Genomic DNA, 54,409 nt, shown 5'->3' with positions numbered 1-54,409 from the left:
CCGTCCGGGCCTGCGCCTCGTAGTGGACGAGCAGGCTCTGCGCGACCTCGGTCAGGCGCTTGGTCATCAGGGCGCGGTCCTCGAGCGCCGAGCCGCGCATGTCGACGAAGCTCAGGGCGCTGAGGGCGCCGATGGCCAGGAGCACCAGGGCCATCACGGCTGCGAGCTTGTGGCGAAGCCGGAGATCGGCGAAGCCCTGCCACGGCGCGGCACGGTCGGCGGGCGGGCGGCTGGTCTGCGTGGGGGTCATCCGAGCACCGGAAGAGGAGGCGTTCGGCCGGCCGGCATGGACTCGCCGTCGGCGCTGCACCGCATCAGCGTCGTGCAATCGGGTTAGTAAATCGCAAAGATGTGAGGCCGTTAGCCGGCACTTCGGAGGCGAATATCGGTGCCAAGTTAGCGAATGCGGTTCAGTCTAGAGGTTTACACAGATTAGTATCGGGGTCGGGCCGGGCCGTTTGACGGCCTGCAGCTACGCGCTGACGCTGTAGTGGATCGGCTTGAAGCTGCCGTTGTTGGATTGCAGGGCGGAGCAGGCGGTGAGCCCGATGATCAGGTCGGTCTCGGCCACGAACACGATCCGGTCCCCTGCCCGGCTGAGGGGCGGCGCCACGGTGAGCGCCCCGGTCGCGCCGTCGACCGGCACGTTCATGAAGCAGTTGAACGCCACCGGGATCGCGTCCGGCGCGATGCCGTAGGGGGCGAGCGCCGCCGCGAGGTTGCCGAAGCAGCCGCGATGCGGGTTCGTGTCGCCGTAGATGATGCGGAACGTGTCGGACGAGCACGGCGTCAGCAGGAAATCGTGCCGCCCCACCGTGTCCTCGACGATCCGCAGCAGGATGTTGGAGCGGTTCGAGTAGAGCGGGTCTCCGGTGGTCAGGTAGATCCGGCTGGCGTAGTCGAGGGTCCGGCCCGACGAGATCACCTCCCCCGTATCGTGGCGGTTGAAGGCGAGAAGGTCGGCCACCTGCTCCCCGCACGGGTCGATCACCGTGAGGCGCTGACCCCGGTCGAGGGTGAAGGCGACGCCGGAGCGCGGCTCGATCGTCTGCACGTCGACTTGGCACATGGTGGGTTGGCTCACTCCGTTCGAGGCCCGCGATCCGACCGGCTCAGGCGCCGCTGCCCGGCAGGCCGCGGTCGAAGGGCAGGACCGGCGGGTGCCAGTCCCGCGCCTCGGGGGCCGGTGCCGGTCGGCCCTTCATCGGGCAGCGCCAGTCCGCGTCGACCGCGCGGCCGCTGTACTGGCGCGCCTCCGAGGCCTCGCCGTGGCGCGCCAGCATCGGGTTCACGCTGCCGGCGAGGGCCTCGTCGCGCTCCAGGATCGCGGCGCGCAGCTTCTCGTAGCGCCCCTCCGCCCGCAGCCGCTCGAACTGCGCGTGCAGGTTGAAGACCAGGACCGGCGACGAGAAGCGCCGCGCCGGCCGGCTCGCCTGCGGGTGCAGCCCGACCACGAAGAACGCCTCGCCGCCGAAGCTCAGGGAGAAGTGCGGGTTGTCGGGATCCTCGGCCACGCGGGCATCGTGGGGCTGACCGAGCCAGGCATCCTTGTCGGTCAGGGATTGCGCGCGCGCCCAGAGATTCCGCTCGAACGCTTCCTCCGAGAGATCGCCCGGACCCTCGAACACGACCGCGAAACTCTGGAACAGGTCGGGCTGCGCGCGGTACTGCGCCACGAAGGCGAGCAGCGCCGGGTAGATCCGCATGTCGTCCCAACCCGAGGTGATGTCCCGGGCCACCACGATCCGCATCCGCCCGCGGGACAGGGCCGACTTGGCGCCCACGCAGGGGAAGGGCGGATTCCGGATGAAGTCGCGGAAGGCCTCGGCACGGGGGTGCTCTCGGTCGTCGCGGGGGAGATGCATGCGGGTCCTGCCCGGTCTCTGTGCGGCCGGCCTCGACGCGAGGCGGCCGCTGTTCGGGACTCCGGCAACACCACCGGGCGGCCGCTGTTCCGTCCTGCGACAGGTCGTCCGGGGGACAAGGTGAATCCGGCTGAACGCGGGTAAGTTGTGCTCCGCCGATCAGCCAATATTCCGTGGATCAGGCGCGCCGGATAAACATAGGTTAAGGCAGGAAAGACTCGCCGGACTGGCGCCGCTCCGGCGCTGTGCTGCCGCGAGGGCCGCCTGGACTGGGCCGATCCGCCGGGCGGAAGCTCAGGCCCGCCCGGCCGTTCGCGCCCGGTGCCGCGTCGCCGCGGCGGCCCCGAAGGACTCGAACAGGGCGCGGTTGATCGGGTTGGTCGCCGGGTCGTGCTCGGCGTGCCACTGCACGCCCAGCGCGAAGTCCGCCGCGTCGCGGACGCGGATCGCCTCGACCGTCTCGTCCTCGGCGATGCCCTCGACCACGATCCGCCCGCCCGGCTCCAGAATACCTTGGCCGTGCAGGGAGTTCACCCGGATCGTCTCGCGCTCCAGGAGGCGGGCGAAGGTGCCCCCGGGCGCCAGCCTGACCTCGTGACGGTCGGCGAAGATCAGTTCCAGGTCCGGGTGGATCTCGCCGTTCTCGAGGCGCGGCATGCGGTGGTTAAGCCGGCCCGGCAGATCGCGGATCTCCGGGTGCAGGCTGCCCCCGAAGGCGACGTTCATCTCCTGGAAGCCGCGGCAGATGCCGAACAGCGGCACGCCGCGCGCCACGCAGGCCTCGATCAGCGGCAGCGCCACGGCGTCGCGATCCTCGTCGTAGGGCTCGTGCGCCGCGCAGGGCTCGGTGTTGAAGCGCGCCGGGTGGACGTTGGCGCGGCCCCCGGTGAGCAGGACGCCGTCCACGGTGTCGAGGAGGTCGCCGAGGTCGGTGATCGCCGGGACGGCGGCGAACATCAGCGGCAGGGCGCCGGCCACCGCGGCGACCGCCCGCATGTTGTTCTCGCCGACGATCTGTGCCGGGAAGCGGCTGTCGATCAGGCGCGCGTTGCCGATGACGCCGATCACGGGTCTCGTCATCGTCCCGGCTGCTCCTCGATCCTGTCCTGGCCGCGCGGCGGCCGCCGCGCTCCGCGGCAGGCTCTACGACCCACGCAAGGCCGGCGCCAGTCCTATGCGGCTCACGGCGGCGACAGCACACCCGCGTCCGAAGCCTCGGCGCGGAGCACCTCGGCCACGCGCTCGGGCGCCTCCTCATGGGCGAGGTGGCCGAGCCCGCGGATCAGGCGGACGCGGGCGTCGGGCAGGCGATCGCGCAGCGAGAAGGCGGTGTCCGGCAGGATCGCCTTGTCGTCGCCGCCGACGATCAGCAGGGTCCGGGTCGCGAGGCCGGGCAGCGCCCGGTGCAGCCCGGCGAGATCCCAGTTCGCCATCATGCCCAGCGCCCCGCGGACATGGCCGGCCCGGGCGAAGAGCCGCCGGTACAGGTCGACGCCCTCCGGGTCGAGGCGCGAGCCGGTCCCCTCGATCAGCCGCTTGGCCGCGGACCGGTCCGCCGTCCAGGCGAAGATGCGGGGGGTGAAGGGGTTGAGGAACAGCAGCCGCGCCATGCTGGGGAACAGCAGGTTGGCCGCCCCAGGCAGCGGCGCCAGGGCGCCGTTGAAGGCCGCCAGCAACCGGGGCGCGATGGCGCCGTCGAGGCACATCCGCGCGAGGACGGCGGCGCCGGCCGAGTGGCCCGCCGCCAGGGCCGGCGGCCGGCCGAGCGCCGCCACGAGACCCGCCACGGCCCGGGCCATGCCGGGCAGGGACAGGTCAGCGTCGGGCAGCGGATCCGTGAAGCCGTGGCCCGGCAGGTCCGGGGCGATCACGAAGAAGTCCCGCGCGAGGAGCGGCGCCAGCCCGCGCCACGAGTGCGTGGCCGCCCCGGTCCCGTGCAGGAGCAGCAATGTCGGGGCGTCCGGAGACCCGAATTCCTGGACGTGCCAGCGCAGGCCGGCCGCCTCCACGAAGCGGCTCGCCTCCCGATGGGGCCAGTCCCGGCCCTCCACGGCCCAGTCCGGCCGCTCCGCGTCGAGACCGGTCAGCATGGGCCCGTATCCTGCACTGCGGCATCGCCGGGCGATCCGGGGGAGGCGGCGGCGCTATCGTTCATGGCCGGAAGTATTTCGTAACACTGAACAATCCCATGCGGCGGCCGCATGCCACCGGTGAGCGGAAACCGATTGCTGCGCTGCAACAGCGGCGGCATATCACGGGCGAGCAAGAACAAGACGCGTTCGCCAACTTCGGAGAAGGCCATGATCCTCTTCACCTCCTCGACCCAGAACATCGCCGCCCCCGTCTCCGGCGGCTGGAGCCTCAAGGCCATCGTGCGCGAGATGCTGAACTCCTGGCTCGCCCACCACCAGCGCCTCGCCGACAGCGGCATCGGCGGCGACCTCTGACACCCTGGCCCGAGGTTGACGCGCGCGGCACTCAGAGCGCCGCCCGCACCGCCGCGCTGATCTGACCGGCCTCGACCCGCGGCAGCTTCAGGTAGCGGGCGCCCATCGCGCTCGCGACCGAACGGGCCTCCTCACCCCGTGTGCCGGTATCGACCACGAGGGCCGGCAGCCCGGCCGCACGCAACGCGCGGGCCGCCTGCAGGGCCTCCGCGCCCGCGCGGACCCGTCCCCCCTCCCCCGACCGCGCGACGTTGGCGCGCCCGTCGGTCAGCAGCACGATCGCCGGCCGGCTGCCGCCGCGGCGCACGCCCAGCGCCACCGCGACCGCGGCGTCGATTCCCGCCGCGAGGGGCGTCCCGCCTCCACCCGGCAGTCCCGAGAGCCCCCGCTTGGCCCGGGTGAGCGAGCGGGTCGGCGGCAGGACCAGATCCGCGCCGGCGCCGCGGAACGCCACCAGCGCCACCCGGTCCCGGCGGACATAGGCCTCCGCCAGCAGCAGCTCGACCGCGCCCTTGGCCTCGGCCAGCCGCTCCAGGGCGGCCGAGCCCGAGGCGTCCACGCAGAACACCGTGGTGGTCTCGGTCCGCTGCTTGAGGATCCGGATCCGCAGATCGTCCCGCCGCACCACGATGCGGCGCGCCTCCTCCGGGTCGCGCCGCAGCGCCTGCCAGGGCGCCGCCGTCCGCAGGGTGGCGAGCAGGTCCAGGCGTCCCCGCCGCGGGTCGCCCCGCCGGCTGCCGACAGGGCGCCCGGTGCGGGCGGAGGCCGCCTGCCCGACCCGGCCGGCCCTCGCGGCCGGGAGACGCTGCGCGCCCGCCAGCAGCTGGTCGAGGAGGTTCGGCGGGATCGCGGCGCGCACCGCTTCCAGCACGACGTCGTCGGGCGCCTCCGCGGCGGCCGGATCCGACGCCTCCGCCTCGTTCGGCTCGGGCGGCTCCGCCGGCGGCGCCTCCGCGGTCTCGGAGGCGGGCTGCTCCGGTGCGGGCAGGCGCGTGGCGCGCGGCGCCAGGACCAGGCGCCCGGCCGCCACGATCGCCGCCTGGTCGATCGGCCCGACTCCCGCGAGGGCGCGCGCCACCCGCGCTGCCAGGATCGGCCCGCGCAGCGACGCGATCCCGAAGGCCTCGGCCAGGGCGCAGAGGCTGCCGACCGGGTCGGGCTCCGGTGCGCCTGCGGCGGGTTCTGGCTCGGCCGCCGCGGCCTCCGCCAGGCCGAGCCCGCTCAGGTCGATCCGGAAGGCGAGGCGATCGGCCAGCGCCTCGGCGACCGTCTCGTCCGCCACGCCCTCGTCGAGGAGGATCAGGCCGAACCGGGCGCGGCGGTCGGAGACCGTGCCGGTATCGAGGGTGGCCGCGAGCCGCGACGCGGTGCCCGGCGGCAGACGCTCGGCCATGGGGACGAGGACGATCCCGCCATCGGCCTCCGCGAGCAGCCCGGCCCGCGCGACGGGGCGGCCCGCCGCCAGGGTCGCGGCGAGATCCAGGCCGCCGAGCAGGCCGTCGTCGCCGATGCCGGGCGGCAGGCGCCGCCAGGGCGTTCCGGGCGGCAGCGCCGCCCTCAGGATCTCGAGCCAGCGCTCGCGCACCGGGCCGGGGGAGGCGCGCAGCACCGCGCCGCCGAGCCCGTGCGGGTCGGCGGCGAGCAGACGGGCGGCGAGACGAGCATCGGCCCAGAGATCGAGCGCACGCCTTCCGACCTCTGCGGGGGGAGGGAGAAGCCGCGCGCCCGTCACGCGAACACCTCCGCCAGCGCCCGCTCCACCCGGGCGGTGGAACCGGATTCGTCCAGCGGGTTGCGACGCAGCCGGTGGCGCAGGGCGGCCGGGGCGATGCGCCGGAGGTGGTCGTCGGTCACCGCCCCGGCGCCGTCGAGGGCGGCCAGCGCCCGCGCGGTGCGCATCAGGGTCAGCTCGCCGCGCAGCCCGTCGGTGCCCAGCGCCAGGCAGAGCCGCGCCGTGCGCTCCAGGGCGGCGTCCGGGACAGTCACCGCGGGCAGGCGCTCCCGCGCCAGCAGGATGCTCTTCTGGATCTTGCGCTCGCCACCCGCGTGCGCCGCGCAGAAACCCTCCGGGTCGCGCTCGTAGGCGTCGCGGGCGCGCACAACCGCGATGCGGGTCGGGATGTCCTTCGGGGTCGCGACCTCGCAGGCCAGCCCGAACCGGTCGAGGAGCTGCGGGCGCAACTCCCCCTCCTCCGGGTTGCCGGACCCGACGAGGACGAACCGCGCCGGGTGGCGGAGCGACAGGCCCTCGCGCTCCACGGTGTTGACCCCGGAGGCCGCCACGTCGAGCAGCAGGTCCACGAGGTGGTCCTCGAGGAGGTTCACTTCGTCGATGTACAGGAAGCCGCGATTGGCGCGCGCCAGCAGCCCCGGCTCGAACGCCTTCACGCCGGCCCCGAGCGCCCGCTCCAGGTCGAGGGTGCCGACCACCCGGTCCTCGGTGGCGCCGAGCGGCAGGTCCACGACGGGCACCGGCTTCTTGTGACTCTTGCGCGGGCCACCCTCGGCGCAGTGCGGGCAGCTCTCCGCCGGGCCGTCGGGATCGCAATTGTACGGGCAGCCGACCACCGCCCGCATCGGCGGCAGCAGGGCGGCCAGCGCCCGGATCGCCGTGGACTTGCCCGTGCCGCGGTCGCCGAAGACCAGCACGCCGCCGACCGCCGGGTCCACCGCCGCGATCAGCAGCGCCTGGCGCATCTCGTCCTGGCCGACGATGGCCGAGAAGGGAAAGGTGGGCACGGGTGTGACTCGACGCTGCGGGGGGCATCCGACCCACCCCCCTCATCCTGAGGTGCCGGAGCGCGGCGAAGGCCTCGAAGGGGAACTCCAGGGATCGCGCGGCCGGCCCGAGCCCTCCCTCGAGGCCCGCCGCCGCGGGCACTTCAGGATGAGGGGGTGGGTCGGAGAAGGGAAGCCCTACTCCGCCGCCTTCTGCCGGAGCCCGATCCGCCCCCAGATCGTGGTGAGCGCCTGGACCAGATGGGCGATGTCGGCGTCCGTGTGCAGCGGCGACGGCGTGATCCGCAGGCGCTCGGTGCCGCGGGCGACGGTCGGGTAGTTGATCGGCTGCACGTAGATGCCGAACTCGTCGAGCAGGGTGTCGGAGATCCCCTTGCAGAGCACGGGATCGCAGACCATCACCGGCACGATGTGGCTGTCGTTGGGCATGGTCGGGATGTCGGCGGCCTCCAGGGCCTGCCGGACCTTCGCCACGCGCTCCTGATGCCGGGCGCGCTCGGCGCCGCTCTCCTTGAGGTGGCGGATGCTCGCCGCCGCGCCCGCCGCGACGGCCGGGGGCAGCGAGGTCGTGAAGATGAAGCCCGAGGCGAAGCTGCGCACGAAGTCGCAGAGCTTCTCGGAGGCCGTGATGTAGCCGCCGTGCACCGCGAAGGCCTTGCCGAGCGTGCCCTCGATCACGTCGAGCCGGTGGGCGACGCCGTCCCGCTCCGAGATGCCGCCGCCGCGCGCCCCGTAGAGGCCGACCGCGTGGACCTCGTCGAGATAGGTGAGCGCCCCGTGGGCCTCGGCCACGTCGCAGATCTCGGCGATCGGCGCGATGTCGCCGTCCATCGAGTAGACCGACTCGAAGGCCACCAGCTTCGGCCGGGCCGGGTCGACCAGCGCGAGCTTGCGGTTCAGGTCCTCCGGGTCGTTGTGGCGGAAGATGTGGCGCTCGGCGCGGGAGAACCGGATGCCCTCGATCATCGAGGCGTGGTTCTCGGAATCGGAGAAGACCGCGCAGTTCGGCAGGCGCGACGCCAGGGTCCCCAGCGCCGCCCAGTTCGACACGTAGCCGGAGGTGAACAGCAGGGCCGCCTCCTTGCCGTGGAGGTCGGCGAGCTCGCGCTCCAGCAGCACGTGGTAGTGGTTCGTCCCCGAGATGTTGCGGGTGCCGCCGGCCCCGGCGCCGCAGCGGTCGATCGCCGCGTGCATCGCCCCCGTCACGGCCGGGTGCTGGCCCATGCCGAGATAGTCGTTGGAGCACCAGACCGTGACCGGCCGCGTGCCGGAGGCGTGGTGGTGGGTGGCGTGCGGGAAGTTGCCCGCGTGGCGCTCGAGGTCGGTGAAGACCCGGTAGCGGCCCTCCCGGTGGAGCCCGGCGATCTCGCCTTCGAAGAAGGTCTCGTAATCCATGTCGCCTCTCCCCGAACAAATCCTGCGGGTTGATCCCGCCTGTGACACCGGACTTCGCACAAGACCAGTTCCAGATTGGTGGACGTGCGTCGCCCCGCGATGATCCCTCGGCCTACACGTGGTCCGGCGGCCCGGCCGCTTCCCCGGGCGCCCGCGCGGGCAGGCTCCAGCGCCACAGCTCCGCCGAGGGCAGCGGCAGCATCAGGAACCAGTGCTCCAGGGTGGCGAGCGCGGTCAGCGTCGCCAGGACCGTGAAGCCGATCAGCTCGTGCTCCAGCAGGTCGGCGCCGAGCGCCGCGCGCCCGAGCAGGGCCGCCGCGATGGTCCCGAGGCTCACCGAGACCGGGAACAGCAGGTTCATCGGCTTCCGGGACAGGTAGCAGGCGAGGTAGCCGAGATGGTCCGGCAGGAACTCGGCGTGGAGGTTGCGCACCCCCAGGAACAGGTTGAGCCGCGCCGAGAGGTTCATCACCACCAGCGTGCCGTAGGTCCACAGGGCGAAGCGGTTGGGGCTGCCCCAGACCAGCGCCAGGATCGCGAGGCCGCCGACCACGATGGCGAATTCGTGCCACAGGCTGGTGGCGAGCGCGGCGAGGAACCGGTCGAGGCCGCGCACGCTCGGCGCGCAGGCGACCGGCCGCGGGCCCGACAGGAAGCCCATGTAGTAGCTCATCTCCTGCCAGCCCCAGACGACGAGCGCGGCCGTGAAGGCCGTGTAGGCCCCCGTGGCGCTCGTGTCGGCGGCGCTGGACCGGATCGCCACCAGGGCGCCGGCGAGCAGCAGGGTCGCCCCGGCCATGCTCCACGGATGCGTCCGCCGCGGGGCGTGGTCGAGCAGCAGGATCAGCCCGGTGGAGAACCACCAGAGCAGGACCGCGTACAGGACCGGGGCGGCGTAGGTCCCCATGCTACCAGACCGGCTGGAGACGGATGTCGGCCGGCAGGACGTTGGCCTTGACGGGGAGACAATACAGCCGCGCGAAGGTCACCGCCGCCCGGGCGGCGTGGAACCCCTGCAGGGCCTTGCCGACGAGGCCGCCCCGCGCCTTGGCGTCGGCGATCGCCCGGGAGCAGGCGAGCAGCCGGTCGAGCCCCGCCTTGAACTTCGGGTTGTCGAGGTCGAGCTCCAGCGGGAAGGTCTGGCGGGAGATCTCCGAGGTGATCCGGAAGACCTTGAAGTCGTAGTCGCTGGGATCGACCCCGAGCGCCGCGTGGAAGGCCGGGCGGTGATGGTCGCGCACGTACATCGTGGCGAAGACCGCGAGCAGGAAGAACCGGATCCAGTAGCGGTTCACGCCGCTCGTCAGCTTCGGGTTCGCGCGCATCAGCAGCGCGAAGGCCTCGCCGTGGCGGAACTCGTCGTTGCACCACAGTTCGAACCACTTGAAGATCGGGTGGATGCGCCGCTCCGGGTGCCGCTCCAGCTCGCGGAAGATCGTGATGTAGCGGGCGTAGCCGATCTTTTCGGAGAGATAGGTGGCGTAGAAGATGAATTTCGGCCGGAAGAACGTGTATTTTTTGGACTTGGTGAGGAACCCCAAGTCCACGCCGATGCCGAAATCCTTCAGCGTGTCGTTGATGAAGCCGGCGTGACGCGCCTCGTCGCGGCTCATGAAGCCGAACAGCTCCTTGATGTCCTTGTTCTTCGCGCGCTTGCGCATCTCCGCGTAGAGCACGCAGCCGGAAAACTCTGCCGTGATGGAAGAGACCAAGAAGTCCAGAAACTCCTTCCGCAACTCGGGCTCCATCCGCGACAGGTCGCAGTCGAACTCCGCGTTGCGGGTGAAGTGGCGCTTGTTCGGGTCGGAGCGCAGCTCGGCGATCAGCACGTCCCAGTCGCGGCGTACCGGCTCGACGTTGGTCCGGTCGAGCTCGTCGAAGTCGGTCGTGTAGAAGCGGGGCGACAGGAAGGTCGTCTCCTGGGCGGCCCGGGTCGACTCGTTGACCGGAGTCTTCGGAACGGGCTGGCCGGAGGGCGGCGGGACGGGTGCGTTCACAGCTTCCTCCTCTCGGAGAAGCTGACCTCGTAGAGTTCGGTCAGCTCGAGATGGGCGATGAGCTTGGTCCAGGCCCGCTCCAGCGGGCCGGCCCTGGTCACCGTGGCGGTGCGCCGCACGGTGAGGCGCTCGCCGTAGGGCACCGAGGTCGGCGCGTCGTGGACCTGAACCGCGTCGCCGGGCTCGATCTCGAAGCCGGCATCGAGGGTGACGTGCGCGTGCAGGCTCTCGGGCGTCTGCTCGATCTCCACCGTGCAGGGCACGGTGACGGTGCGGCTGCCGAACAGGCCCATCACCGCGTCTCCGTGGCGGGCGCGCCGGGCCCGGGCATCAGCCGGGCGAAGGCCCCGGCATTGGTCGGCCCGAAGGCCTCCAGGGGCACCCGGCGGCCGGTGGCCTCGTCGGCCAGCGCGAGGCGGCCGTCGTCGTAGCGGGTCAGGCTGAAGGGCTTCTCGGGGCCGAGTCCCTCCCGCTGGCGGGCCTGGGCGAGGCCCCGCAGCGTCCCGCGCAGGAAGCCGTCCTCGCCGGGGCGGATCCAGGCCACGATGTGCCGGTCGGCGACGTCCCGCAGGGCGATCGAGCCGTCGACCTGATCCTCGGCGCGGAATTCGAGCCGTTCCACCACATTGGCGGGCGGCAGGGCGACGAGGCCGACCTTCTCGCTCCGGCCGATCAGGACCGCCAGCATGGTGAAGCCCATCAGCGCGCCGCCGCCGATCATCAGCAGCGCCGGTGCCGGTCCCGCGACCGCCGATGCCGTGGCCCGGCCGGCGCCCTCCGCCCGCTCGCCCATCGTGCCCCTCCCTATTCGGCCGCGACGAGGCGACCGGGATTCTCGTCCGCTCGGCCGAGACGCGCCACCCGGACCGGCGGCGCGGTGCCGTCGGCATGGGCTTCGAGGGCGCGTGCCAGCAGCGCCGCCGCGGCGTCCGCGTCCGGCACGGAGCGCAGCATGGGCTCGGTCCGGGCGAGACGCCAGGGCCGGACGTGCGGCCAGATGTGAAGGTAGGCGATCCGGAGGCCCGGCTGCAACCGCAGTGGCAGGTCGCCGCTGCCGTCCGTGAAGGCGCGCAGGGCCGCGGTCTCGATCTGCGCGAAGGGCAGGTTGTGGGTCACCGGCAGGGCGATGCCGGCCTGCAGCACGACGCGGCGGTTGGTCACCGTGTAGAGCGTCGTCCGGTGCGTGAGCCAGGCGAGCAGCCAGAGCAGCGCGACGGCGCCGGCGCCGATCACCAGGGTCGGCGCCACCACCCTCAGCGCCGCCGCGGGCGAGCCCGCCGCGAGGCCGAAGGCCAGGGCGCAGACCGAGAACCACGCGATCACGAGGCGGGCGTGGAACACTCGGACCAGCAGGCCCGCGGTGGTCGGCGCGCCCTGCCAGAGGATGCGCTCGCCCGGCGGCAGCGGGCCGGGCAGACCCCGCAGGGTGCCTTCGGGGAGGAAGTCGCCGCTCATATCAGGGGCTCCGCCCGGGCCGGCGTCGCGTAGAGCGTGCCGGCGCCGAAATACGAGATGATCCGCTCCTCCTCCAGGAAGGTCACGCTGTCGGGATCGCGGGTGGTCGGGATGTCGGCGAACTGGCTCGCGAGCAGCGCCTCGGTCGTCACCGTCTTGGTGAAACCGCCGGCCCGGCAGAACGTGGTCGGCATCAGCCGGCGTCCGCCCGTCGGGAGCTCGACCTCGTAGTAGCGGATCAGCGACTCGCCGCGGTCGACCCAGACGTCGCTGATCACGCCCGCGACGGCGCTGTCGGTGCCGAACACCGTCATGCCGATCGGGTTCGGGCCGTCCTCGTGGATGACGAAGTTCTTCGCCACCCGGAGGGGCACGATGCGGATCTCGTCGTCCCAGGTCCGGTCGTGCACGTCGTGCCGCAGCACCCAGGAGCCGGGACCGACGCCGGCCTGGAGCGACGATTCCGTGCGCTCGTAGGGCGCCCCCGGCCAGGGCTCGACCTTGCGGGCCGGGATGCCGGTCTCGATGTCGTCCCGGCCGTGCACCGCCTGCGGCGCGTAGGTCGTCTCGCCGCCCGGCAGGTGAAACGCCTTGGACCGCGGGATCAGGATCGGGTCGTCCGCCTTGCGCCGGCCGACCGCCTCGTTCTCCAGGGGATAGCCCTCGCGCCGGTCCTCGCGGCGGAGCCAGAAGACCAGTCCCGCGAAGAAGAGGAAGAAGGCGTAGAGCACGACCTGGGCGACGTCGACGTAACCCGTAAGTGCGCCGGTTGGCATGGCTGTCCTCCCCGAATGTCAGGCCGTCCGGCCGGCAAGGCCGTCGGCGATGCGGTTCCGATCCTCTGTCCGAGCGTCCTCGCGCACCAGCGGTCCGAGCGCGAGCAGCGCGGCGAACAGCAGGGCGATCTCGATGTGGTAGACGATGAGGTAGCCGATGGCCGGCTCGTTCATGCCCTCGCCCAGCACCCCCGACTGGGCGATGGCGCCGCCCACGTCGCGCACGAGGCCGCTCGCCGCGATCGAGAGGCCGGCCGCGGTCGCCTGCACGGCGCCCCAGGCGCCGAGCGCGAGCCCGGTATCCTCGGGGCCGGCCCGGTTCATCGAGGCGGTGAGCGTGCCGTGGGCGAACAGGCCGCCGCCCAGTCCGATCAGGCTCACGCCCGCGGCGAACAGGTCGGCCGAGGCGAGCGGGGCAGCGAAGACCACCGCCGAGAAGGCGAGGATCCCGATCCCGACGCCGACCGCGGAGACGCGGAACGGGTCGCCCCCGCGGCCGAGCCAGCGCGCCGCGACCAGCAGGCCGAGCCCGCCACCGGCGGCCAGCAAGGCGGTCAGCGCCGTGGTGGCCGCCACCGAGAGGTGCAGGATCTGGCCGCCGTAGGGTTCGAGCAGGATGTCCTGCATGGAGAAGCCCGCCGTGCCGAGCCCGATCGCCACGAGGCGGCGCCGGGCGGTGCCCTGCCCCGCATAGGCCCGCCAGGAGGACCGGAAGTCCCGCTGCGGCGCCGTCCGCGTCCGGTTCGGATCGCGCGGCTCCTGCTTCCACAGGGCGAACCCGTTGAGGATGATGGTGACGAGGGCCGCGCCCTGGATCACCTGGATCAGCCGGACGGGCGAGAAATGGGCCAGGAACAGGCCGAACAGCACCGCGCTCGCCATCATGCCGAACAGCAGGGCCGCGCAGAGCAGCGCCACCACCTTCGGCCTCGCATGGGCGGGGGCGAGGTCGGTGGCGAGGGCGAGCCCCACGGTCTGGGTCGTGTGCAGGCCCGCGCCGACCAGCAGGAAGGCGAGCGCCGCCGCGAGGTCGCCGACCCAGAGCGGCCCGGTCGTGTCGCCCGACAGGATGAGCAGGGCGAACGGCATGATCGCGAGGCCGCCGAACTGGAGCAGCGTGCCGAACCAGATGTAGGGCACGCGCCGCCAGCCCAGCACCGAGCGGTGCGTGTCCGAGCGGAAGCCGACCAGCGCCCGCAAGGGGGCGAAGACCAGCGGCAGCGCCAGCATCATCGCGACGATCCAGGCCGGGACGCCGAGCTCGACGATCATCACCCGGTTCAGGGTGCCGATCAGCAGCACCGCGGCCATGCCGACGGTGACCTGGAACAGGGCGAGGCGGAGCAGCCGCCCGAGCGGCAGCTCGGCGGTGGCGGCGTCCGCGAAGGGCAGCACCGCCGGGCCGAGGCGCATCAGGGCGGCGGTGAGCTTGCGGGTGGGGGTCATGGCCGCATCCCGGATTGCACCGGGCCCCCGCCCCGATCCGCGCGGGGCGGCAGGGTGCGCGTCAGCGCCACCGCGTTCGACAGGTAGAACCCGCTGTTGATCCGGTGGCTCTGCGCCCAGGCGAAGGCGTCCAGGGCGCTCTCCGAGGCGATCCGCCGCCGCAATCCACCCTCGGTCACCGGCACGATGGAAGGCGAGCGGTCGCCGCGCGGGAAGAATTTTCCGGCCGCGTGCATCAGCGTCAGCAGGGCCGTGCGCGGCGCCACGGTGAACAGCACCGACCCGTCCGTGCGCGCACCCAGGACCGCCAGCGCCCGGGCGATGTCGGCGGCGCGGTAGTGGATCAGCGAATCCATCGCCACCACGTGATCGAACCGCCCGAGCCCGGGATCGAGCATGTCGCCCACCCGGAAATCGATGCGCCCCGCGCCGGCGATCGCCGGCAGCCGCTCCTGCGCCAGCCCGATCAGCGTCGGCGAGACGTCGATCGCCACCACCTCGGCGCCGCGCCGCGCCGCCTCGACGCTGAGCGCCCCGGTGCCGCAGCCGGCATCGAGCAAACGCAGGCCGGTCATGTCGGCCGGGAGCCAGGAGAGCAGCGTGGCCCGCATGGCGTCGCGCCCGGCCCGCACCGTGGCGCGGATCCGGCTCACGGGCGCGTCCGAGGTCAGGCGCGACCACGCCTCGACCGCGGTGCGGTCGAAGTAGGTGGTCAGCTCGCCCCGGCGGGCGTCGTAGCTGGCGCTGGCCATCAGTCGAATCCCAGAAACTCGAACAGGTCGCGGTCCTTCATGGGCTGCGCCTCGCAGGGCTCGGCGCCGGCCCAGAGCGTCTCGGCGAGCCGCATGTACTCGGCGGTCACGGCGTCGAGCTCCGGCGAGGACTCCATCTCGAACAGGGTCGACTTCTTGAGCCGCGAGCGGCGGACCACGTCGAGGTCGGGGAAATGCGCCAGCCGCTTCAGGCCGACCGCGTCGTTGAACCGGTCGATCTCGTCGGTCTTGGCCGAGCGGTTGGCGATGACGCCGCCGAGTCGCACGCCGTAATTCTTGGACTTCGCGTGGATCGCCGCGACGATCCGGTTCATGGCGAAGATCGAGTCGAAGTCGTTGGCGGTGACGATCAGCGCCCGGTCGGCGTGCTGGAGCGGCGAGGCGAAGCCGCCGCAGACCACGTCGCCCAGGACGTCGAACACGACGACATCGGTGTCTTCGAGGAGGTGGTGCTCCTTGAGGAGCTTCACCGTCTGGCCGACCACGTAGCCGCCGCAGCCGGTGCCGGCGGGCGGGCCGCCGGCCTCGACGCACATCACCCCGTTGTAGCCCTCGACCACGAAATCCTCGACGCGCAGCTCCTCCGAGTGGAAGTTCACCGCCTCCAGGGCGTCGATCACCGTGGGGGCGAGGCGCTTGGTCAGCGTGAAGGTCGAATCGTGCTTCGGGTCGCAGCCGATCTGCAGCACCCGTTTGCCGAGCTTCGAGAACGCCACCGACAGGTTCGACGAGGTGGTCGATTTGCCGATCCCGCCCTTGCCGTAGACCGCGAAGACCTTGGCGGTCTCGATCTTCAGGTCCGGATCGAGCGCCACCTGAAGGCTCCCCTCCTCCTTCCGGGCCACGACCGGATTGCGGATCGCGATGTTCATGCGGCCACTCCTGCGGTGACGCCTTCCAGGCGGTCCTCCAGCTCCTCCTCGGCCCGGTCGAGGGCGTCGCGCATCGCTGCGTCGGGGGTCCAGAAGCCGCGGCGGTGCGCCTCGATCAGCCGTTGGGCGACCTTGGCGGAGGCGGTGGGGTTCAAGGCGGCCATGCGCTCGCGCATGGCGGGGTCGAGGACGTAGGTCTCGGTGATCCGCTCGTAGATCCAGGGCTGGACCGCGTTGGCGGTGGCCGACCAGCCGACCGTGTTGGTCAGGTGGGTCTCGATCTGGCGCACGCCCTCGTAGCCGTGGCCGAGCAGGCCCTCGTACCATTTCGGGTTGAGCATCCGGGTGCGCGTCTCCAGCGCCACCTGCTCCTCCAGGGAGCGGACGCGCCCCTCCCCGCGGGTCTGGTCGCTGATGTAGATCGGCACCGACTCGCCCTTGGCCCGGGCGACCGCCCGGCCCATGCCGCCGAGCCCGTCGAAATAGTGGTCGACCGAGGTGACGCCGACCTCGACCGAGTCGAGGTTCTGGTAGGCCATGTCGACCGAGGCGAGCACCGCCTGCATCAGGGCGCGCTGCGGCGCCGGACGGCCGGTGCGGCCGTAGGCGAAGCTCTTGCGGCGCGCGAAGGTCTCGCAGAGTTCCGCGTCGTCGTCCCAGTTCCCCGAATCGACGAGGTGATTGACGTTGGCCCCGTAGGCGCCCTCGGCGTTGGAGAAGACCCGCAACGCCGCCGTCTCCAGGTCGCAGCCCTGCTCCACCTGGATCGCCAGGGCGTGCTTGCGGACGAAATTTTTCTCGACCGGCTCGTCCGCACTCGCGGCGAGGAAGGATGCTTCGGCCAGCAGCTTCGTCTGCAGCGGCAGCAAGTCCCGAAAGATGCCCGAGAGGGTCACCACCGCGTCGATCCGCGGGCGGCCGAGGGTCTCCAGCGGGATCAGCTCGGCGCCGCTGAGCCGTCCGTAGCCGTCGAAGCGGGGCGCGGCGCCGATCAGCGCCAGCGCCTGGGCGATCGGGCCGCCCTCGCTCTTGAGGTTGTCGGTGCCCCACAGGACCAGCGCGACGCTCTCCGGGCAGGGCTTTCCGTCGGCGGCGAAGCGTTCGAGGATCCGGGCGACCTGCCGGGCGCCGTCGGCCACCGCGAAGGCCGAGGGCAGGCGGTAGGGGTCGAAGCCGTGGAGGTTGCGGCCGGTCGGCAGCACGGCCGGGTTGCGCAGGAGGTCGCCGCCGGCCACCGGCGGCACGAAGCGACCGTCGAGCGCCCGCAGCAGGGCCGGAACCTCGTGATCCCGGGCGAGAAGCCGGTCGGTCTCGGCGAGATTTTTTAGGACATCGCGGGTCGCCTCATCGGCTGGCAAACCGCAGGCCCTAGTCGCCGCCTCGATGCCGTGGCCGGCGACCAGGGCCTCGATCCCGGCCCGTTCCGGCCGCACCCCGTGCGCCGATTCGGCGAGCGCGAGGAGCAGGTCGACCCGCTCGTCCTCCGGCGTCCCCTGGCCGACCACGTGGAGCCCGTGCGGGATCAGGGTCTGCTCCAGTTCCTGCAGTGCGGTCCAGAGGCCGGAAACGCGGGCCCCGAGGTCCCCGGTCCAGGCCGGCTCGGCCGCCACGAGATCCACCGCCGCGCCCTGGTCCTGGATCAGGCGCGCCAGCGTCTCGCGCTCGCCCTCCGCCTCGGGGCCGAGGCCGCGCCAGCGCTCGATCGAGCTCTTGAGGTCGAGCAGCCCGCGATAGAGTCCGGCCGCCGCGAGGCTCGGGGTCAGGTAGCTCACCAGCGTCGCGGCCGAGCGGCGCTTGGCGAGCGTTCCTTCGGACGGGTTGTTGGCGGCGTAGAGGTAGACGTTCGGCAGCGCCCCGATCAGCCGCTCCGGCCAGCAGGATTCGGACAGGCCGGTCTGCTTGCCGGGCATGAATTCGAGTGCCCCGTGGGTGCCGAAATGCAGCACGGCGTCGGCGGCGAAATCCTCGCGCAGGTAGCGGTAGAAGGCCGAGAACGCGTGGGTCGGCGCGAAGCCGCGCTCGAACAGCAGCCGCATCGGGTCGCCCTCGTAGCCGAAGGCCGGCTGAACCCCGACGAAGACGTTGCCGAACTGCGCGCCGAGGACAAAAATCTCGGCGCCGTTGGTCTGGTGGCGACCCGGCGCCGGGCCCCACTGGGCCTCGATCTCGGCGAGGTAGGGCTCCCGCCGCAGATGATCCTCGGCCGGGATGCGGGCGTGGACGTTGGCCTGGCTGCCGTAGCGCCTGGCATTGCCGTCGAGGATGCGCTCGCGCAGGGCGTCGGCGCTCTCCGGCACCTCGACCGTGTAGCCGTCCGCAGCCAGACCCTTCAGGGTGTTGAGGAGCGACGCGTAGACAGAGAGGAACGCCGCCGTGCCGGTGGCGCCGGCATTGGGCGGGAAGTTGAACAGCACCACGGCGAGCTTCCGCGCGGCCTTCGCGGTCCGGCGGAGCGACACCAGCCGGGCGACCCGCTCGGCGAGCCGGGCGGCACGCTCAGGATGCACCCGCATGTCCCTTGCGTTGTCGGCACCGGAATTGGCGGAGCGGCCGCCGAACACCATCGGGGCGGTGGCGCCGTCGAGTTCGGGGATCGCGACCATCATGGTCGCCTCGACCGGCGACAGGCCGCGGTCGCCCGATTCCCATTGCCCCAGGGTCTGGAATTCCAGCGCCTGGGCGGCGAGGTAGGGCACGTCGAGCCGGGCCAGCATCAGTTCGGCGGCGGCGGCGTCGTTGTAGGCAGGGCCGCCGACCAGCGAGAAGCCGGTGAGCGAGACCAGCGCGTCGATGCAGGCGCGCCCGTCCTTCATGAAGAAGGCATCCACCGCCGGGCGGTTGTCCAGGCCGCTGGCGAAGGCCGGCACCACGTCGAGACCCTGCGCCTCCAGGGCCGCGATGACGCCGTCGTAATGGGCGGTGTTGCCGGCGAGCACGTAGCTGCGCATCACCAGCAGCCCGACGCGGCCCTTCGCGCCCGTGAGGTGCGGCAGCCGCGACGGGTCGGCGCCGATCCGGCCGGGCAGGCGCGGGTGGTAGAGGCCGGTCTCGGGGTAGTCGAGGGGCGCGGGCGCCGCCGGGCCCTCGCGCCAGGCGGCGCGCTCGCCGGCCGCGTAGCGATGCACGAGGAAGCGCACCAGGGCGGCGACGTTCTCGTCGGACCCTGCGAGCCAGTATTGCAGGGTCAGGAAATAGGCGCGCACGTCCTGGGCCGAGCCCGGGATGAAGCGCAGGATCTTCGGGAGTTTGCGCACGAGCGCCATCTGGCGGCCGGCATTGCCCTGCTGGCCGGGCTTGCCGCGCAGCTTCTTCAGGAAGTCGAGGGCGCTGCGCTTGGTGCCGCTCATGTCGAATCGGCCGAGCTTCGTGGTCTTCACCACCTCGCCGGCCGAGAGGCAGCCGACCATCGCGTCGCAGGCCTCCCGCCGGGCCGCGAGCGCCGGCAGGATCGCCCGGACATGCTCGTCCATGAACAGCATGGCGGAGAGCACGATATCGGCCTGCGCGATGTCGGCGCGGCAGGCTTCGAGGGTGGCGGGATCGGTCTCCCACTCGGCCGCCGCGTGGAAACCCAGCACCAGCCCGGGCATCTCGGACCTGAGGCGCAGGCGCGCCCGCTCCACCGCGCTCGCCAAGTGATTGTCGAGCGTGACGATGACGACGCGGATCGGCGGCCTAGCGGCCGTAATGCGCTTTGGCATCGTAGAGGGTCTCGAGGGTGATGAGCGGCAGGAGCCGCTCCCGCGCGAAAGTCTCGGTGTTCGTGCGTGCCTTGCCCCGCACGAAGAACGGGATCTTCTTCAGCTCCTTCTCGGCCTCGGGCGACCACGCGGTCGCGGCCGGCCGCTCAAGCAGGATCGGAACGGGCGCCGGCGTCGGAGGGGTGTCAGCCGGCGCCCGTTCCGCGGCCTCGAACGCCTCGTCCGCCGGAGTCCCGAAGGACTTGCCGCCGAGATGCGAGGGGCCGACGCCGTCGTGGAATTCGGGATCCTCCCGGAACATGCCGAGGAGGTGCTCTTCGAGGCCCATCATCAGCGGATGGACCAGGGTGTCGAACAGGACGTTGGCGCCCTCGAAGCCCATCTGCGGGGCGTAGCGCGCCGGGAAGTCCTGGACGTGGACCGGCGCGGAGATCACCGCGCAGGGGATGCCGAGCCGCTTGGCGACGTGGCGCTCCATCTGGGTGCCGAGGACGAGTTCCGGCGCGGCCGCGCGGATCGCCGCCTCGACGTCGAGGTAGTCGTCGGTGACCAGCGCCTCGATACCGTGCTCGGCCGCCTCGGCGCGGACCTCGCGGGCGAACTCGCGGCCGTAGGTGCCGAGCCCGACGAGGGTGAAGCCGAGTTCCTTCGCGGCGACCCGGGCGATGCCGATGGCGTGCGTGGCGTCGCCGAACACGAAGACGCGCTTGCCCGTGAGATAGGTCGAATCGACCGAGCGGGAGTACCAGGGCAGCCGCGAGCCGGATCCGTCGAGCACCGGCGCCGGGTCGATCCCGGCGAGGCCCGCCACCTCCTCGACGAACCGGCGGGTGCCGCCGACGCCGATCGGGATGGTTTGCGTGAACGGCTGCCCGAAGGCCTTCTTCAGGTAGTCCGCAGCGGAGCGGGCCGTCTCGGGATAGAGCACGACGTTGAAGTCGGCGTCCCGGAGCCGGCCCAGATCGGCGGGCGTGGCCCCCAGCGGCGCCACGACATTCACGGCGATGCCGAGGGTATCGAGCAGCCGGCGGATCTCGATCAGGTCGTCCCGGTGGCGGAAGCCCAGCGCCGTTGGACCCAGAATGTTGCAGAGCGGGCGCCGCCCGGGCTCCCGCGCCGGGCGCGGGGCCGGAGCCCCGGCGAGCGCGCGGACCAGCCGGTAGAAGGTCTCCGACGCGCCCCAGTTCTCCTTCTTCTGGTAGGCGGGCAGCTCCAGCGGGATCACCGGGATCGGAAGGTCGAGGGCCTTGGCGAGGCCGCCCGGATCGTCCTGGATCAGCTCGGCCGTGCAGGAGGCGCCGACGATCATGGCCTGGGGCCGGAACCGTGCGTGCGCGGCGGCGACCGCCTCCTTGAACAGCTCGGCGGTGTCGCGGCCGAGATCCTGGGCACGGAAGGTCGTGTAAGTCACGGGCGGGCGGGCGTCCCGCCGCTCGATCATGGTGAACAGCAGGTCGGCGTAGGTGTCGCCCTGCGGAGCGTGCAGCACGTAATGCAGCCCGGACATCGCCGTGGCGACGCGCATCGCGCCGATGTGAGGCGGACCCTCGTAGGTCCAGAGGGTGAGCTGCATGGCGCTACACCTCCAGCAGGGCACGGCGCCGGAGCGGGCGCACGAACAGCTCGGCGAGGTCGCCGGCCTGCTCGTAGCCCTGCACCGGCGTGAACAGCAGCTCGATCGACCACTTGGTCGACAGCCCCTCCGCCTCCAGCGGGTTGGCGAGGCCGAGGCCGCAGACCGTGAGGTCCGGGCGGGCCGCCCGGCAGCGGTCCATCTGGTCGTCGAGGCTCTGGCCCTCGGTCACGCGTGTGCCCGCGGGAAGCCACTCGATCTCGGCGGCGAGATGTCCCCGGTGCAAGTAGGGCGTCCCGACCTCCACGAGCTCCGCGCCGAGTTCCCGGGCGAGGAAGCGGGCGAGCGGCACCTCCAGCTGCGAGTCGGGGAAGAAGAACACCCGCTTGCCGCCGAGCTTCTCGCGGTGGGGCGCGAGCGCGGTCTCGGCGCGGGCCCGGCCCGCGGCGGTCGCCCGGTCGAACGCCTCCCCGGAGACGCCGAACGCCTCGGCGGCGGCCCGCAGCCAGCCGGTGGTGCCCTCGGCGCCGAGCGGGAACGGGGCCGCGAGCCGGCGGGCGCCGCGTTCCTCGAGGGCGCGGGCGGTCTCGGTCAGGAAGGGCTGGGCCAGCAGGTAGCGGGTGCCGCGCCCGACCGCCGGCATGGCGCCGGCCCGGCGGGCGGGCAGGAACCGGACATCCGCGATGCCCATCGCGGCGAACATCCGCAGGAACTGGTCCTCCACCACGTCGGCCAGCGCCCCGACGATCAGGAGCGACGACGCGGTTGCCTCTGCCTCGCGGGGCAGGTCCGGCACCAGCGCCGCGAGGCAGGCATCCTCACCTTGCGTAAAGGTCGTCTCGATGCCGGAGCCCGAATAGTTCAGCACCCGCACGGGGGCGAGGCGGCCCGACAGGCGCTGCGCCGCCCGGGACAGGTCGAGCTTGATCACCTCGGACGGGCAGGAGCCCACGAGGAACAAAAGCTTGATGTCGGGCCGGCGCTCGATCAGCCGGGTCACCACCCGGTCGAGCTCCTCGTTGGCGTCGGCGAGGCCGGCGAGGTCGCGCTCGTCGATGATGGCGGTGGCGAAGCGCGGCTCGGCGAAGATCATCACCCCGGCCGCCGACTGGATCAGGTGCGCGCAGGTGCGCGAGCCGACCACGAGGAAGAACGCGTCCTGGATCTTCCGGTGCAGCCAGACGATGCCGGTGAGGCCGCAGAACACGGCCCGCTGGCCGTGCTCCTGGCGCAGTTCGATGCCGCCGCAGGGCGGCGGGTGGGCCAGGGGGGCGTTCATGGCAGCGCCTCCGCGAGACGCGGTGCGCGGCTGCCGGCCCCCTCCAGGCGCGCGGCCCGGAGCTTCAGAAGGAACTGGGCCGCGTTGACCACGTAGGTCGCGTAGGCCGCCAGCGCGAGGAGCAGCAGCGCCTGCCCGCTCAGGGCGCCCGTCGCGAGGGCCGCGAGGTAAGCGGTGTGGAGGGCCAGCACCAGCATGCTGACCACGTCCTCCCAGAAGAAGGCGGGTGCGAAGAGCCACCGTCCGAACACGACCTTCTCCCAGATCGAACCGGTGACCATGATTGCGTAGAGGGCCACGGTCTTCACGACGACCGAGATCTCGGCCGCGCGCGCGCCGTCACCGGTGGCCAGGGCGCGCAGCACCAGGGCGAGACTGATCAGGAAGATCGCGAACTGGAGGGGCGCCAGAACCCCCTGGACCAGGGTCCAGGGCGAGGAATCGCGCCGGCGCCGTTCGGCGGGCGTGTAGAGCGGTCGTGCCGGCCGGTCCTCGGGACCCATGCATCCGCTCCCTGCTGGTCGGCGGCGCCAGAGGCTCCGTCGTTGACAGAGGCTAGGGCGGGGGTCCCGGAAGTGTCAAGTGCGCTTGACGCTTCTGCGGTATGACACGGGGAGGGATATTTTTCTTCGAATAAGATCATTGCCAAGATGGCCAGGAAGCGTATCGTCAACTGAGACGGCAGAGATTGCCGCCGTTTGGCTTGTCAGATCCAGGAACTGGCGGACGCGAAGAATAGACGGGCGAGCAACGCCACACCGAGCAGGCGAGCGGATCCGCCGGCCCTTCCGGGCCGGGGTCGTCTCAGGGAGGATGCCGATGGGAAACTGGAGGCATTTCGGTGGCCGTCTTGATTACGGTCCGTCCGCGGCCGGCTGCAGCCCCGTGAGCGATGGTCTTCCCGTGTTCCGCGACACTGCCCTCGGTTGGTCCGACCTGCACAGGCCCGTCCCGGACGCGCTCGCCAAGGTCGTCGAGGCGGAGATCCTGCCCCGCCTGATGCTCGCCCACCGGCCCGCCGGCCGCGCCGTCCCGGCGGACCGGGCGCCGAGCGCGCGGGAGATCGCCGATTTCAGCGCCCTGCTCCTGGCCGCCGGCCCGGTCGACCTCGACGCCCGGGTGGACGCCCTGCGCGACGGCGGCCTGCCGCTCGCGCGCCTGCTCCTCGACCTGCTCGCCCCGGCGGCCCGGCATCTCGGCGCCCTCTGGGAGGAGGATGCCTGCGACTTCCTGGCGGTGACCGAGGCCCTCGGGCGGCTCCACGCCGTGAGCCGCCGCCTCTGCGCCGAGCTGGAGAGCGAATCGGTCCCGGCCAACGGGCGCAGCGTCCTGCTGCTGCCCTGCCCGGGCGAGACCCACGTCTTCGGCCTGTCCCTGGTCGCGAGCTTCTTCCGGGAGGCCGGCTGGGACGTGACCACCGCGGTGCCCGGGCCGGGGGTCGACCCCCTGGACCTGCTCCGGTCGGACTGGTTCGACGTGGTCGGCCTGTCGCTCTCCTGCGACGTCCTGCTGCCGGTCCTGACGGCGACGGTGGCGGAGGTGCGCCGCGACTCGCGCAACCGGGACGTCCGGGTGCTGGTCGGCGGCCCCTTCTTCGCGCGCCACGGCGGCGAGGCGGGGATCGTCGGGGCGGATGCCTGCGCGTCGGACGCGTGCCTCGCGCCCGCTGCGGCGGAAGCTTTGCTGGACAGACAGGCATTGGCCTGCTGAAAAGGCCTCAAACCGACTATCACATTGCGGTGACCGTGACCCCTCAGCCCCGCCCCTCCCCGCAGTCGCCGCCCGCGGCCCTGCAGCAGGTGGCCGGCCTCCTCCAGGGCGAGGCGGTCGGGCGCATCGTCGCGGCGTCCGCGGACCTCTCCCTGGTGATCGACGCCGACGGGGTGATTCGGGACGCCGCGGTCGGCGCCGACCTCGCGGCCGAGACCGTGGCGGGCTGGCTGGGCCGGCGCTGGATCGACACCGTCACGGTGGAGAGCCGCCCGAAGATCGACGCCCTGCTGCGGGATGCCGGGACCGAGGGCATCACCCGCTGGCGCCAGGTGAACCACCCCTCGCCCGACGGCGCCGACCTGCCGATCCGCTACGCGTCGATCCGGCCCTCGGAGGGCGGCCCGATCCTCGTGCTCGGGCGCGACATGCGGGCGGTGGCGGCCCTGCAGCGCCGGCTGGTCGAGACCCAGCAGGCCCTGGAGCGGGACTACGACCGGCTCCGCGCCGCCGAGACCCGCTACCGGCTGCTGTTCCAGATCTCCGGCGAGCCGGTGCTGGTGGTCGATGCCGGCACGCGCCGGGTGGCCGAGGCCAACCCGGCGGCGGCGCGCCTCCTCGGGCGCCCGGCCAAGCGCATCGCCGGGCAGGACGCCGTCGAGCTGTTCGACCCCGCCAGCACCCGGACCCTGGAGGCCCAGTTCGCCGCCCTGCGGGCGACCGGGCAGGCGGGCGAGATCCGGGCGGCGCTCCAGCACGGGCGCGGCGAGGTCACGGTCTCGGCCTCGCTGTTCCGGGGCGAGGGCGGCGCGAGCGCCCTGCTGCAGCTGGCCGCCGACCCGGCGGCCGCGGCGGCCGGGCCCGACCAGGAGGCGCCGACCGCCGCGGTGATCGAGGCGATGCCGGAGGGCTTCGTGGTCACCGATTCGGCGCGGCGGGTCCTGATGGCCAACGCCGCCTTCCTGGAGCTGGCGCAGCTCGCCACCGTGGGCCAGGCCCGCGGGCGCACCCTCGACCACTGGCTCGGCCGCGACGAGACCGAGGCGCAGGCGCTGTTCGCGACCCTCGTCGACCACGGCGCCGTGCGCCGCTTCGCCACCGTCGTCCGCGGCGCCTACGGCGGCATGGAGGACGTGGAGGTCGCCGCCGTGTCGGTGGCCGGGACCCGCCCCTGCTTGGGCTTCGCCATCCGGTCGGGCCCGCGGCGGATCGCCGAGGGACGTCCCGGGGTCGGTCGGGAGGTGCCCCGCTCGGTGGAGCAGATGACCGAGCTCGTGGGCCGGGTCTCGATGAAGACCCTGGTGCGCGAGACGACGGACCTGATCGAGAAGCTCTGCATCGAGGCGGCGCTGCGGATCACCCGGGACAACCGGGCCTCGGCGGCCGAGATGCTCGGCCTGAGCCGGCAGGGCCTCTACGCCAAGATGCGCCGCTACGGCGTCGGCGACCTCGACGGCCCGGTCGAGGAGGCCTGACGGCCCCCGCCCCGGGGCGCGGCCGGCCGCGGGTCCCGTCCGGTTCATCCCCGCCCGGCCTGCCGGAGCCCCGCGCGGGCGCGCCGCGTCGGCCCGGAACCCGGTGCCGGAACCGGGTGCCTGAGCCGGGCGCCGAGTGGCTCGAGGATCCCGGAATCGTGCTCGCGTCCGAGGGGCGCCGGGAGCGCCCGGGGCGCCGCCGGAGCGCCGCCGTCGCGCCGGGACCCGCCCGCGCCGGGCGGGTCCGCCGCCGCGGTTCCCAGGTGTTTCGGATAATGTATTTCTGGGCCACCGCTGTATTGATCCGACAAACGTCGCGCACACGTGGTCGCGTCGTGTAAATCTGGCTTGACACTCGGGCGGGCCCCGTTAGCCTCCCGCCATGACCGCTACGCCCGCCCCGAGCGCAGTCATCGAGCTGCTGAAGCCGCTCACGTGGTTCGCGCCGATGTGGGCCTTCGCCTGCGGGGTCATTTCCTCGGGCCAGCCGGCCAGCGGCCAGTGGCCGGTGATCGCCGCCGGCATCCTGCTGGCCGGCCCGCTGGTCTGCGCCACCAGCCAGGCCGCCAACGACTGGTTCGACCGCCACGTCGACGCGATCAACGAGCCGGACCGGCCGATCCCGTCCGGGCGGATCCCGGGCCGCTGGGGGCTCTACCTCGCCCTCGCCTGGACGGCCCTGTCGCTAGCGGTGGCCGCCGCCCTCGGGCCCTGGATCCTCGGGGCCGCCCTGTTCGGGCTCGCGCTCGCCTGGGTCTACTCGGCGCCGCCCGTGCGGCTGAAGCGGAACGGCTGGTGGGGCAACGCCGCGGTGGCGCTCTGCTACGAGGGTCTGCCCTGGTTCACCGGCGCCGCCGTCATGGCCGCCGCCCTGCCCGACCGGCGGGTGCTCCTGGTGGCGCTGCTCTACGCGGCCGGCGCCCACGGCATCATGACCCTCAACGACTTCAAGTCCGTGGAGGGCGACCGGCGGATGGGGCTGCTGTCGCTGCCGGTGCAGATGGGCTCCGCGCGCGCCGCGCGCTTCGCCTGCCTGGTCATGGCCCTGCCGCAGGTCGCGGTGATCGCGCTCCTCGCCGGCTGGGAGCGCTACTGGCACGCCGGCCTCGTGGCGGCGCTCCTCGCCGGCCAGGTCGCCCTGATGGCCCGGTTCCTCGAGAATCCCCGGGAGCGGGCGATCTGGTACAACGGCACCGGCACCACGCTCTACGTCCTCGGCATGCTGGTCGCGGCCTTCGCGCTGCGCCCGCTGGTGGGAGGCGCGTGATGGGGATCGAGTCGCGCGCGCGCCGTACGGGGGCTCTCGGTTCCTCCGCTGCGCAGCCGGTTTCAGGGCCGGGCGCGGGTCCCCTCTCCCGTGCGGGAGAGGGGGCGCGTCGCGGTTCTCGTGGGCGGGTGCCCGAGCAGCCTGGCGCGGCCGACGGCCTGGGCTGGCCCCAGATCGTCCGCCTCGGCCTCGTCCAGACCGCGCTGGGCAGCGTCGTCGTGCTGATGACCGCCACCCTCAACCGGGTCATGGTGGTGGAACTGGCGCTCCCCGCCTTCGTGCCGGGCCTGCTGGTCGCCCTGCACTACGCCGTGCAGGTCCTGCGCCCGCGCTGGGGCTACGGGTCCGACCGGAGCGGCCGGCGCACCCCGTGGATCGTCGGCGGCATGGCCGCCCTCTGCCTCGGCGGGTTCGGCGCCGCCTGCGGCACCGCGCTGGCGGCCGAGAACCTCGCCCTGGGGCTGGCGCTCGCCGCCCTCTCGTTCCTGTGCGTCGGCATGGGCGTCGGCGCGGCCGGGACCTCCCTCCTGGTCCTGCTGTCGGGCGGCGTCGCGCCGGCCCGGCGGGGCGCGGCCGCCACCGTCGTCTGGGTGATGATGATCGTCGGCTTCGCCGTCACGGCGCCGCTCGCCGGGCACTTCCTCGACCCGTTCTCCGGCCCGCGGCTCGTCGCGGTCTCGGGCACGGTCTCGCTCGTCGCCTTCGGCGTGGCGGCGCTCGCGCTCGCCGGTGTCGAGCGCCGCCTGCCGGTCCGGGCCCCCGAGCCCGCGGAGGCCCGCCGCCCGTTCTTCACCGTGCTGGCCCGGGTGCTGGCCGACCCCGTGGCCCGGACCTTCACGGTCTTCGTCTTCGTGTCGATGCTGGCCTACAGCGCCCAGGAGCTGATCCTGGAGCCCTATGCCGGCCTCGTCTTCGCGATGACCCCCGGCGCCACCACCAAGCTCGCCGGCCTCCAGCACGGCGGCGTGCTCGCCGGCATGCTGCTGGTGGCGGCGGTGACGCTCCTCGCCCGGGGCACCGCCCTCGCGTCCCTGCGGCTCTGGATCGGGATCGGCTGCGCCGGCTCGGCCGCCGCCCTGTTCGCCCTGGCGAGCGGCGCGGCGGCGGGATCGGACTTCCCCCTGCGCACGACGGTCTTCGCCCTCGGGGTGGCCAACGGCGCCTACGCGGTCGCCGCCATCGGCTCGATGATGGCGCTCGCCGGCCGCGGCGACGCGCGGGAGCGCGGCACCCGCATGGGCGTCTGGGGCGCCGCGCAGGGCGTCGCCTTCGGCGCCGGCGGCTTCCTCGGAGCGGTGGCGGTCGACGCCGTCCGGCTCGTCACCGCCGAACCCGTCCAGGCCTACGCGGCGGTGTTCGCCGCGGAAGGGCTGCTGTTCCTCGTCGCGGTCGTCCTGGCGGCCCGGCTCGACTCAGCCCCGGCACCGGACCCGGTGCCGCTCGATCCTGCCTTCAGCGCGAGGTGAGGCCATGGCCCGGTTGGACGACGGCGGCCCCGGCCGCGACAGCTACGACGTCGTGGTGGTCGGCGGCGGGCCGGCCGGCGCCACGGCGGCGACCGACCTCGCCCGGGCCGGCCACGCGGTGCTGCTCCTCGACAAGCCCGGGCGGATCAAGCCCTGCGGCGGCGCGATCCCGCCGCGGCTGATCCGCGACTTCGCGATCCCCGACGCGCTCCTCGTCGCCAAGATCCGCTCGGCCCGGATGGTGGCGCCGAGCGGCAAGACCGTCGACATGCCGGTGGGCGAGGGCTTCGTCGGCATGGTCGACCGCGAGCATTTCGACCCGTGGCTGCGCGCCCGGGCCGCGGAGGCCGGCGCCGACCTGCGCGCGGCCGCCTTCGAGCGGATCACCCGGCCCGACGACGGGCCGCCGCTGGTCCACTTCACCACCGGCGCGGGGACCGGCCTCGCCCGCCACGCCGTCCGGGCGCGCCTCGTCGTCGGCGCCGACGGCGCCTGCTCGCCGGTCGGCCGCGCGGAGGTGCCGGGCCACGCCAGGATGCGGCAGGTCTTCGCCTATCACGAGATCCTCCGGGTGCCGGAGGCCGGCGCCCCCGGGGCCGGGTCGGTCGAGGCGACCCGCTGCGACGTCTACTACCAGGGCCGCCACTCGCCGGATTTCTACAGCTGGATCTTCCCCCACGGGGACACGCTGAGCATCGGCACCGGCAGCGCCCGGAAGGGCTTCTCCCTGCGCTCCTCGATCCGCGCTCTGCGGGTGGCGACCGGCCTCGACGGGGCCGAGACCGTCCGGCGCGAGGGCGCCCCCCTCCCCCTCAAGCCGCTGAAGCGCTGGGACAACGGCCGCGACGTGCTGCTGGCGGGCGATGCCGCCGGCGTCGTCGCCCCGGCCTCCGGGGAGGGCATCTACTACGCGATGCTGGGCGGGCGCCTCTCCGCCGAGGCCGCCGCCGCCTTCCTCGAGACCGGCGATGCCCGGGCGCTCGGGCGCGCGCGAAGACGGTTCATGAAGCTGCACGGGCGCGTGTTCTGGATCCTCGGGATGATGCAGTGGGTCTGGTACCGCAGCGACGGTCTGCGCGAGCGCTTCGTCTCGATCTGCCGGGACAAGGACGTCCAGCAGCTCACCTGGGACAGCTACATGAACAAGGAGCTGGTCCGCGCGAAGCCCGCCGCCCACGCGCGGATCTTCTTCAAGGACCTCGCCCACCTGTTCCGCTGGGTCTCGCCGTGAGCCTCGGCCTCGCCGATCTCGGGCCGCCCGCGGTGGCCGCCGCCGCCGCCGTGCTGGTGGCCGTGGCCGGCGGCCTCGCGACCACGACGGACACGTGGTACCGGCGCCTGCGGGTCCCGGCCTGGAAGCCGCCGGACTGGGCCTTCGGGCCGGTCTGGGCGGTGATCTTCGCGCTGACCGCCACCTCGGCGGTCCTCGCCTGGAGCGGCGCGGCCGACCCCGTCGCCCGGGGCGTGCTGATCGCCGCCTTCGCGGTGAACGGGGTGCTCAACATCGCCTGGAGCGTGCTGTTCTTCCGGTTCCGCCGGCCCGACTGGGCGCTCGCCGAGGTCGCGGCCCTGTGGCTGTCGATCGCCGTGCTGGTGCTGGTCACCGGCCGGATCTCCGTCGCGGCGGGCCTCATGAACCTGCCCTACCTCGCCTGGGTCAGCGTCGCCGCCTGCCTGAACCTGCGGATCGTGCGCCTCAACGCGCCCTTCGGGGAGCCGGCGTGATGGAGCCGCCGCTCGCCGCCGCCCTCGCCGCCGCCTTCGCCTCGGGCCGGATCGTCGACGGGATCCTCCTGCTCGTCGCCCTGGAGGCCCTCGTCCTCGCCTGGCTCAGCCGCCGGGGCGGGCCGCCGCTGCCGTCCCTGCTGGCCACGCTCGCCTCCGGCGCCGCGCTGATGCTGGCCCTGCGGGCGGCGCTGGCGGGGGCCGGCTTCGTCGCGGTCGCCGGGTGGATGCTCGCCGGGCTCGCCGCCCATCTGGCCGATCTCGGCCTGCGCTTCCGGTCCGCCACGGCACATCGCCGCAGCCCGGCGCCGCCCGGAACAACGCCCCGAACGGCCGCGTTCACGCGCGTCACAAATCTCAAACAGCTCTAAACTCGGGATGGGAGACGCGGCATGCAGCGCACGAGAGCCCTCTCCTCCGGCCGCCTGCCGCCGATCCGGACGGCGCCGATCCTGGGGAGCCTGTTCCTGGTGAGCCTGTTCCCGGCCGCGCCGGCGCTGGCGCAGGACGGGTCGGCCGACCAGATCGCGCGCGGCAAGTATCTCGTGACCATGGGCGACTGCGCGGCCTGCCACACGGCGCCGGGCGGCAAGTACCTCGCCGGCAACTACGCGCTGAACATGCCCTTCGGCGTGATCATGACCCCCAACCTCACCCCCGACAAGGAGACCGGCCTCGGCAACTGGAGCTACGCCGACTTCGACCAGGCGTTCCGGCACGGCTACAGCAAGAACGTCGGCTACCTCTACCCGGCCTTCCCGTTCGGCTGGTTCACCAAGGTCACCGACGAGGACACCCAGGCGATCTGGGCCTACCTGCAATCGGTCCCGGCCGTGAACGAGAAGCGGCAGGAGAGCCAGATCCCGTTCCCGTTCAGCGTCCGCACGGCGCTGGTGACGTGGCGGACGGCCTTCTTCACCGACGAGCGCTTCAAGCCCGACCCGAAGGCCAGCGCCGAGGTGAACCGCGGCGCCTACCTGGTGGAGGGCCTCGGCCACTGCGCCATGTGCCACAACGAGAACAAGCTCGTCGGCAATTCGAGCTTCGCGGGCCGGTTCGGCGGCGGCGTGATCGACGGCTGGTACGCCCCCAACATCACCCCGGACGGCCACCAGGGCATCGGTGCCTGGACCGACGAGCAGGTGGTGACCTACCTCAAGACCGGCACCGCCCCGGGCGACCGGCCGGGCGTCGCCGCCGGCCCGATGCGCCAGACCATCATGGAATCCCTCTCCAAGGTGAAGGAGGAGGACCTCAAGGCCATGGTCGCGTACCTGCGCACCGTGCCGGCCAAGCAGACCTACAAGCCGAAGGACCTCACGGCCTTCGACACGCCCGACGCGCCGGGCGCCTCCACCTACCTGACCTACTGCTCCTCGTGCCACCAGCCCGACGGCAAGGGCATCGAGGGCGCGGTCCCGGCGCTCGCCGGCAACACCTCGGTCCAGTCCGACGGGCCCGAGACGGTGCTGCGGGTGATCTACGGCGGCCTCGCCGCCCAGAGCGGGCTGGCCCCGATGGTGGCGATCGGCCAGCAGATGACCGATGTCGAGGTGAAGAACGTCACCGACTACATCCGCAATTCCTGGGGCAACAGGGCGCCGCCGGTGACCGGCGACAAGGCCTCGGAGGCGCGCGCCGCCACCCGGACCATGCTGGCCGGCACCGCCCCCTGCGCGGAGATCGAGCAGGACAAGCTCAAGGCCGCCTTCGAGAAGCTCGGCATCCAGGCGAGCCTGACCGGACTGAAGCAGCAGGACTTCGTCCCGACCCTCGCCCGGCTGGTCCAGCAGGTGAAGGCGGAGCCGACCGGCGTCACCGACGACGACATCGTCAACGGCCTGACCACGGCCTTCTGCAAGGTCGGCCGCGACGACCCGCAATACGGCAAGCCGAGCTGGCCCGCGGTGATCGGCACCTTCGCCAACGTCGCCTACAGCCAGGTGAAGCACCCGGAGAAGCAGGCCGCCAACGTCCCCTCCGCCACCACGCCGCCGGCCAGGAACTGAGGCGCCGCCGCGCGGCCCCGGCAGGCCGGGGCTGTCGCGGCCGGATCGGGCGGAACGGATGAAACCGTGTGCCGTTGGAGCCGGGACGTGCCTACCTCGCGCCCGGAGTCCCCGTGTCCAGCCTCGTCCGCATCCTGCTCGCGATCTTCTTCCCGCCGATCGCCGTGCTCGTCACCACGGGCTTCGGCCTGCAGTTCCTGCTGAACATCCTGCTGTGGATCCTCGGCTGGCTGCCCGGCACGGTCCACGCCCTGTGGCTGATGAACCGCGACCGTCCGCTGGTCTGAGCCGTCAGGGCTTCCGGCCCTCGGGCTCGCCCTTCCGGAGGGCGGGCTTCGCCTCCGCCTTCCCGTCACCCTTCCCCTTCCCGTCGCCCTTCCCGTCGCCCTTCGCCTCGACCCTGGCGGTCCTCACCGCGTGGGCCTTGGCGGCCCGCGGCGCGGCCGTCTCGGCGGCGTGGGCGAGCTTCGCCGGCTCCGGCGCCGCCGCGGCGTCGACCGGAGGGGCCGGGGGCGCCGCCGGGGCCGGCTTGTCCTTGGCGAAGAGCTGACCGAACAGCTTCTGGTAGCTGCTCGCATCGCCGTCCGCGTCCGCGACGGCGATCCGGGCGGGCTTGTCGGGCAGGGCCGCCGTGGTCTCGACCTGCGCGCCGGGATCGGCGCGGTTCGCCATGAGGGTCGTGGGCGCCGCGGGCGCCGCCGGCTCGCGCCCGTGCCCCTTGCCGCCGGCCTTCGCGGCCCGGGCGGGCGCCTCCGGCTCGGCGCCGGCCAGCATCGTGGGCCGGCCCTTCGGGCCGACCTCGATCTCCTGCGGGCCCGCCGCCAGGGTCTCGGGGCGGCTCACGTCGCCGAGATTGTGCCGGCCGTACTCCTTGGCGTCGTAGGGCAGCACCGTCTCGGTGCCGCCGAGGCTCGCGAAGGCGCTGGCGTTCTGCGGGCGGAAGACCGGGTTCTGGCCGCCGTCCTGGTAGACGACCCGCACCGCGGGCGTGCCCTTGGCGACGAGGTCGGCGACCGCGCGGGCGTCGTGCGCGCTCTTCTCGGCCACCAGCGGGTCGACGTGCGGCCGGCACGCGCCGGCGGCCGCGTCGGCCCCGCCGAACACGTACTTGGTCCCGCACTGGCCGACCTTCGGCTCCTCGTGCAGGGCCTCGAAATAGTCGGACCCCTCCTTGAGGTTCTGCCAGAAGGCGATGTTCGGGTCGTTGCGGAACTTGGCCATGTTCTCGGCCGTCATCCGGAACGGGTAGGACTGGAACTGGAAGCTGCGCTGGCCGCCGATGAACGCGTCGCGGGCGACGGCGTAGATCTCCGCGATGGTGGCGTCGGTCATGGCGAAGCAGCCCGCCGACGAGCAGGTGCCGTGCACCATCAGGTACTTGCCGGTGCGCCCGTTGGCCCGGTCGACGGCGTTCGGGAAGCCCGTGTCGAACGACAGGTAGTACGAGGAGTTCGGGTTCATCAGGCCCGGGGTGATCGTGTAGAAGCCCTCGGGCGCCTGCCGGTCGCCCTCGCGGGTCTTCGGCCCGAGCTGGCCGGACCAGCGGCAGATCGGGTAGGTCTTCATCAGGGCGTAGCGGCCGTCGCTCCCCCGCTTCCAGATCTCCATCTCCGCCTCCTTCTTGAAGGTGCGGATCAGGATCGGGTCGGAGGGCTGCATCCCCTTGGACTGCATCAGCGCGACGGTCTGGGGGGCGATCGGCGCGAGGCTGCGCGCGCTCGGGCCGTTGATCCCGGAACCGTCCTGGCAGGCGGCGAGCGACAGGGCCAGCAGGGACGCCGCCGCCAGCAGTCGCGCGGTCGCGAGACGCGCCGTCATGGGGAACCTCGATCGTCTTACGCGCGCCCGCGGGCCTTGCTGGCCGCGTCGGGTGCCACTCCCCAACCCAATAGGCTCGTTAAGCTTGCGCCTTCCTTACCGCAAGGACCCGGCTGCAACACTGGATTGTTCTCCGGTGTGGAGAGCCGGCGGATGCACCCTATCCACAGCGCGCCGCGGCGGGGTCGCGGGCCGGCGCCGTTCGAGCCGCAGGGCCGCGCGGCGAGACAGGCGGTGCGCGTGCGCGGTCCGGCCCGCGGTCCGGCCCGCGGTCCGGCCCCCGGTCCGTCCTGCCGGCCCGGTGCGCGTACCGGTGGACTCCCTGCGGAGCGGACGCGCGTGACCGCGCCGGGCGCCCGACTTCGAGCTGCTTGCCCCGGCGGGATGAGGGCGCCACGGTCGCGGAGGCTGCCATCCGGATTCGGCCGATCGACCCGGACGGCTCGAACACGCGAACGTCGCCCATGACGGCCCTCTCGCTCGACACGCACGCCCTCGTCCGTCGCCTGCGGGCGACCGGCCTGTCCGAGGATCAGGCCGAGGCGATCGCCGCGGCGATCCGCGAGAGTCGGGATTCCGATCTGACGAACCGCGTCACCGAGACCGATCTGGCCGAAGCGAAGGTCGACATCATGAAACGGGTGATCGGCTCGATCGGCGTCCAGACGATCGTCCTCGTCGGCGCGATCGTTGCCCTGTCGCGCGCCGCGCATTGACGGCCGCCCCGGGCGCCGACCGGCCGTCGCCCCGGCCACGTCGCCCCCGCAACGTCGCCCCCGGGCGGCCGCTCAGGCGAACAGCGCCGGCCGCCGCGCCGCCTCGGCGCGGATGATCGCCACCAGCGCCGCGTCGTCGGCCGGGTCGGCCAGCCGCAGGCCGACCGGCTCCGAGGGCGTGTGCACGGTGAGCCAGCGCAGGGTGGGCCGGAGGGCGAGCGCCTCGACCACCGCCATGCGCGGGTGCCCGGTCTCGAGCTGCACGAAGGTCAGGTGGTTGCGGCTGGCGCGCCGCCCGAGCAGGTCGTCGATCGCCTCGACCACGTCCCGGGGCGTGTGGAGATGGGTCATCATCCAGAGCCGGTTGTCGGTGCCCGGCGTGTCGAGGGCCCGGCGCAGCCGGCGCACGCCCTCGGTCAGGAAGGCGTAGTCCGCCTCGCTCGTCGCCGGGTCGTGGTGGTTGAACACGCACTCGAGGCCGTGCCGCTCCCGGTAGAGGCGGTGGCGCCCGCGCCAGATGCCGGGGCCGCGCCGCTCGGCCTCCGGGATGCTCTCCAGCTGGCCCCGGTCGACGAGCGCGGCGAAGTCGTCGGCGAGGCAGTCCCGGGCCATGCCGGGCATGGAGAAGATCCAGTCGAGGGGCCCCGACCACTGGCGCAGGTCGAGCGTCTTGAGGACGTGCGCCATCTGGCAATTGCAGCCGAGGGAGACGTGGTTGTGCCGGCCCGGCTCCCGCGCGTCGCGCCGGCCCAGCAGCCGGCCGAGCGCGCCGAACAGGCCCCCCGTCGCCCCGGGCTCGCTCACAGGGTCCGGCCGATCGCCAGGAACTTCTCCGCGCGCCGGTCGCGGATCTCGGCGGGCGAGAGGCCGTCGAACTGGGCGAGGGCGTCGGCGACGGCGTCGCCCGCGGCCCGGATCGCCGCCTCGCGGTCGCGGTGCGCCCCGCCGGTGGCCTCCGGGATGATCCCGTCGATGACGCCGAGCCGCAGCAGGTCCTGGGCGGTGATCTTCATGGCGGTGGCGGCGTCGGAGGCGCGGCCCTGGTCGCGCCACAGGATCGAGGCGGCGCCCTCCGGCGAGATCACCCCGTAGATCGCGTGCTCCAGCATGAGCACCCGGTTGGCGGTGGCGAGCGCGATGGCGCCGCCCGAGCCGCCCTCCCCGATCACCACGGCGACGTTCGGCACGCCCAGCGCGAGGCAGGCCTCGGTCGAGCGGGCGATGGCCTCGGCCTGGCCGCGCTCCTCCGCCTCGATGCCCGGATAGGCGCCGGCGGTGTCCACGAAGGCGATGACGGCTAAGCCGAACCGGTCGGCGGTCTCCATGAGCCGGACCGCCTTGCGGTAGCCCTCGGGCCGGGCCATCCCGAAATTGTGGCGCAGCCGCGCCTCGGTGGTGGCGCCCTTCTCCTGGCCGAGCACCAGGACCGGCCGGCCGCGGAACCGGCCGAACCCGCCCAGGATCGCCTCGTCCTCGCCGAAGCTGCGGTCGCCGGCCAGCGGGGTGAACTCGGTGATGAGCCCGTCGCAATAGTCCACGAAGTGCGGCCGCTGCGGGTGGCGGGCCACCTGGGTCTTCTGCCAGGGCGTGAGATTCGCGTAGATCTCGGCGAGCGCCTGGCCGGCCTTGGCCTCGAGCCGGCCGACCTCCTCGGCGATCGAGACCGCGCCGTCGCGCGCGCTCACGGCGCGCAGCTCCTCGAGCTTGGCCTCCAGCTCGGCCACCGGCTTCTCGAAGTCGAGGTAGGTGCGCGTCACCGCCATCGTATCACAGGTCTTCCCGGGGTCCGCCGCGCGAGAGGCGGCGGGCGCGAGGTGTTGGCGATGGCGGGGATGGTGTCAACCGGCGTCGTGGCGGATGCGCCCCGCGCCGGGATCGAGGCACGCCGTGTCGGGCGGCGTCGGGCGGTGTCGGGCGGCGATCGGGCGTCAGGCCGCGTCCCGCGCCTCGCGGGCGATCCGGCGGCAATGCTCCAGGTAGCCGCGCTGGTGCGCGCCCATCAGGTCGGTGACCACCGACCAGAGCCAGCCGGGGGCGTCGGGGCCCGGCCCCGGCGCCCGCACGGCGTCGATCCAGGTCCGGCGGTCGGCCACGCCCATCTGGCGGCCGTGGGCCCGGCCCAGGATGGCGGCGAGGTGCCGGGAGACCCGGACCGCCTCGCCGCGGGAGAACTGCTCGGCGTCGATCTTGAGATCCTGCGGCAGCAGCTCGCGGACCGTGACGGGCGTGCCGCCGGCGCGGTCGCCCACATGGCCGGCGACCATCCGGTCTCCGAGGTTGGGCGACAGCGCCCGCGCGCCCGCGACGACGCGTTCGGCGTGGTCGGGCGGCACCGCGATCCCGGCGGCGGCCGGCGCGAGGTGCGGCACGGCCTCCTTGACGTCGAGGAGGGCGAGCTGCGGGCGGTCGCCGCCCAGGACCTCCACCAGGGCGGCGTAGCGCAGGCGCCCGAGGGAGCTGCAGCCCTTGATCCAGTAGGCGGCGTCGAGCAGCCGGATCTCGGCGCCGTCGGCCGCGCTGCCGAGCGCCAGGACGAGGCGGCGGATCTCCGGGTCGCGGACCAGCGCCGTCAGCGACGCCTGCTCGTCGGGGTCGAGGTCGAAGAACCGGCTGCCCCGCGGGAGCCGGGCGGCCTTGCCCTTCAGCCGCTCGCGCGAGAGGTGGCGCCAGCGCCGGCCGAGCGCCCGCCGCTTCGTCGTGACGACGATCTCGGACGGGTCGACGCCCCGCTCGGCCCCCTCGGGATCGGCGATCCCGTCGGCGTAGCCGTCCGCCATCGCGTCCATCATCCGGGCGGTGACGATGCCCGGCAGGGTCGCGTTGAGCGCCGCGGTGACCAGGGAGAGCGCGAGCCGGACGAGGTCGAAGGCCGGGTTCGCCACGACGGTCTGGTCGAGGTCGCGGATCTGGATGTCGATCCCGCCGTCCGGGCCGGCAAGCGCGCCGAGATTGCCGAGATGCGCGTCGCCGCAGATCCAGACCGGCGGCCCCTCGGGCAGGGTGCCGGCCGGCATCCCGGCGAGCAGCTCGTAGAACCGCGCCGTGCTGCCGCGGACGTAGGCGTGCGGCGAGGAGGCGATCTTGCACAGGCGGCGGTGGTTCAGCACGCTCGCGTCGCGGCCGGATCGTGCCGGTACCTGCATGTCCATGGATTCGGTCCCGCGCGCCGCTCCGCCGGCCTCGCCGGGCCGGCCGAATCCGATAACACGGCGAGGCCGGCCTTTGTCATCCGCGCGCGCGGGCGCGCGGATTGACGCGGGGGGGCGCCTGTCAGGTCGCCGGTCAGGCCGCCTGCGACTCGACCCGGTTCCGCCCGGCCGCCTTGGCCCGGTAGAGGGCGAGGTCGGCCCGGCGGAGCATGTCGGCGGGGCCGAGATCGTCGCCGCGGCGCACGGCGACGCCGATCGAGACCGTCACCGACACGGTCCGGCTCGCCCGCTGCACGGTGAACGGCACCGCCTCGACGCGCTCGCGGATGCGCTCGGCGATGCCCTGCGCCTCGACGAGGCCCGCCTCCGGCAGGATCACCACCACCTCCTCGCCGCCGTAGCGCGCCACGATGTCGATGGGCCGCGTGTGCTGGCGGACGCGCTCGGCGAAGCCGCGCAGCACCTCGTCGCCGGCCTCGTGGCCGAAGCTGTCGTTGATCCCCTTGAAGTGGTCGATGTCGAGGATCAGCGCGGCGAGGTTCGCCCGGCGGGCGGCCTCGTCGCCGAACAGCGTGCCGAGGTGGTTGTCGAGGTAGCGCCGGTTGTGCAGGCCGGTGAGCGCATCGGTCACGGCCATCTGCAGGGAGGCCTGCATCGCCCCGCGGAGCGCGTCGGTGAAGCGCTTGCGCTTCACCTGCGTGCGGACCCGGGCCATCAGCTCGTTGCGGTCGACCGGCCGCATCAGGAAGTCGTGCACGCCGAAATCGAGGCCGCGGACCACCCGGGCGCGGTCGTACTCCTCGGCGAGCATGATCAGCGGCATCGCCCGGGTCCGGTCGAGGGACCGGAGCTGGCTGCACAGGCGCAGGCCGTCGAAGCCGGTGAGGTCGAGGCTCACCAGGGCGAGGTCGAAGGTCTCCTCGGCGGCGCGGCGCAGGGCCTCCTGCGGGTCGGGCTCGACCGTGACGACGTGGTGCTGGCGCAGGGCCCCGGCGAGGCGCTCGGCCGATCCGGGACGGTCCTCGATCAGCAGGATCCGGGCGTCGAGGCCGGTCTCGGCGGTGGCGAGCGCCAGGGGATCGCCGATGCCGAACTCGCGGGAGGCGAGCGCGCGCTGGCGCAGCTCGTCCGTCACGGCCTTGAGCCGCACCAGGCTGCGCACCCGCGTGAACAGGGCGGTGTCGTCCACCGGCTTGGTCAGGAAGTCGTCGGCCCCGGCATCGAGGCCGCGCAGGCGGTCCGCGGGCTGGTCGAGGGCCGTGACCATCACCACCGGGATATGGGCCGTGAGCGGGTTGTTCTTGAGGTGCCGGCAGACCTCGAACCCGTCCATGCCGGGCATCATCACGTCGAGCAGGACGAGGTCGCAGAGGCCCTTCTCGCAGATCGCGATCGCGTCCCGGCCGTTCATGGCCGCGAGCGTGTCGAAATATTCCAGGCCGAGCTTCGTCTCCAGAAGCCTGACGTTCGGGAACAGATCGTCGACGATCAGGACACGGGCCGACATGCTTCCTCGTCAGGGCGCGGGTGAGCGGCCCGGACCGGGCGCCGTGTGCCGTGGGTGCGCGCCGCCGGTCGGCCGCCGGGGCCGGGGCGGACACGACGGGACGGACGGTTGAACCGGCCCCCCGGCCCGGCGCGGCCGGGGGGCCGGTTCAACGGCACGCCTCGCCGGCGTCAACGCGGTTCAAGATAGGCCCGAACCGTTGCCAAAAACTTCGCGACCGAGATCGGCTTCGACAGGTAGGCCTCGCAGCCGCCCTCGCGGATCCGCTCCTCGTCGCCCTTCATGGCGAAGGCTGTGATGGCGATCACCGGGATGCCCTTGAGGTCGTCGTCCTCCTTGAGCCATTTCGTCACCTCGAGGCCGGAGACCTCGGGGAGCTGGATGTCCATGAGGATCAGGTCGGGGTGGTGGGCGCGCGCCAGCTCGATCGCCTCGATGCCGTGGGCGGTCTTGAGCGTCGCGTAGCCGTTCGCCTCCAGGAGATCGTTGAACAGCTTCATGTTCAACTCGTTGTCCTCGACGATCAGCACCGTCTTCTTCATGATCCGTTGTCCCGGTGCGCGCCGATCATGATTAGCGGGCCGTGAAGCCCCTCCGTCACCTTTGTAGCGTTCACATGTTGATGAATGGCAAACCTCTTCAAGGGGATGAGTCGGCCGAACGGCTCGCCCTGGACGTTCTGTTGTGGATCGCTGGGGACGACGACCGTCTCCTGCCCTTCCTGGCGGCGAGCGGCCTGAGCCCCGACACGCTCCGCGCGAGCGCCCGGGAGCCCGCCTTCCTGGTGGGCGTGCTCGACCACGTGATGGGTGACGAGAACGTGCTCGTCGCCTGCGCGAACGGCCTCGGCATCAAGCCGGAGCGGATCGCCGCGGCCTGGCAGAGGCTGTCGCCGCGGCCGGACGACGAGTGGGCGTGAGGCGGGCCCTCAGGGCGTGCAGCCCTTCCCCGCCTCCCTGTCGGCCCGCCCGGCCTTGGCGTCGATGTCGAGGGCGGTCATGTCGCCCAGGATGGCGAAGTCGCCGTAATCGAGCTTGAGCGCGCCGCTGACGCCGTTCTCGTACAGGTCGAAGCCGAGGGTGTAGATCGGCGTGCGCTCCCCGGCGCCCTCGGTGTAGTAGCTGAGGCGGACCGGCCAGTGCGGCATGGCGGCCAGCGAGCCCTCGCGCAGGGGCTTGTCGCGGGTCGAGTCGGCGGCCGGGGCCGGGCCGGTCGCGGCGTGGCCGATCACCGCGAAGGTGTCGTAGACCTTCCGGCCGTCGTCCGAGCCGTCGAAGACCTTGACCGCGAGGGTCGACTGGCCGGCCCGCGCCGCCTCGATCAGGCGGCGCATGTGCTCGCTCGGGAACAGGACCGGCCCCTCCACGGTGAACGGCTTCGGGCCGCCCTTCAGCCTCACCGTCAGGGCGTCGCCCTGCTCGGAGGCGGTCCCGTCCACGGGGGCGGCGGGCTTGTTGTTGGTGAGCGTCGTCGTCTTGAACCGGAACTCGCGCCCCTGCCCGCCCTCGAAGGTGGTGCTGCGCATGTCGGACAGGCGCGCGCCGGTCTCGCCGGAGGACAGCTCCGTCACCTGGCGGGTCTGCATCGTGTAGCCGCGGCAGGCGTCGCCCCGGAAATCGATGACGATGCGCCCGCGGGCGCTCTCCACCGAGCGGGTGCCGCCGCCCTCGGCGAGCGACAGGTCGTAGACCGCGCGGTGGTTGGCGAGCACGATCTCGGGCGCCGGCGGCTTGGCCTCCGGCTCGGGCCCGGCCGGCGGGGCCGCGCGGGCGGGCCCGGCGCAGACGAGAAGGCCGGCCGTCAGCAGGTGGGAGAGGCGCAGGCGCATGGACAACCCCGGTTCGGTCCGCCGCAGATAGCAGGCTGACGGAATCGGGCAATGCTTGGGCCGCGTCGCGGGACCTCGCGCCTGCGGGACGCGGCGGCGCCGGGCGGCCGCGGCCCGCCTACCGGTAGCCCTCCGCCTGGAGGGTGAACAGCTCGGCGTAGCGGCCGCCGCGGGCCATGAGGGCGGCGTGGCTGCCCTCCTCCAGCACCCGGCCGCCCTCCAGGACGAGGATGCGGTCGGCCATGCGCACGGTGGAGAAGCGGTGCGAGATCAGCACCGCCGTCCGCCCGGCCGACAATTCCCGGAACCGCGCGAAGACGTCGTGCTCGGCCCGGGCGTCGAGGGCCGCGGTCGGCTCGTCCAGGATCAGGATCTCGGCCTCGCGCATGTAGGCCCGGGACAGCGCGACCTTCTGCCACTCGCCCCCGGAGAGGTCGAGACCGCCGGCGAAGCGCTTGCCCAGCGGCTGGGCGTAACCCCCGGGCAGGCGCTCGATCACCGGGGCCGCGAGCCCCCGGGCCGCCGCGGCCGCGATGCGGCCCGCGTCGTCGGCGGCCTCGATCCGGCCGACCGCGACGTTCTCCCCGGCGGTGAGGTCGAAGCGGACGAAGTCCTGGAAGATCGCCCCGATCCGCGCCCGCAACTCGTCGAGGTCGTAGGCGGCGAGCGGCACGCCGTCGAGGAGCACGCGGCCCTCGTGCGGGTCGTACAGCCGGGTCATCAGCTTGACGATCGTGGTCTTGCCGGCGCCGTTGCCGCCGACCAGCGCCACCGTCTCCCCGGCGCGGACCGCGAAGGAGAGGTGGCGCAGCGCGAAAGTCTGCGTGCCGGGATAGCGGTAGCCGACCCCCTCGAAGACCAGCCCCTCCCGGATCGGGCGCGGGACCGGCGCGGGCCGCGCGGGCGAGCGGATCTGCGGCCGGATCGCGAAGAAGGCGTAGAAGTCCTCGAGGTACTGCGCCTGCCCGGTGATCTGGGTCAGCCCGAGGAGCAGCCCCTCCAGGCCGCCGCGCAGCCGCTGGAAGGCGCCGGCCAGGAAGGCGAGGTCGCCCACCGAGAAGGCGCCCGCCACCGTCCGCCAGACGATCACCGCGTAGGCGGCGTAGTAGGCGAGCGTCCCGAGGCTCGCGAAGGCGAAGCCCCAGCCGGCCCGGGCGACCGCGAGGTTGCGGTTCTCGGCCAGCAGCCGCCCCGCCACCGCGGCGTAGAGCCCGGTGAGGTAGCCCGCGAGGCCGAAGAGCTTGATCTCCTTGGCGGTCTCGACGCTGGCGCCGAGGTAGCGCAGGTAGTCGATCCGCCGCCGCTCCGGGCTGCGGATCCAGGCGAGGCGGTAGCCGGCCTTGGTGAAGTGCCACTCGTTGAGCACCGCCGGGACCAGGGCTGCGGCGATCAGCACGACGAGCCAGGGCGTGAAGGCCGCGACCCCGACCGCCAGGGTCGCGAGGGTCAGGAGGCCCTGCAGCTGGCCGAACACCGTGCCGATGAGGCCGGTGCGGCCGCTGACCTGCCGGCGCGCCCGCTCCAGCCGGTCCTGCTGGGCGCTGTCCTCGAACTGCGCGAGGTCGAGCTCGGCGGCGTGCGCCATCAGCCGCAGGGAGGCCGCGTTGGCGTAGAGGTCGCCGATCAGGGTCTCGACGAGGCTCGTGAGCCGGCCGGTCAGGTCCGAGAGCAGGGCGAGGCCGAGCTCGGCGGCGACGAGGCCGGCGAGCCGCGCCCGGCCGGGATCGGCGAACCACGCCGCGAGCCCCGCCTCCGGCGCCGGCCGGGCGTGCTCGGCCACGATCCCGTCGAGGATCAGCTTGGCGAGGTAGAGGGTCAGGACCGGCAGGCAGGCCGCCACGAGGCGCAGCGACAGGCTCGCCGCCAGCAGGCGCGGGCTCGCGGCGGCGATCTCCCGGAACAGGGTCGGCAGGTAGCGCAGGGCGCCGACGCGCTCGCCCAGGCGCTCGCCCAGGCGCCCACCGAGGCGCCCAGCGAGTCGCTCGCGGAGGCGCTGGCGCGGGCCCGCCCCCGGCCGCGGCGCGGGCCCGCTCATCCCCTGGGGATGACCGGCCGGGTTTCGGACGTGGATTGGACGAGGCGCAAGGACAGCATTAACTGTAGATGCATATAGTTTTAATCCTCGTCGAGTGGTGCGTGCTCAGCGGTCCTGCAATTCTCAGAGTTTCGGTTCTCCTCATCATTGCCGGCATCCTCGCGGCGGTGGTGCAGGCCCTGCTGCCGAGCCCCGCACCCGGACCGGCGACTCTGCCCGCGTCCGCTCCGGAAACACCGGCGGCCCCCCAGCCCTCGGCGACGGTGCGGCGCGTCGAGCCGGCTCCGGCGGCTCCGCCCCCGCCGGCTGCATCGCCCGCGCCGCCCGCGGCGGTCCAGCCCGCCCCCGCCCCGTCCGGCGGCGCCCCGGCGCCGACGCAGATGCCCTCCGACGCGACGGCCTTCCCCGCCGAGCCGCCCCCGCGGGAGGCGCAGCCCGGGCCGTCGGCGCAGGAGCCGGCCGGTCAGGACGAGGTCGACCGGGCGGAGGACAGCGCCGGTCCCCGGGCCCTGGCCATCCTCGATCTCAACACCGCCTCGGTGGCGGATCTCAACCGCCTGCGCGGCGGCGGCGCCATCGGCCGGGCGATCGTCGCCAAGCGGCCCTACACGTCGGTGGAGCAGCTGCTGTCGAAGCGCGTGCTCAGCCGGTCAGTCTACGAGAAGATCAAGGATCAGGTGACTGTGCGGTGACTGTGCGGTGACTGTGCGGTGAGCGTTCGGTGAGGCCGCGGCCCCGCGACCCGCTCCGGCCCGCTCCGTCTTGCGGCGTCCGAGGATATAAATTAGCGCTGTGCGGGATATCCCAGGGGTCCGCGCATGCCGCTCTACGTCAAGGATCCGCAGGTCGACGCGCTCGCGACCCAGCTCATGGCGCTGCTGGGCACGAGCAAGACCGACGCGGTGCGCCGCGCGCTTCAGAACGAGATCGCCCGCCAGACGAACCGGCCCGATCTCGTCGCGCGGACGGCCGACTTCGTCCGTGCCCTGCACGAGCGCGCCGGTCCGGACCGGAAGCCCGCCGACGCGGCGTTCATCGACGGTCTGTACGAGCGCACCTGAGGCGGGACCCGATGTTCGTGGATGCGTCGGCCCTCACGGCGATCCTCACCGACGAAACGGATGCGGCGGCCCTGGCGGCCCGGCTTCAGCGGGCGCTGCGCCGCGTGACGTCGCCCCTGGCAGTCTGGGAAACCGGCGTGGCCGTGGCGCGCCACCTCGATCTCCCGGTCCCGGCCGCCCGCGAGGCGGTGCACGCCTATCTCGACCTCGCCGGCATCGAGATCCTGGCCGTCCCGCCGGAGGCCGAAGCGGGTGCGCTGGACGCCTACGACCGCTTCGGCAAGGGCCGGCACCCGGCCGGCCTGAACTTCGGCGACTGCTTCGCCTACGCCTGTGCCCGCGCCCACGGCGTCCCGCTGCTCTACAAGGGCAACGACTTCCCGCTCACGGACATCGAGACCGCCTGAGGCCGACGGTGCGCGCGCGGGGCAGGCGGGGCGCGGCGGGCGGAGGACCGCCGCCGCGCGTCCTCAGATCTTCGTGCCGAAGATCTCGGCCACCTGCGGGATGTCCTTGTCGCCGCGGCCCGACATGTTCATCACCATGAGGTGCTCGGCCGGGCGCTGGGGCGCGAGCTCCAGGACCTTGGACAGGGCGTGGGCCGGCTCCAGGGCGGGGATGATCCCCTCCAGCATCGAGCAGAGCTTGAACGCCTCCAGCGTCTCGGAATCGGTCGCCGACAGGTAGGTGACCCGGCCCATCTCGTGCAGCCACGCGTGCTCGGGGCCGATGCCCGGGTAGTCGAGGCCGGCCGAGATCGAGTGGGCGTCGGCGATCTGGCCGTCCCCGTCCATCAGCAGGTAGGTGCGGTTGCCGTGCAGCACGCCCGGCTTGCCGCCGGTCAGCGAGGCCGCGTGCAGGCCCGACTGGACGCCGTGGCCCGCGGCCTCGACGCCGAAGATCTCGACCTCGCGGTCGTCGAGGAACGGGTGGAACAGGCCCATGGCGTTCGAGCCGCCGCCGATGCAGGCGACGAGGGAGTCCGGGATCCGGCCCTCCTGCGCGATCATCTGCTCGCGGGTCTCGCGGCCGATCACCGACTGGAAGTCGCGCACCATCGCCGGGTACGGGTGCGGGCCCGCCACCGTGCCGATGCAGTAGAACGTGTCGGCGACGTTGGTGACCCAGTCGCGCAGCGCCTCGTTCATGGCGTCCTTGAGGGTCTTGGTGCCGGATTCCACCGGGACCACCTCGGCGCCGAGCATCTTCATGCGGAAGACGTTGGGCGCCTGCCGGGCGACGTCGACCGCGCCCATGTAGACGACGCACTTGAGGCCGAAGCGCGCGCAGAGCGTCGCGGTGGCGACGCCGTGCTGGCCGGCGCCGGTCTCGGCGATGATCCGCGGCTTGCCCATGCGGCGGGCCAGCAGGATCTGGCCCAGCACGTTGTTCACCTTGTGGGAGCCGGTATGGTTCAGCTCCTCGCGCTTGAAATAGACCTTGGCGCCCTGCCCCGCCGGCGCCTTGGCGCGCAGGTGCTCGGTCAGGCGCTCGGCGTAGTAGAGCGGGCTCGGCCGGCCGATATAGTGCGTGCCGTAGCTCTCCATCTCGGCCTGGAAGGCCGGATCCTTCTTGGCCGTCTCGTAGGCCGCCTCGAGCTCGAGGATCAGCGGCATCAGCGTCTCGGCGACGAAGCGGCCGCCGAAGATGCCGAAGCGGCCGCGCTCGTCGGGGCCGGTGCGGAAGGAGTTGGGCTCGGGCGCGATGGTCACGGGACGGATCCTGCGGGCGAAGCGATGATTTGCGGGGTGCCTAGACCCATGCGGCCGCCACCGCAATGCGGCCTGCCGCGCGCGTAACCGGAACGGGTGCCGGGACGAACGGGCTGTCAGCCTCCGCCAGGAGGCCGGCACGGAGGCCGAAGGAGGTCAGCATGGCACTTCGCGACACGGTACGCCCCCTTTCCCGTCCCCTCGCCCGCCCGCTCCTCGGGGCCGCCCTCGGGCTCGGCCTCGCGGGGGCCGTCCTGCTCCCGCGTCTGCCGGCCTTCGCCGAGGAGGCGCCCCGGCGCCTGCCGGAGGCCGCGACCCGCTCCGCCGAGCCGCCGGGGCCGCGCGTGGCCGTCTTCGCGGGCGGCTGCTTCTGGGGCGTGCAGGGGGTGTTCCAGCACGTGCGCGGGGTGACGAGCGCGGTGTCGGGCTACGCCGGCGGCACCCGTGCGGAGGCCGATTACCGCACCGTGAGCGGCGGCGGGACCGGCCACGCCGAGGCCGTGTCGGTCACCTACGACCCGGCCGCGATCCGCTACGACGAGCTCCTGCGGATCTTCTTCTCGGTGGCGCTGGACCCGACCCAGGTGGATCGCCAGGGGCCCGATGCCGGGCGCCAGTACCGCTCGGCGCTGTTCCCGCAGGATGCCGACCAGGCGCGGGTGGCGCGGGCCTACATCGCCCAGCTCGACGGGGCGAAGACCTACGGGCGGCCGGTCGCCACCCGGATCGAGCCGGGGGCGGCCTTCTACCCGGCGGAAGGGTACCACCAGGACTTCATGGTCCTGCACCCGGGGCACCCGTACATCGCCGCCAACGACGCGCCGAAGCTCGAAGCCCTGAAGCACCTGTTCCCGGAGCGGGCGGCGGCGCAGCCGGTGCTGGTCAACCGCCCGCCGGCGTGAGCGCCGGCGGTCCCTACTCCTCCGGCGGCCGCGGCCGGCCGAAATCCGGGGCCGCGGTCTCCTGGCCCTGCGCCACGATGCTGCGCCGGATCGCCCGGGTGCGGGTGAACATCGCGTGGAGCGCGTCGCCGTCGCCCCAGCGCACCGCCTTGGCGAGCGCCGACAGGTCCTCGTTGAACCGGCCGAGCATCTCCAGCACCGCGTCGCGGTTGTTGAGGAAGATGTCCCGCCACATGGTCGGGTCCGACGCCGCGATGCGGGTGAAGTCGCGGAACCCGCTCGCCGAGAACTTGATCACCTCGGACTGCGTCGCCGATTCGAGGTCGGCCGCGGTGCCCACGATGTTGTAGGCGATCAGGTGCGGCAGGTGGCTGGTGATGGCGAGCACGTGGTCGTGGTGCTCGGCGCTCATCGTCTCGACGTCGGCGCCCATCCCCGCCCACAGGGCGCGGACGGTCTCGATCGCGGCCGGGTCGGTGCCCTCGGGCGGGGTCAGGATGCACCAGCGGCCCTGGAACAGGGTCGCGAAGCCCGCGTCCGGGCCCGAGAACTCGGTGCCGGCGATCGGGTGGCCGGGGACCAGCGCGACGCCGTCGGGCAGGTGCGGCCGGACCGCCGCCACCACGGCACCCTTCACCGAACCGACATCCGACACGATCGCGCCGGGCTTGAGGTAAGGCGCCATCTCGGCCGCCGCCGCCCCGATGGCGCCCACCGGCACGCACAGGATCGCGAGGTCGGTGCCGGCGGCCCCCTCCGCCGGGTCGCCCGTGACGACGTCGGCGATGCCGAGGTCGCGCACCCGGGCGCGCACGGCCTCGTCCCGGTCCACCGCCACGATGGTGCGGGCGAGGCCGTAGCGCCGCGCTGCCCGGGCGATCGAGGAGCCGATCAGCCCGAGGCCGACGATGGCGAGGCGGTCGATCGCGGGGACGCCCTCGGATGTCTCAGCCATGGTGGCCCCGCACGAAGTCGCCGAGCGCCGCCAGGAAGGCTTCGTTCGCCTCGGCGCCCGCCACCGTCACCCGCAGGGCGTTGGGCAGGCCGTAGGCGGTGACCCGCCGGGTGATGAGGCCGCGCTCGGTCAGGAACGCGTCCGCGTCCTCCGCCGAGCGGCCCGGCGCGTCGGGGAAGTGGATCAGCAGGAAGTTCGCGACGCTCGGCGTGACCTCCAGGCCGAGGGCGCGGGCGCCCGCGGTGAGCTTCGGCAGCCACTCGGAATTGTGGGCGGCGGCCGCCGCCATGTGCGCCTCGTCGGCGATCGCCGCCGAGCCCGCGGCGATCGCCGGGCCCGAGACGTTGAACGGCCCCCGGATCCGGTTGACCGCGTCCGCCACGTGGGACGGCGCGACCATCCAGCCGATCCGGACGGCGGCGAGGCCGTGGATCTTCGAGAAGGTGCGGGTCATCACGACGTTCTCGGCCTCGAGCGCCAGCTCGAGCCCGGCCGAGTAGTCGTTGGCCCGGACGTACTCGGCGTAGGCGCCGTCGATCACCAGCAGCACGTGCGGCGGCAGGCCGGCGTGGAGGCGGCGGATCTCGTCGAAGGGCAGGTAGGTGCCGGTCGGGTTGTTGGGGTTCGTGACGTAGACGATCCGGGTCCGGTCCGTGAGCCGGGCCAGGATCGCGTCGACGTCGACGGTCAGGTCGCGCTCGGGCGCGACCACCGCCTCGCCGCCCGAGGCCAGGATGGCGATCCGGTAGACCAGGAATCCGTGCTCGGAGTAGATGCCCTCGGCGCCCGGCCCGCAATACGCGTAGGCCAGCAGCGACAGGAGCTCGTCCGAGCCGGCGCCGCAGACGATCCGCTCGGGATCGAGCCCGTAGCGCCGGGCGATGGCGGTGCGCAGCGCGGTGGCGCGCCCGTCCGGGTAGGTCTCGAGCTTGGCGGTCGCCGCGTGGAGCGCCGCGAGCGCCGCCGGGCTCGGGCCGAGGGGCGTCTCGTTGGAGGACAGCTTGTAGACCTTGCCGCCGCCGGGCCGCCCGCTCTTGCCGGGCACGTAGGTGTCGATCGCCAGGACGCCGGGACGCGGTTCCGGACGGGCGGGTCGGGGGGCGGACATTGCAGTGCGACTCGGGATGCGCGGGGTTCGATCGGTTCCGCGCCCGTCTACAGCATTTCCTCTTCCGGTGAACCCGGGCCCGCCTCCTCCGGCGCCGGCCCGATCCCGCCGTGGCGACTTGTCCGGCCCCACGGAGTCGTGGCTGTATGCCGGCGCTCCGCCGACAGGCGCCCAACGCGAAGGATCTCCCGCATGCCCCTCGAACGCTACCTGGATGGCGGCGCCCACATCCTCCCCGCCGACGACTCGCTGATCCGCTTCGCCATGACCAACGGCCAGCGGGTGATCGCGGTCGAGGTCCCGGTTCCGGTGCTGCGCCAGCAGTTCGGCGGCGGCGCCGACCTCGCCCCCCTGGAGCTGTTCGCCCGCAATCAGGCGGTGATCGAGGCCGCGGCGAGCCAGGCCTACGACCGGACCGAGACCCCGAACGACCTCCTGGACCTGGGCGCGGAGGATTTCGACACGCGGCCCGCCTCGGCCAAGCTCTGATCGACGAGTTCTGATCGACGCGCTCCCGCCGGCTCGATCCATCCGGGGCGCCGCGGCAAATCGGCGACGCGCAAATGCCGCGGGGCACTCGCCACGTTTCGGCCTGTTGAACCGGGAGAACAGGGGCGCGTCGGGCGTGCCCCGCCCCGCATGCCCCTGGATGGATCGACGATGCCCGGTGACCTGATCCCCTGCAGCCTCTTCCTGATCGGGATCCTCGTGTCGGTCGCCGCGGATTGCCGCCTGCGCCGTGCCGAGGCGGCGCCCTGGGCCAACGGCTGCATCACGGCCGCCGGCGCCGCCCTGGTCTTCGCGGCCTGCGCGGCCGCCATGCGCTGAGGAACCGTCGGCCACCGGACGGAATTTCCCAGCGTCGACCCGGTGCGTGCCGGGCCGTGCGGCGCCAGGATCTGCGGCTGGCTGGGCGAGGTTTCCATGGTTTCGATGCAGGCCCTGATCGGCTGCGGTCTCGTGCTCACCGGCATCCTGATCGAGAGCGCGGCGAGCCGGCACTGGCGGGCGGGCGTCCGCGCCGACCGGCTCGATGTCCGGGCGGCCCTCGCGCTCGGCCTGCCCGCCCTGGGGCTCGCCGTGATGGCCGCGCCGATCGCGTGAGCGGTCGCGCCGGCCTCGCCCGGCAGGGGCCGCCGGCCGGCCCGCGTTGACGCTCGGCGCCCCGCGCATTACCTCGGCGGGGCTGGCCGCGTCGGGCGAGTGCGGCGCGTCAGGCGATTCCGTGCTCTCCCGGTTCGGATCCGAACCGATACACGGTCGTCAAGACCCGCCATGGACACCCAACCGGACACGGCCCTGAGGCCGGACCCGATCGACGAGCCGGCGCGGCGCGCGTCCGAGCGCTCGCAGGCGCTCGACCCGAGGAGCCCGGTGGCGCGCTTCGCCGCCGACACGCCGCTGCTCACCGACGCGGGCGTCGAACTCGCGCCGTTCCAGATCGCCTACCAGACCGCCGGCACCCTCAACGCCGCGCGCTCGAACGCGGTCCTCATCTGCCACGCGCTCACCGGCGACCAGTACTTCGCCCACACCCATCCGGTGACCGGCAAGCCCGGCTGGTGGGAGACGCTGGTCGGCCCCGGCAAGCCGATCGACACGGACCGCTACTTCGTCGTCTGCTCGAACGTCATCGGCTCGTGCATGGGCTCCACCGGCCCGGCCTCGATCGACCCGGCGACGGGGCGGCCCTACGGGCTGAACTTCCCGCTGGTGACGATCCGCGACATGGTCCGGGCCCAGGCGATGCTGCTGGAGCATCTCGGCATCCGGGACCTGTTCCTGTGCATCGGCGGCTCGATGGGCGGGATGCAGGTGCTGCAATGGGCGGCGCTCTATCCCGAGCGCGTCTTCGCCGCGATGCCGATCGCCACCGGCGCCCGCCACTCGGCGCAGAACATCGCCTTCCACGAGGTCGGCCGCCAGGCGATCATGGCCGACCCCGCCTGGGCGGACGGGCGCTACCTCGAGGCGGGCACGCGCCCCGCCAAGGGGCTCGGCGTCGCCCGGATGGGCGCGCACATCACCTACCTGTCGGAACCGGCGCTCCACCGGAAGTTCGGCCGGCGCTTCCAGGGCGGCACGGCGCCGACCTTCTCGTTCAACGCCGATTTCCAGATCGAGAGCTACCTGCGCCACCAGGGCCTGAGCTTCGTCGAGCGGTTCGACGCCAACGCCTACCTCTACCTGACCCGGGCGATGGATTATTTCGACCTCGCCGAGGACCACGGCGGCGTGCTCGCCAACGCCTTCCGGGGCACCAAGACCCGCTTCTGCGTGATCTCGTTCACCTCGGACTGGCTGTTCCCGACCCGCGATTCGCGGGCGATCGTCCACGCGCTGAACGCCGCCGCGGCGCCGGTGGCCTTCGTGGAGGTCGAGAGCGACAAGGGCCACGACGCCTTCCTGCTCGACGAGCCGGCGATGTTCTCCGCGGCCCGCGGCTTCATCGACGCCGCCGCCCGGGCGCGCGGGCTGTGACGCGGATGGCGAGCGGCGGGTCCGGCAAGATGACCTTCGGCAAGCTGCCCCTGGGCAGGATCCGGCACGGCGCCCCCTGGGAGAGCGCGGACGCCCTCCCCCACGCGGCCGAGGGCGGCGGCGCCCGCGTCGACCACCTCGTCGTGCTCGGCCTCGTCCCGGCCGGCGCCCGGGTCCTCGACATCGGCTGCGGCGACGGCTCGCTGCTGGCGCTGCTGCGCGACCGCCGCGGCATCGACGGGCGCGGGATCGAGCTGTCCCGGGAGGGCGTGAACGCCTGCCTCGCCCGGGGCCTGTCGGTGATCCAGGGCGACGCCGACACCGACCTCGCCAATTACCCGGACGGCGCCTTCGACGTGGTGGTCCTGTCCCAGACCATCCAGGCGACCCGCAATCCCCGGGTGGTGCTGGAGCACCTGCTGCGCATCGGCCGGCAGGTGATCATCTCGTTCCCGAATTTCGGGCACTGGCGCGTGCGCTCCGAGCTGGCCTTCCGCGGCCGGATGCCGGTCACCGAGATCATGCCGGACGCGTGGTGGGAGACGCCCAACATCCACCACTGCACGATCCGCGACTTCGTCGGCCTGTGCCGCCTGATCGGCGCCCGGATCGAGCACGCCACGGCGCTGGACGCCCGCGGCCGGCCGATGCGGTTCTCCATGCCCTGGTGGGTCTGGAACCTGTTCGGCGCGCAGGGGGTGTTCCTGCTCCGGCGCGAGGATGCCGGGCCCTAGGGCCGCGTCCGATCAAGGCGAGGCGGTGGCGCGTCGAGCCCGTGCCGGACGAGGCGCGGGGCCCCTCTCCCGTGCGGGAGAGGGGGCATGGCGCGGATGTCTCGACCGGGGTCTTCGTCCTTCCCAACCGTTGCAACACGATCGGAAGCGGCCCCAGCATCGCGCCGCTGGTGTCCGGCGCTCGAGGGTCGCCGCACGGCGCTGTCTCTCCCCGGCACCCGCCGCGCCCCGGCCCGGCGCTGCCGACAGCAGCCTGAAATAGACCAGAAACGGAGCTTGGCTATTTCCGATCGCGTTCCCGTGATCGGACCGTGATTACGGATTCGTTTGGCGTTTTCCCGAGACGTGCGCGTCCACGAGGGGTCGTGGACTGTGTCCGGCTGCGCGGAAGACTTGCCGCAACCGCGAATTCCAGCAGGGTCGACAGGACACGTGCGCCGCGCGATCGTTCACATCGGGATGCCGCGAACCGGCTCCACCGCCTTCCAGGAGGTGCTGGCCCGCCTGCGCCCCCGCCTCGCCTCGGCCGGGATCTGCTACCCGAACCTCGCCCCGCCGGGCGCGCCCGGGAGCGACGACGTCAATCACTACCGGCTCGGCCAGGCGCTGGACCGGCGCCGCGGCGCCGCGGAGCGCCGCGAGGCCCTCGCGCGCCTCGACGCGATCCTCGCCGCCACGCCGGCCGACACGGTCCTGCTCTCCTACGAGGACTTCTCCGTCCAGCGCCCGCTCTGGCGCGTGCCCGAGATCCTGGCAGATCTCTTCGCCCGCCGGGGCTTCGCCCTGGAGGCGGCGCTGGTGGTCAAGCCGCAGGCCGAGCAGCTGGCCTCGGCCTACGCCCTGCGGGCCCAGGTCGTCGCCGAGGGCCGCACGTTCCGCGGCTTCCTGCGCTCCGAGGGCGCGTCCCGGCGCTACGACTACGCGGAACGGCTCGAGCCCTGGCGCCGCGCCGCCGCGGGGCGCGTCACCGCCCTGCCCTACCGCGACCGGCGGTCCGACGCGCCGCTGCTGGCGCGGCTGGTCGACGGGCTCGGTCTGGGCGAGCGCCTCGCGCCGCTCCTCGGCCCGGCCGACCTCGCCTACCGCACGAACCGGAGTTCCGGGCCGGTCGCGGTCGAGGCGTCGCGCCGCCTGTACCGGCTCGGCGTGCATCGGCAGGTGACCGGGCATCGCCGCCTGCTCGGCCATATCCTCGACGACTGGGCCTGGGCGCGGGGGCTCGACGCGGAGCGGTTCCGCGGCGACGCGCCGGAGGGGCTGGCCCGCGTCGCGGCGCGCTACGCGGCCGGGAACGCGCGCTTCGCCGCCGCCTGCTGGGGGCAGAGCTGGGACGCGGTCATCGCGCCCGCGCCCGCCGCGCCGCCGAACGAACTCGCCGCCGGGCCGGTCGTGCCGGAGACGGAGGCCGCGGTCGAGGCGCTGGTGCGGGCGGCGGCGGCGCGGGCCGCCTTCCGGTCCCCGCCCGCGTGGCGGCGGCGGACGGCCCACGTCCTGGAGGAGTGCCGGGAGCGCCTCGGCGAGGCCCTCGGCTACCCGGTCTGGCGCGTGCCCTAGGGGCCGCGCCCGTGTCGATGTCCGAGAACCGGCGGCCGCCTTCGCGGACGCTGCCCCAGGTGGTGGAGCCCCAGGCGGTGGATATGTGCGTCCCGCGGACGATCCCGCAGACGGTCTCGACGGGTCTCCCTCCGGGTCCCGTGAGCTGGCACCCCCTCCAGGCCCGCGAGGCGCGCTGGGCGCGTCTCGGCCAGGTGCCGGTGATCGCGTGGCTGACCGGCCTGTCGGGGGCCGGCAAGTCGACGCTCGCGGCGGAGGCCGACCGGACCCTGGTCGCGGGCGGCCGGCACAGCGCGGTCCTCGACGGCGACAACCTGCGCCACGGGCTGAACGCCGACCTCGCCTTCTCGCCGGAGGACCGCGCCGAGAACGTCCGGCGCACCGCCGAGGTGGCCCGGCTGATGGCCGAGGCGGGGACGGTGGTGATCGTCTCGCTGATCTCGCCCTACCGGGCCGACCGGGCGCTCGCCCGCCGGATCGCCGGCGACATCCCGTTCCTGGAGGTGTTCGTCGACACGCCGCTGGGCCTGTGCGAGGCCCGGGACCCGAAGGGCCTCTACCGTCTGGCCCGCGCCGGCCGCATCCCGGGCTTCACCGGCATCTCGGCGCCCTACGAGGCGCCGGAGCGGCCCGATCTGACGATCGCCACCGAGGGCCGGGGCACCGGGCCTTGCGCCCGCGCCCTGAGCGCGCGGCTGATGCGGCTGAGCCGGGCCGCCGCGAGAGCTGCGGACGGGTCGCGGCCGCGCTGACGATCCGGGACTAGACGCGGGTCCCCTCTCCCGTTCGGGAGAGGGACAGGGTGAGGGATCAGGTCTGTCCGGAATAGGCGCACCGTTCATGCGCGTCGACGGCGTGCTCCGTCCTGAAGCATCCGGT

The 54,409-nt window shown here is 73.2% G+C and carries 56 protein-coding genes (1 of these 56 cut by a window edge); 23 read left to right on the top strand and 33 right to left on the bottom strand.

All coding sequences use genetic code 11. From position 1 onward, the window contains the following. The 6 genes from ME121_RS20185 to ME121_RS33880 all read right to left on the bottom strand — a co-directional run. Positions 1–250 carry the 5' end (the start) of a methyl-accepting chemotaxis protein gene (locus tag ME121_RS20185; RefSeq protein ID WP_059409499.1) on the bottom strand. Its footprint begins 1,490 nt before the window's first position, so 250 of the gene's 1,740 nt are visible here — the first part of the coding sequence; its start codon is at positions 248–250; the stop codon falls past the left edge of the window. Positions 251–472: 222 nt separating this feature from the next. Further along, positions 473–1,069: a DUF1989 domain-containing protein gene (locus tag ME121_RS20180; protein ID WP_029359371.1), complete on the bottom strand. Its 597-nt coding sequence runs from the start codon at positions 1,067–1,069 to the stop codon at positions 473–475. A 43-nt stretch (positions 1,070–1,112) separates the two neighbouring features. After that, a complete protein-coding gene (gene gntA, locus ME121_RS20175; RefSeq protein ID WP_024830335.1) occupies positions 1,113–1,865 on the bottom strand; it encodes a guanitoxin biosynthesis heme-dependent pre-guanitoxin N-hydroxylase GntA in 753 nt (250 codons plus the stop codon). A 294-nt stretch (positions 1,866–2,159) separates the two neighbouring features. Next, positions 2,160–2,945 carry a gamma-glutamyl-gamma-aminobutyrate hydrolase family protein gene (locus ME121_RS20170; RefSeq protein WP_059409498.1) on the bottom strand — a complete coding sequence of 262 codons (786 nt, stop codon included), beginning with the start codon at positions 2,943–2,945 and terminating at the stop codon, positions 2,160–2,162. Between the two features lie 101 nt (positions 2,946–3,046). Next, positions 3,047–3,955: an alpha/beta fold hydrolase BchO gene (gene bchO, locus ME121_RS20165; RefSeq protein ID WP_012318813.1), complete on the bottom strand. Its 909-nt coding sequence runs from the start codon at positions 3,953–3,955 to the stop codon at positions 3,047–3,049. Continuing rightward, positions 3,949–4,167 (bottom strand): hypothetical protein, encoded by a 219-nt coding sequence (locus ME121_RS33880; RefSeq protein WP_143739298.1) that lies wholly within the window; start codon positions 4,165–4,167, stop codon positions 3,949–3,951. Before ME121_RS33880 ends, bchO begins: the two co-directional genes overlap by 7 nt. Between ME121_RS33880 and ME121_RS33875 the strand changes: the two genes are divergently transcribed. Beyond that, a complete protein-coding gene (locus ME121_RS33875; protein WP_012318814.1) occupies positions 4,166–4,312 on the top strand; it encodes a hypothetical protein in 147 nt (48 codons plus the stop codon). The genes ME121_RS33880 and ME121_RS33875 overlap by 2 nt on opposite strands. Positions 4,313–4,343: 31 nt before the next feature. On the opposite strand, the gene ME121_RS20160 is transcribed toward ME121_RS33875, so the two are convergent. The 16 genes from ME121_RS20160 to bchF form a co-directional block, all read right to left on the bottom strand. Then, positions 4,344–6,044, bottom strand: a complete 1,701-nt coding sequence (locus ME121_RS20160) for a magnesium chelatase subunit D (RefSeq protein WP_029359373.1) — start codon at positions 6,042–6,044, stop codon at positions 4,344–4,346. After that, complete coding sequence (gene bchI / locus ME121_RS20155) at positions 6,041–7,051, bottom strand: magnesium chelatase ATPase subunit I (RefSeq protein WP_024830331.1); 1,011 nt, start codon at positions 7,049–7,051, stop codon at positions 6,041–6,043. Before bchI ends, ME121_RS20160 begins: the two co-directional genes overlap by 4 nt. Before the next feature lie 177 nt (positions 7,052–7,228). Then, the gene (hemA, locus tag ME121_RS20150) at positions 7,229–8,446 is read right to left on the bottom strand and encodes a 5-aminolevulinate synthase (RefSeq protein ID WP_012318817.1); all 1,218 of its coding nucleotides are present in this window, start codon (positions 8,444–8,446) and stop codon (positions 7,229–7,231) included. Between the two features lie 112 nt (positions 8,447–8,558). Next, the gene (puhE, locus tag ME121_RS20145) at positions 8,559–9,353 is read right to left on the bottom strand and encodes a putative photosynthetic complex assembly protein PuhE (RefSeq protein WP_012318818.1); all 795 of its coding nucleotides are present in this window, start codon (positions 9,351–9,353) and stop codon (positions 8,559–8,561) included. A 1-nt stretch (position 9,354) separates the two neighbouring features. Beyond that, entirely contained in the window at positions 9,355–10,443 is a 1,089-nt protein-coding gene (acsF, locus tag ME121_RS20140; protein ID WP_059409497.1) for a magnesium-protoporphyrin IX monomethyl ester (oxidative) cyclase, read from the bottom strand. Continuing rightward, positions 10,440–10,736 (bottom strand): hypothetical protein, encoded by a 297-nt coding sequence (locus ME121_RS20135; RefSeq protein ID WP_012318820.1) that lies wholly within the window; start codon positions 10,734–10,736, stop codon positions 10,440–10,442. The genes acsF and ME121_RS20135 overlap by 4 nt, the downstream gene beginning before the upstream one ends. Then, complete coding sequence (gene puhC, locus ME121_RS20130) at positions 10,736–11,236, bottom strand: photosynthetic complex assembly protein PuhC (protein ID WP_012318821.1); 501 nt, start codon at positions 11,234–11,236, stop codon at positions 10,736–10,738. Before puhC ends, ME121_RS20135 begins: the two co-directional genes overlap by 1 nt. An 11-nt stretch (positions 11,237–11,247) precedes the next feature. After that, complete coding sequence (puhB, locus tag ME121_RS20125) at positions 11,248–11,898, bottom strand: photosynthetic complex putative assembly protein PuhB (RefSeq protein WP_012318822.1); 651 nt, start codon at positions 11,896–11,898, stop codon at positions 11,248–11,250. Next, positions 11,895–12,674, bottom strand: coding sequence for a photosynthetic reaction center subunit H (puhA, locus tag ME121_RS20120; RefSeq protein ID WP_012318823.1), 780 nt, complete (start codon positions 12,672–12,674; stop codon positions 11,895–11,897). Before puhA ends, puhB begins: the two co-directional genes overlap by 4 nt. An 18-nt stretch (positions 12,675–12,692) precedes the next feature. Then, entirely contained in the window at positions 12,693–14,120 is a 1,428-nt protein-coding gene (locus tag ME121_RS20115) for a BCD family MFS transporter (protein WP_012318824.1), read from the bottom strand. Beyond that, positions 14,117–14,872 carry a magnesium protoporphyrin IX methyltransferase gene (gene bchM, locus ME121_RS20110; RefSeq protein WP_012318825.1) on the bottom strand — a complete coding sequence of 252 codons (756 nt, stop codon included), beginning with the start codon at positions 14,870–14,872 and terminating at the stop codon, positions 14,117–14,119. The genes ME121_RS20115 and bchM overlap by 4 nt, the downstream gene beginning before the upstream one ends. Beyond that, complete coding sequence (gene bchL, locus ME121_RS20105; protein WP_012318826.1) at positions 14,872–15,765, bottom strand: ferredoxin:protochlorophyllide reductase (ATP-dependent) iron-sulfur ATP-binding protein; 894 nt, start codon at positions 15,763–15,765, stop codon at positions 14,872–14,874. The genes bchM and bchL overlap by 1 nt, the downstream gene beginning before the upstream one ends. Further along, positions 15,762–19,466: a magnesium chelatase subunit H gene (locus ME121_RS20100; protein WP_059409496.1), complete on the bottom strand. Its 3,705-nt coding sequence runs from the start codon at positions 19,464–19,466 to the stop codon at positions 15,762–15,764. Before ME121_RS20100 ends, bchL begins: the two co-directional genes overlap by 4 nt. Next, positions 19,441–21,039: a ferredoxin:protochlorophyllide reductase (ATP-dependent) subunit B gene (bchB, locus tag ME121_RS20095; RefSeq protein WP_059409495.1), complete on the bottom strand. Its 1,599-nt coding sequence runs from the start codon at positions 21,037–21,039 to the stop codon at positions 19,441–19,443. Before bchB ends, ME121_RS20100 begins: the two co-directional genes overlap by 26 nt. Positions 21,040–21,043: 4 nt before the next feature. After that, positions 21,044–22,318 carry a ferredoxin:protochlorophyllide reductase (ATP-dependent) subunit N gene (locus ME121_RS20090; RefSeq protein ID WP_053621343.1) on the bottom strand — a complete coding sequence of 425 codons (1,275 nt, stop codon included), beginning with the start codon at positions 22,316–22,318 and terminating at the stop codon, positions 21,044–21,046. Next, entirely contained in the window at positions 22,315–22,821 is a 507-nt protein-coding gene (bchF, locus tag ME121_RS20085; RefSeq protein WP_012318830.1) for a 2-vinyl bacteriochlorophyllide hydratase, read from the bottom strand. The genes ME121_RS20090 and bchF overlap by 4 nt, the downstream gene beginning before the upstream one ends. Before the next feature lie 316 nt (positions 22,822–23,137). Between bchF and ME121_RS20080 the strand changes: the two genes are divergently transcribed. From ME121_RS20080 to ME121_RS33870, 9 genes are all read left to right on the top strand, one after another. After that, positions 23,138–24,028, top strand: a complete 891-nt coding sequence (locus tag ME121_RS20080) for a cobalamin B12-binding domain-containing protein (RefSeq protein WP_043073611.1) — start codon at positions 23,138–23,140, stop codon at positions 24,026–24,028. A gap of 29 nt (positions 24,029–24,057) precedes the next feature. Beyond that, entirely contained in the window at positions 24,058–25,503 is a 1,446-nt protein-coding gene (gene ppsR, locus ME121_RS20075) for a transcriptional regulator PpsR (protein WP_012318832.1), read from the top strand. A gap of 382 nt (positions 25,504–25,885) precedes the next feature. Then, entirely contained in the window at positions 25,886–26,770 is an 885-nt protein-coding gene (chlG, locus tag ME121_RS20070) for a chlorophyll synthase ChlG (protein WP_012318833.1), read from the top strand. Then, complete coding sequence (locus ME121_RS20065) at positions 26,770–28,236, top strand: BCD family MFS transporter (RefSeq protein WP_244633182.1); 1,467 nt, start codon at positions 26,770–26,772, stop codon at positions 28,234–28,236. The genes chlG and ME121_RS20065 overlap by 1 nt, the downstream gene beginning before the upstream one ends. A 4-nt stretch (positions 28,237–28,240) precedes the next feature. After that, on the top strand, positions 28,241–29,467 hold the full coding sequence (locus ME121_RS20060; RefSeq protein WP_012318835.1) for a geranylgeranyl diphosphate reductase: 1,227 nt from the start codon (positions 28,241–28,243) through the stop codon (positions 29,465–29,467). Continuing rightward, a complete protein-coding gene (locus ME121_RS20055; protein WP_012318836.1) occupies positions 29,464–29,961 on the top strand; it encodes a TspO/MBR family protein in 498 nt (165 codons plus the stop codon). Before ME121_RS20060 ends, ME121_RS20055 begins: the two co-directional genes overlap by 4 nt. Next, a complete protein-coding gene (locus ME121_RS20050; protein WP_012318837.1) occupies positions 29,961–30,332 on the top strand; it encodes a hypothetical protein in 372 nt (123 codons plus the stop codon). Before ME121_RS20055 ends, ME121_RS20050 begins: the two co-directional genes overlap by 1 nt. A gap of 21 nt (positions 30,333–30,353) precedes the next feature. Beyond that, on the top strand, positions 30,354–31,970 hold the full coding sequence (locus ME121_RS20045) for a c-type cytochrome (protein ID WP_059409494.1): 1,617 nt from the start codon (positions 30,354–30,356) through the stop codon (positions 31,968–31,970). Positions 31,971–32,083: 113 nt separating this feature from the next. Next, positions 32,084–32,257 carry a YqaE/Pmp3 family membrane protein gene (locus ME121_RS33870; RefSeq protein WP_012318839.1) on the top strand — a complete coding sequence of 58 codons (174 nt, stop codon included), beginning with the start codon at positions 32,084–32,086 and terminating at the stop codon, positions 32,255–32,257. A gap of 4 nt (positions 32,258–32,261) precedes the next feature. Here the strand turns inward: ME121_RS33870 and ME121_RS20040 are convergent, their stop codons facing one another. Then, complete coding sequence (locus tag ME121_RS20040) at positions 32,262–33,788, bottom strand: L,D-transpeptidase family protein (RefSeq protein ID WP_059409493.1); 1,527 nt, start codon at positions 33,786–33,788, stop codon at positions 32,262–32,264. A 464-nt stretch (positions 33,789–34,252) separates the two neighbouring features. Here ME121_RS20040 and ME121_RS20035 point away from each other — a divergent pair, with 464 nt between their 5' ends. After that, positions 34,253–34,504, top strand: coding sequence for a hypothetical protein (locus ME121_RS20035; protein WP_059409504.1), 252 nt, complete (start codon positions 34,253–34,255; stop codon positions 34,502–34,504). A 72-nt stretch (positions 34,505–34,576) separates the two neighbouring features. Here the strand turns inward: ME121_RS20035 and ME121_RS20030 are convergent, their stop codons facing one another. The 5 genes from ME121_RS20030 to ME121_RS20010 form a co-directional block, all read right to left on the bottom strand. Then, positions 34,577–35,308, bottom strand: coding sequence for a DUF1796 family putative cysteine peptidase (locus ME121_RS20030; protein WP_059409492.1), 732 nt, complete (start codon positions 35,306–35,308; stop codon positions 34,577–34,579). Next, complete coding sequence (locus tag ME121_RS20025) at positions 35,305–36,267, bottom strand: acetyl-CoA carboxylase carboxyltransferase subunit alpha (protein WP_058606970.1); 963 nt, start codon at positions 36,265–36,267, stop codon at positions 35,305–35,307. The genes ME121_RS20030 and ME121_RS20025 overlap by 4 nt, the downstream gene beginning before the upstream one ends. Positions 36,268–36,432: 165 nt before the next feature. Further along, a complete protein-coding gene (locus ME121_RS20020; protein WP_089231554.1) occupies positions 36,433–37,653 on the bottom strand; it encodes a DUF2252 family protein in 1,221 nt (406 codons plus the stop codon). 133 nt (positions 37,654–37,786) lie between these two features. Then, on the bottom strand, positions 37,787–39,160 hold the full coding sequence (locus ME121_RS20015; protein WP_012318845.1) for a PleD family two-component system response regulator: 1,374 nt from the start codon (positions 39,158–39,160) through the stop codon (positions 37,787–37,789). Positions 39,161–39,330: 170 nt separating this feature from the next. Further along, positions 39,331–39,702: a response regulator gene (locus tag ME121_RS20010; protein ID WP_012318846.1), complete on the bottom strand. Its 372-nt coding sequence runs from the start codon at positions 39,700–39,702 to the stop codon at positions 39,331–39,333. A 74-nt stretch (positions 39,703–39,776) separates the two neighbouring features. Here ME121_RS20010 and ME121_RS20005 point away from each other — a divergent pair, with 74 nt between their 5' ends. Then, on the top strand, positions 39,777–40,079 hold the full coding sequence (locus ME121_RS20005) for a DUF3572 domain-containing protein (RefSeq protein ID WP_306419171.1): 303 nt from the start codon (positions 39,777–39,779) through the stop codon (positions 40,077–40,079). A 9-nt stretch (positions 40,080–40,088) separates the two neighbouring features. On the opposite strand, the gene ME121_RS20000 is transcribed toward ME121_RS20005, so the two are convergent. Together ME121_RS20000 and ME121_RS19995 are read right to left on the bottom strand one after the other, a co-directional pair. Further along, positions 40,089–40,988, bottom strand: coding sequence for a cell envelope integrity EipB family protein (locus ME121_RS20000; protein ID WP_024830314.1), 900 nt, complete (start codon positions 40,986–40,988; stop codon positions 40,089–40,091). Between the two features lie 118 nt (positions 40,989–41,106). Continuing rightward, complete coding sequence (locus ME121_RS19995) at positions 41,107–43,023, bottom strand: ABC transporter ATP-binding protein (protein ID WP_089231552.1); 1,917 nt, start codon at positions 43,021–43,023, stop codon at positions 41,107–41,109. Between the two features lie 380 nt (positions 43,024–43,403). On the opposite strand from ME121_RS19995, the gene ME121_RS19990 reads away from it, so the two are divergent. From ME121_RS19990 to ME121_RS19980, 3 genes are all read left to right on the top strand, one after another. Then, positions 43,404–43,715 (top strand): helix-hairpin-helix domain-containing protein, encoded by a 312-nt coding sequence (locus ME121_RS19990; RefSeq protein WP_051252308.1) that lies wholly within the window; start codon positions 43,404–43,406, stop codon positions 43,713–43,715. A 126-nt stretch (positions 43,716–43,841) separates the two neighbouring features. After that, positions 43,842–44,084 carry a type II toxin-antitoxin system VapB family antitoxin gene (locus ME121_RS19985; protein WP_012318851.1) on the top strand — a complete coding sequence of 81 codons (243 nt, stop codon included), beginning with the start codon at positions 43,842–43,844 and terminating at the stop codon, positions 44,082–44,084. A gap of 11 nt (positions 44,085–44,095) precedes the next feature. After that, positions 44,096–44,491, top strand: a complete 396-nt coding sequence (locus ME121_RS19980; protein ID WP_012318852.1) for a type II toxin-antitoxin system VapC family toxin — start codon at positions 44,096–44,098, stop codon at positions 44,489–44,491. A gap of 63 nt (positions 44,492–44,554) precedes the next feature. Here ME121_RS19980 and trpB read toward each other — a convergent pair whose 3' ends face one another. Beyond that, a complete protein-coding gene (trpB, locus tag ME121_RS19975) occupies positions 44,555–45,796 on the bottom strand; it encodes a tryptophan synthase subunit beta (RefSeq protein WP_012318853.1) in 1,242 nt (413 codons plus the stop codon). A gap of 161 nt (positions 45,797–45,957) precedes the next feature. On the opposite strand from trpB, the gene msrA reads away from it, so the two are divergent. Further along, entirely contained in the window at positions 45,958–46,698 is a 741-nt protein-coding gene (msrA, locus tag ME121_RS19970) for a peptide-methionine (S)-S-oxide reductase MsrA (protein WP_012318854.1), read from the top strand. A gap of 13 nt (positions 46,699–46,711) precedes the next feature. On the opposite strand, the gene ME121_RS19965 is transcribed toward msrA, so the two are convergent. Then, entirely contained in the window at positions 46,712–47,653 is a 942-nt protein-coding gene (locus ME121_RS19965; RefSeq protein WP_012318855.1) for a prephenate/arogenate dehydrogenase family protein, read from the bottom strand. Further along, positions 47,646–48,761, bottom strand: coding sequence for a pyridoxal phosphate-dependent aminotransferase (locus tag ME121_RS19960; protein WP_012318856.1), 1,116 nt, complete (start codon positions 48,759–48,761; stop codon positions 47,646–47,648). The genes ME121_RS19965 and ME121_RS19960 overlap by 8 nt, the downstream gene beginning before the upstream one ends. 192 nt (positions 48,762–48,953) lie before the next feature. Here ME121_RS19960 and ME121_RS19955 point away from each other — a divergent pair, with 192 nt between their 5' ends. From ME121_RS19955 to cysC, 7 genes are all read left to right on the top strand, one after another. Next, positions 48,954–49,250, top strand: coding sequence for a hypothetical protein (locus ME121_RS19955; protein ID WP_012318857.1), 297 nt, complete (start codon positions 48,954–48,956; stop codon positions 49,248–49,250). A 171-nt stretch (positions 49,251–49,421) separates the two neighbouring features. Further along, positions 49,422–49,589 (top strand): hypothetical protein, encoded by a 168-nt coding sequence (locus tag ME121_RS33865; protein WP_020095222.1) that lies wholly within the window; start codon positions 49,422–49,424, stop codon positions 49,587–49,589. Positions 49,590–49,685: 96 nt separating this feature from the next. After that, a complete protein-coding gene (locus ME121_RS19950) occupies positions 49,686–49,865 on the top strand; it encodes a hypothetical protein (RefSeq protein WP_012318859.1) in 180 nt (59 codons plus the stop codon). 171 nt (positions 49,866–50,036) lie between these two features. After that, on the top strand, positions 50,037–51,242 hold the full coding sequence (gene metX, locus ME121_RS19945; RefSeq protein WP_059409491.1) for a homoserine O-acetyltransferase MetX: 1,206 nt from the start codon (positions 50,037–50,039) through the stop codon (positions 51,240–51,242). 29 nt (positions 51,243–51,271) lie between these two features. Continuing rightward, positions 51,272–51,976 carry a methionine biosynthesis protein MetW gene (gene metW, locus ME121_RS19940; RefSeq protein ID WP_043073621.1) on the top strand — a complete coding sequence of 235 codons (705 nt, stop codon included), beginning with the start codon at positions 51,272–51,274 and terminating at the stop codon, positions 51,974–51,976. Between the two features lie 432 nt (positions 51,977–52,408). Next, positions 52,409–53,530 carry a hypothetical protein gene (locus ME121_RS19935; RefSeq protein WP_059409490.1) on the top strand — a complete coding sequence of 374 codons (1,122 nt, stop codon included), beginning with the start codon at positions 52,409–52,411 and terminating at the stop codon, positions 53,528–53,530. A gap of 83 nt (positions 53,531–53,613) precedes the next feature. Then, positions 53,614–54,282, top strand: a complete 669-nt coding sequence (gene cysC, locus ME121_RS19930) for an adenylyl-sulfate kinase (protein WP_059409489.1) — start codon at positions 53,614–53,616, stop codon at positions 54,280–54,282. Positions 54,283–54,409: the final 127 nt, after the last annotated feature.

Origin of the sequence: Methylobacterium sp. ME121, assembly GCF_000974725.1 — a bacterium.
GTDB classification, from domain to species: Bacteria; Pseudomonadota; Alphaproteobacteria; order Rhizobiales; family Beijerinckiaceae; genus Methylobacterium; species Methylobacterium radiotolerans.
Note: the sequence above shows the minus strand (reverse complement) of the source record. Positions and strands in the feature narration are given on the sequence as shown.

What these genes read in the sequence shown, in the direction of transcription:
- ME121_RS20180 (WP_029359371.1), bottom strand. Translation starts at nt 1,069, where the DNA reads ATGTGCCAAGTCGACGTGCAGACGATCGAGCCGCGCTCCGGCGTCGCC.
- gntA (WP_024830335.1), bottom strand. Translation starts at nt 1,865, where the DNA reads ATGCATCTCCCCCGCGACGACCGAGAGCACCCCCGTGCCGAGGCCTTC.
- ME121_RS20170 (WP_059409498.1), bottom strand. Translation starts at nt 2,945, where the DNA reads ATGACGAGACCCGTGATCGGCGTCATCGGCAACGCGCGCCTGATCGAC.
- bchO (WP_012318813.1), bottom strand. Translation starts at nt 3,955, where the DNA reads ATGCTGACCGGTCTCGACGCGGAGCGGCCGGACTGGGCCGTGGAGGGC.
- ME121_RS33875 (WP_012318814.1), top strand. Translation starts at nt 4,166, where the DNA reads ATGATCCTCTTCACCTCCTCGACCCAGAACATCGCCGCCCCCGTCTCC.
- ME121_RS33880 (WP_143739298.1), bottom strand. Translation starts at nt 4,167, where the DNA reads ATGGCCTTCTCCGAAGTTGGCGAACGCGTCTTGTTCTTGCTCGCCCGT.
- hemA (WP_012318817.1), bottom strand. Translation starts at nt 8,446, where the DNA reads ATGGATTACGAGACCTTCTTCGAAGGCGAGATCGCCGGGCTCCACCGG.
- puhE (WP_012318818.1), bottom strand. Translation starts at nt 9,353, where the DNA reads ATGGGGACCTACGCCGCCCCGGTCCTGTACGCGGTCCTGCTCTGGTGG.
- ME121_RS20135 (WP_012318820.1), bottom strand. Translation starts at nt 10,736, where the DNA reads ATGGGCCTGTTCGGCAGCCGCACCGTCACCGTGCCCTGCACGGTGGAG.
- puhC (WP_012318821.1), bottom strand. Translation starts at nt 11,236, where the DNA reads ATGGGCGAGCGGGCGGAGGGCGCCGGCCGGGCCACGGCATCGGCGGTC.
- puhB (WP_012318822.1), bottom strand. Translation starts at nt 11,898, where the DNA reads ATGAGCGGCGACTTCCTCCCCGAAGGCACCCTGCGGGGTCTGCCCGGC.
- puhA (WP_012318823.1), bottom strand. Translation starts at nt 12,674, where the DNA reads ATGCCAACCGGCGCACTTACGGGTTACGTCGACGTCGCCCAGGTCGTG.
- ME121_RS20115 (WP_012318824.1), bottom strand. Translation starts at nt 14,120, where the DNA reads ATGACCCCCACCCGCAAGCTCACCGCCGCCCTGATGCGCCTCGGCCCG.
- bchM (WP_012318825.1), bottom strand. Translation starts at nt 14,872, where the DNA reads ATGGCCAGCGCCAGCTACGACGCCCGCCGGGGCGAGCTGACCACCTAC.
- bchL (WP_012318826.1), bottom strand. Translation starts at nt 15,765, where the DNA reads ATGAACATCGCGATCCGCAATCCGGTCGTGGCCCGGAAGGAGGAGGGG.
- ME121_RS20100 (WP_059409496.1), bottom strand. Translation starts at nt 19,466, where the DNA reads ATGCCAAAGCGCATTACGGCCGCTAGGCCGCCGATCCGCGTCGTCATC.
- bchB (WP_059409495.1), bottom strand. Translation starts at nt 21,039, where the DNA reads ATGCAGCTCACCCTCTGGACCTACGAGGGTCCGCCTCACATCGGCGCG.
- ME121_RS20090 (WP_053621343.1), bottom strand. Translation starts at nt 22,318, where the DNA reads ATGAACGCCCCCCTGGCCCACCCGCCGCCCTGCGGCGGCATCGAACTG.
- bchF (WP_012318830.1), bottom strand. Translation starts at nt 22,821, where the DNA reads ATGGGTCCCGAGGACCGGCCGGCACGACCGCTCTACACGCCCGCCGAA.
- ME121_RS20080 (WP_043073611.1), top strand. Translation starts at nt 23,138, where the DNA reads ATGGGAAACTGGAGGCATTTCGGTGGCCGTCTTGATTACGGTCCGTCC.
- chlG (WP_012318833.1), top strand. Translation starts at nt 25,886, where the DNA reads ATGACCGCTACGCCCGCCCCGAGCGCAGTCATCGAGCTGCTGAAGCCG.
- ME121_RS20065 (WP_244633182.1), top strand. Translation starts at nt 26,770, where the DNA reads ATGGGGATCGAGTCGCGCGCGCGCCGTACGGGGGCTCTCGGTTCCTCC.
- ME121_RS20060 (WP_012318835.1), top strand. Translation starts at nt 28,241, where the DNA reads ATGGCCCGGTTGGACGACGGCGGCCCCGGCCGCGACAGCTACGACGTC.
- ME121_RS20050 (WP_012318837.1), top strand. Translation starts at nt 29,961, where the DNA reads ATGGAGCCGCCGCTCGCCGCCGCCCTCGCCGCCGCCTTCGCCTCGGGC.
- ME121_RS20045 (WP_059409494.1), top strand. Translation starts at nt 30,354, where the DNA reads ATGCAGCGCACGAGAGCCCTCTCCTCCGGCCGCCTGCCGCCGATCCGG.
- ME121_RS20040 (WP_059409493.1), bottom strand. Translation starts at nt 33,788, where the DNA reads ATGACGGCGCGTCTCGCGACCGCGCGACTGCTGGCGGCGGCGTCCCTG.
- ME121_RS20035 (WP_059409504.1), top strand. Translation starts at nt 34,253, where the DNA reads ATGACGGCCCTCTCGCTCGACACGCACGCCCTCGTCCGTCGCCTGCGG.
- ME121_RS20025 (WP_058606970.1), bottom strand. Translation starts at nt 36,267, where the DNA reads ATGGCGGTGACGCGCACCTACCTCGACTTCGAGAAGCCGGTGGCCGAG.
- ME121_RS20020 (WP_089231554.1), bottom strand. Translation starts at nt 37,653, where the DNA reads ATGGACATGCAGGTACCGGCACGATCCGGCCGCGACGCGAGCGTGCTG.
- ME121_RS20015 (WP_012318845.1), bottom strand. Translation starts at nt 39,160, where the DNA reads ATGTCGGCCCGTGTCCTGATCGTCGACGATCTGTTCCCGAACGTCAGG.
- ME121_RS20010 (WP_012318846.1), bottom strand. Translation starts at nt 39,702, where the DNA reads ATGAAGAAGACGGTGCTGATCGTCGAGGACAACGAGTTGAACATGAAG.
- ME121_RS20005 (WP_306419171.1), top strand. Translation starts at nt 39,777, where the DNA reads ATGTTGATGAATGGCAAACCTCTTCAAGGGGATGAGTCGGCCGAACGG.
- ME121_RS20000 (WP_024830314.1), bottom strand. Translation starts at nt 40,988, where the DNA reads ATGCGCCTGCGCCTCTCCCACCTGCTGACGGCCGGCCTTCTCGTCTGC.
- ME121_RS19995 (WP_089231552.1), bottom strand. Translation starts at nt 43,023, where the DNA reads ATGAGCGGGCCCGCGCCGCGGCCGGGGGCGGGCCCGCGCCAGCGCCTC.
- ME121_RS19990 (WP_051252308.1), top strand. Translation starts at nt 43,404, where the DNA reads ATGCCCTCCGACGCGACGGCCTTCCCCGCCGAGCCGCCCCCGCGGGAG.
- ME121_RS19985 (WP_012318851.1), top strand. Translation starts at nt 43,842, where the DNA reads ATGCCGCTCTACGTCAAGGATCCGCAGGTCGACGCGCTCGCGACCCAG.
- ME121_RS19980 (WP_012318852.1), top strand. Translation starts at nt 44,096, where the DNA reads ATGTTCGTGGATGCGTCGGCCCTCACGGCGATCCTCACCGACGAAACG.
- msrA (WP_012318854.1), top strand. Translation starts at nt 45,958, where the DNA reads ATGGCACTTCGCGACACGGTACGCCCCCTTTCCCGTCCCCTCGCCCGC.
- ME121_RS19965 (WP_012318855.1), bottom strand. Translation starts at nt 47,653, where the DNA reads ATGGCTGAGACATCCGAGGGCGTCCCCGCGATCGACCGCCTCGCCATC.
- ME121_RS19960 (WP_012318856.1), bottom strand. Translation starts at nt 48,761, where the DNA reads ATGTCCGCCCCCCGACCCGCCCGTCCGGAACCGCGTCCCGGCGTCCTG.
- ME121_RS19955 (WP_012318857.1), top strand. Translation starts at nt 48,954, where the DNA reads ATGCCCCTCGAACGCTACCTGGATGGCGGCGCCCACATCCTCCCCGCC.
- ME121_RS33865 (WP_020095222.1), top strand. Translation starts at nt 49,422, where the DNA reads ATGCCCGGTGACCTGATCCCCTGCAGCCTCTTCCTGATCGGGATCCTC.
- ME121_RS19950 (WP_012318859.1), top strand. Translation starts at nt 49,686, where the DNA reads ATGGTTTCGATGCAGGCCCTGATCGGCTGCGGTCTCGTGCTCACCGGC.
- metX (WP_059409491.1), top strand. Translation starts at nt 50,037, where the DNA reads ATGGACACCCAACCGGACACGGCCCTGAGGCCGGACCCGATCGACGAG.
- metW (WP_043073621.1), top strand. Translation starts at nt 51,272, where the DNA reads ATGACCTTCGGCAAGCTGCCCCTGGGCAGGATCCGGCACGGCGCCCCC.
- cysC (WP_059409489.1), top strand. Translation starts at nt 53,614, where the DNA reads ATGTGCGTCCCGCGGACGATCCCGCAGACGGTCTCGACGGGTCTCCCT.